General features: G+C 66.9%; 52 protein-coding genes (2 of these 52 running past the window's edge). 20 read left to right on the top strand and 32 right to left on the bottom strand.

The features are described from left to right. Positions 1–29: the 5' end (the start) of a DedA family protein/thiosulfate sulfurtransferase GlpE gene (locus tag AVE30378_RS15920; RefSeq protein ID WP_129241847.1), read on the bottom strand. 901 nt of this gene lie to the left of the window's left edge; 29 of the gene's 930 nt are visible here — the first part of the coding sequence; it begins with the start codon at positions 27–29; its stop codon lies beyond the left edge, outside the window. 422 nt (positions 30–451) lie between these two features. Here AVE30378_RS15920 and AVE30378_RS15915 point away from each other — a divergent pair, with 422 nt between their 5' ends. From AVE30378_RS15915 to AVE30378_RS15895, 5 genes are all read left to right on the top strand, one after another. Next, positions 452–1,480 (top strand): BMP family protein, encoded by a 1,029-nt coding sequence (locus tag AVE30378_RS15915; protein ID WP_129241846.1) that lies wholly within the window; start codon positions 452–454, stop codon positions 1,478–1,480. Next, entirely contained in the window at positions 1,477–3,006 is a 1,530-nt protein-coding gene (locus AVE30378_RS15910) for an ABC transporter ATP-binding protein (protein ID WP_129241845.1), read from the top strand. Before AVE30378_RS15915 ends, AVE30378_RS15910 begins: the two co-directional genes overlap by 4 nt. A gap of 37 nt (positions 3,007–3,043) precedes the next feature. After that, the gene (locus AVE30378_RS15905; protein ID WP_129241844.1) at positions 3,044–4,117 is read left to right on the top strand and encodes an ABC transporter permease; all 1,074 of its coding nucleotides are present in this window, start codon (positions 3,044–3,046) and stop codon (positions 4,115–4,117) included. 3 nt (positions 4,118–4,120) lie between these two features. Continuing rightward, the gene (locus tag AVE30378_RS15900) at positions 4,121–5,071 is read left to right on the top strand and encodes an ABC transporter permease (protein ID WP_208742397.1); all 951 of its coding nucleotides are present in this window, start codon (positions 4,121–4,123) and stop codon (positions 5,069–5,071) included. A 140-nt stretch (positions 5,072–5,211) separates the two neighbouring features. Beyond that, complete coding sequence (locus AVE30378_RS15895) at positions 5,212–6,492, top strand: amidohydrolase family protein (RefSeq protein WP_129241842.1); 1,281 nt, start codon at positions 5,212–5,214, stop codon at positions 6,490–6,492. Here the strand turns inward: AVE30378_RS15895 and AVE30378_RS15890 are convergent. From AVE30378_RS15890 to AVE30378_RS15850, 9 genes are read right to left on the bottom strand one after another with little or no spacing between them, the layout of a single operon-like run. Further along, positions 6,467–6,853 (bottom strand): RidA family protein, encoded by a 387-nt coding sequence (locus tag AVE30378_RS15890; RefSeq protein WP_129241841.1) that lies wholly within the window; start codon positions 6,851–6,853, stop codon positions 6,467–6,469. The genes AVE30378_RS15895 and AVE30378_RS15890 overlap by 26 nt on opposite strands. Beyond that, positions 6,850–8,013 (bottom strand): NAD(P)/FAD-dependent oxidoreductase, encoded by a 1,164-nt coding sequence (locus AVE30378_RS15885; RefSeq protein ID WP_129241840.1) that lies wholly within the window; start codon positions 8,011–8,013, stop codon positions 6,850–6,852. The genes AVE30378_RS15890 and AVE30378_RS15885 overlap by 4 nt, the downstream gene beginning before the upstream one ends. Before the next feature lie 15 nt (positions 8,014–8,028). Next, complete coding sequence (locus tag AVE30378_RS15880; RefSeq protein WP_129241839.1) at positions 8,029–9,471, bottom strand: FAD/NAD(P)-dependent oxidoreductase; 1,443 nt, start codon at positions 9,469–9,471, stop codon at positions 8,029–8,031. Beyond that, positions 9,468–9,776, bottom strand: coding sequence for a (2Fe-2S)-binding protein (locus AVE30378_RS15875; RefSeq protein WP_129241838.1), 309 nt, complete (start codon positions 9,774–9,776; stop codon positions 9,468–9,470). Before AVE30378_RS15875 ends, AVE30378_RS15880 begins: the two co-directional genes overlap by 4 nt. After that, positions 9,760–10,917 (bottom strand): NAD(P)/FAD-dependent oxidoreductase, encoded by a 1,158-nt coding sequence (locus AVE30378_RS15870; RefSeq protein ID WP_165360199.1) that lies wholly within the window; start codon positions 10,915–10,917, stop codon positions 9,760–9,762. Before AVE30378_RS15870 ends, AVE30378_RS15875 begins: the two co-directional genes overlap by 17 nt. Next, complete coding sequence (locus AVE30378_RS15865) at positions 10,914–11,717, bottom strand: ABC transporter permease (RefSeq protein ID WP_129241837.1); 804 nt, start codon at positions 11,715–11,717, stop codon at positions 10,914–10,916. Before AVE30378_RS15865 ends, AVE30378_RS15870 begins: the two co-directional genes overlap by 4 nt. Position 11,718: 1 nt before the next feature. Further along, entirely contained in the window at positions 11,719–12,585 is an 867-nt protein-coding gene (locus AVE30378_RS15860) for an ABC transporter permease (RefSeq protein ID WP_129241836.1), read from the bottom strand. Continuing rightward, entirely contained in the window at positions 12,582–13,643 is a 1,062-nt protein-coding gene (locus tag AVE30378_RS15855) for an ABC transporter ATP-binding protein (protein WP_129241835.1), read from the bottom strand. The genes AVE30378_RS15860 and AVE30378_RS15855 overlap by 4 nt, the downstream gene beginning before the upstream one ends. A 12-nt stretch (positions 13,644–13,655) precedes the next feature. Then, positions 13,656–14,684, bottom strand: coding sequence for an ABC transporter substrate-binding protein (locus AVE30378_RS15850; RefSeq protein ID WP_129241834.1), 1,029 nt, complete (start codon positions 14,682–14,684; stop codon positions 13,656–13,658). 236 nt (positions 14,685–14,920) lie between these two features. Between AVE30378_RS15850 and AVE30378_RS15845 the strand changes: the two genes are divergently transcribed. Beyond that, on the top strand, positions 14,921–15,724 hold the full coding sequence (locus tag AVE30378_RS15845) for a GntR family transcriptional regulator (protein ID WP_129241833.1): 804 nt from the start codon (positions 14,921–14,923) through the stop codon (positions 15,722–15,724). Here the strand turns inward: AVE30378_RS15845 and AVE30378_RS15840 are convergent. From AVE30378_RS15840 to AVE30378_RS15830, 3 genes are all read right to left on the bottom strand, one after another. Next, positions 15,711–17,441 (bottom strand): hydantoinase B/oxoprolinase family protein, encoded by a 1,731-nt coding sequence (locus AVE30378_RS15840; protein ID WP_129241832.1) that lies wholly within the window; start codon positions 17,439–17,441, stop codon positions 15,711–15,713. The genes AVE30378_RS15845 and AVE30378_RS15840 overlap by 14 nt on opposite strands. Positions 17,442–17,448: 7 nt before the next feature. Beyond that, positions 17,449–19,491, bottom strand: coding sequence for a hydantoinase/oxoprolinase family protein (locus tag AVE30378_RS15835; protein WP_129241831.1), 2,043 nt, complete (start codon positions 19,489–19,491; stop codon positions 17,449–17,451). A gap of 135 nt (positions 19,492–19,626) precedes the next feature. Then, on the bottom strand, positions 19,627–20,550 hold the full coding sequence (locus AVE30378_RS15830; protein WP_244235068.1) for a Bug family tripartite tricarboxylate transporter substrate binding protein: 924 nt from the start codon (positions 20,548–20,550) through the stop codon (positions 19,627–19,629). A gap of 249 nt (positions 20,551–20,799) precedes the next feature. Between AVE30378_RS15830 and AVE30378_RS15825 the strand changes: the two genes are divergently transcribed. Next, a complete protein-coding gene (locus AVE30378_RS15825; RefSeq protein WP_244235063.1) occupies positions 20,800–21,696 on the top strand; it encodes a LysR family transcriptional regulator in 897 nt (298 codons plus the stop codon). Positions 21,697–21,720: 24 nt separating this feature from the next. Here AVE30378_RS15825 and AVE30378_RS15820 read toward each other — a convergent pair whose 3' ends face one another. From AVE30378_RS15820 to AVE30378_RS15805, 4 genes are all read right to left on the bottom strand, one after another. Next, entirely contained in the window at positions 21,721–22,656 is a 936-nt protein-coding gene (locus AVE30378_RS15820; protein ID WP_129241829.1) for a 2-hydroxyacid dehydrogenase, read from the bottom strand. A gap of 14 nt (positions 22,657–22,670) precedes the next feature. Next, complete coding sequence (locus AVE30378_RS15815; protein ID WP_129241828.1) at positions 22,671–23,744, bottom strand: extracellular solute-binding protein; 1,074 nt, start codon at positions 23,742–23,744, stop codon at positions 22,671–22,673. 89 nt (positions 23,745–23,833) lie between these two features. Further along, positions 23,834–24,997, bottom strand: a complete 1,164-nt coding sequence (locus AVE30378_RS15810; RefSeq protein WP_129241827.1) for an alpha-hydroxy acid oxidase — start codon at positions 24,995–24,997, stop codon at positions 23,834–23,836. A gap of 204 nt (positions 24,998–25,201) precedes the next feature. Beyond that, positions 25,202–26,098, bottom strand: a complete 897-nt coding sequence (locus AVE30378_RS15805; RefSeq protein ID WP_129241826.1) for a phytanoyl-CoA dioxygenase family protein — start codon at positions 26,096–26,098, stop codon at positions 25,202–25,204. Between the two features lie 160 nt (positions 26,099–26,258). On the opposite strand from AVE30378_RS15805, the gene AVE30378_RS15800 reads away from it, so the two are divergent. Continuing rightward, a complete protein-coding gene (locus AVE30378_RS15800; RefSeq protein WP_129241825.1) occupies positions 26,259–26,555 on the top strand; it encodes an acylphosphatase in 297 nt (98 codons plus the stop codon). An 83-nt stretch (positions 26,556–26,638) separates the two neighbouring features. Here AVE30378_RS15800 and AVE30378_RS15795 read toward each other — a convergent pair whose 3' ends face one another. From AVE30378_RS15795 to AVE30378_RS15770, 6 genes are all read right to left on the bottom strand, one after another. Further along, positions 26,639–27,544 (bottom strand): EamA family transporter, encoded by a 906-nt coding sequence (locus AVE30378_RS15795; RefSeq protein WP_129241824.1) that lies wholly within the window; start codon positions 27,542–27,544, stop codon positions 26,639–26,641. 42 nt (positions 27,545–27,586) lie between these two features. Beyond that, on the bottom strand, positions 27,587–28,642 hold the full coding sequence (locus AVE30378_RS15790) for a threonine aldolase family protein (RefSeq protein ID WP_129241823.1): 1,056 nt from the start codon (positions 28,640–28,642) through the stop codon (positions 27,587–27,589). Positions 28,643–28,647: 5 nt separating this feature from the next. Next, positions 28,648–29,382 (bottom strand): amino acid ABC transporter ATP-binding protein, encoded by a 735-nt coding sequence (locus AVE30378_RS15785; protein ID WP_129241878.1) that lies wholly within the window; start codon positions 29,380–29,382, stop codon positions 28,648–28,650. Positions 29,383–29,445: 63 nt separating this feature from the next. Beyond that, complete coding sequence (locus AVE30378_RS15780) at positions 29,446–30,135, bottom strand: amino acid ABC transporter permease (RefSeq protein WP_129241822.1); 690 nt, start codon at positions 30,133–30,135, stop codon at positions 29,446–29,448. Positions 30,136–30,139: 4 nt separating this feature from the next. Then, on the bottom strand, positions 30,140–30,886 hold the full coding sequence (locus AVE30378_RS15775; protein ID WP_129241821.1) for an amino acid ABC transporter permease: 747 nt from the start codon (positions 30,884–30,886) through the stop codon (positions 30,140–30,142). Between the two features lie 96 nt (positions 30,887–30,982). Beyond that, positions 30,983–31,894, bottom strand: a complete 912-nt coding sequence (locus AVE30378_RS15770; RefSeq protein ID WP_129241820.1) for an amino acid ABC transporter substrate-binding protein — start codon at positions 31,892–31,894, stop codon at positions 30,983–30,985. A 171-nt stretch (positions 31,895–32,065) separates the two neighbouring features. On the opposite strand from AVE30378_RS15770, the gene AVE30378_RS15765 reads away from it, so the two are divergent. Then, on the top strand, positions 32,066–32,998 hold the full coding sequence (locus AVE30378_RS15765; RefSeq protein ID WP_129241819.1) for a LysR substrate-binding domain-containing protein: 933 nt from the start codon (positions 32,066–32,068) through the stop codon (positions 32,996–32,998). Positions 32,999–33,015: 17 nt separating this feature from the next. Here the strand turns inward: AVE30378_RS15765 and AVE30378_RS15760 are convergent, their stop codons facing one another. Further along, entirely contained in the window at positions 33,016–33,723 is a 708-nt protein-coding gene (locus AVE30378_RS15760; protein WP_129241818.1) for a FadR/GntR family transcriptional regulator, read from the bottom strand. Positions 33,724–34,042: 319 nt separating this feature from the next. On the opposite strand from AVE30378_RS15760, the gene ilvD reads away from it, so the two are divergent. The 5 genes from ilvD (at position 34,043) to AVE30378_RS15735 (ending at position 40,309) form a co-directional block, all read left to right on the top strand. Further along, positions 34,043–35,665: a dihydroxy-acid dehydratase gene (gene ilvD, locus AVE30378_RS15755; RefSeq protein WP_244235062.1), complete on the top strand. Its 1,623-nt coding sequence runs from the start codon at positions 34,043–34,045 to the stop codon at positions 35,663–35,665. Positions 35,666–35,740: 75 nt separating this feature from the next. Next, the gene (locus AVE30378_RS15750; protein WP_129241816.1) at positions 35,741–37,027 is read left to right on the top strand and encodes an MFS transporter; all 1,287 of its coding nucleotides are present in this window, start codon (positions 35,741–35,743) and stop codon (positions 37,025–37,027) included. A gap of 49 nt (positions 37,028–37,076) precedes the next feature. Continuing rightward, complete coding sequence (locus AVE30378_RS15745) at positions 37,077–38,447, top strand: FAD-dependent oxidoreductase (protein WP_129241815.1); 1,371 nt, start codon at positions 37,077–37,079, stop codon at positions 38,445–38,447. A 123-nt stretch (positions 38,448–38,570) separates the two neighbouring features. Further along, positions 38,571–39,416: an urea carboxylase-associated family protein gene (locus AVE30378_RS15740; protein ID WP_129241814.1), complete on the top strand. Its 846-nt coding sequence runs from the start codon at positions 38,571–38,573 to the stop codon at positions 39,414–39,416. A gap of 218 nt (positions 39,417–39,634) precedes the next feature. Beyond that, positions 39,635–40,309 (top strand): GntR family transcriptional regulator, encoded by a 675-nt coding sequence (locus AVE30378_RS15735; protein ID WP_129241813.1) that lies wholly within the window; start codon positions 39,635–39,637, stop codon positions 40,307–40,309. A gap of 39 nt (positions 40,310–40,348) precedes the next feature. On the opposite strand, the gene AVE30378_RS15730 is transcribed toward AVE30378_RS15735, so the two are convergent. The 4 genes from AVE30378_RS15730 to AVE30378_RS15715 are packed head-to-tail and all read right to left on the bottom strand — an operon-like array spanning position 40,349 to position 44,479. Beyond that, positions 40,349–40,744 (bottom strand): ectoine synthase, encoded by a 396-nt coding sequence (locus AVE30378_RS15730; RefSeq protein ID WP_129241812.1) that lies wholly within the window; start codon positions 40,742–40,744, stop codon positions 40,349–40,351. Positions 40,745–40,773: 29 nt separating this feature from the next. After that, positions 40,774–42,114, bottom strand: coding sequence for an amidase (locus tag AVE30378_RS15725; protein ID WP_129241811.1), 1,341 nt, complete (start codon positions 42,112–42,114; stop codon positions 40,774–40,776). Continuing rightward, positions 42,098–43,606 carry an amino acid ABC transporter permease/ATP-binding protein gene (locus AVE30378_RS15720; RefSeq protein ID WP_129241810.1) on the bottom strand — a complete coding sequence of 503 codons (1,509 nt, stop codon included), beginning with the start codon at positions 43,604–43,606 and terminating at the stop codon, positions 42,098–42,100. Before AVE30378_RS15720 ends, AVE30378_RS15725 begins: the two co-directional genes overlap by 17 nt. A 21-nt stretch (positions 43,607–43,627) precedes the next feature. Then, positions 43,628–44,479 (bottom strand): ABC transporter substrate-binding protein, encoded by an 852-nt coding sequence (locus AVE30378_RS15715; protein ID WP_129241809.1) that lies wholly within the window; start codon positions 44,477–44,479, stop codon positions 43,628–43,630. 323 nt (positions 44,480–44,802) lie between these two features. Here AVE30378_RS15715 and AVE30378_RS15710 point away from each other — a divergent pair, with 323 nt between their 5' ends. Beyond that, positions 44,803–45,510 (top strand): hypothetical protein, encoded by a 708-nt coding sequence (locus AVE30378_RS15710; RefSeq protein WP_129241808.1) that lies wholly within the window; start codon positions 44,803–44,805, stop codon positions 45,508–45,510. A gap of 160 nt (positions 45,511–45,670) precedes the next feature. Here AVE30378_RS15710 and gyrB read toward each other — a convergent pair whose 3' ends face one another. The 3 genes from gyrB to dnaA all read right to left on the bottom strand — a co-directional run bounded on the left by gyrB (position 45,671) and on the right by dnaA (position 50,788). Beyond that, positions 45,671–48,118: a DNA topoisomerase (ATP-hydrolyzing) subunit B gene (gyrB, locus tag AVE30378_RS15705; RefSeq protein WP_129241807.1), complete on the bottom strand. Its 2,448-nt coding sequence runs from the start codon at positions 48,116–48,118 to the stop codon at positions 45,671–45,673. Positions 48,119–48,215: 97 nt separating this feature from the next. Then, on the bottom strand, positions 48,216–49,325 hold the full coding sequence (dnaN, locus tag AVE30378_RS15700) for a DNA polymerase III subunit beta (RefSeq protein ID WP_165360198.1): 1,110 nt from the start codon (positions 49,323–49,325) through the stop codon (positions 48,216–48,218). Between the two features lie 2 nt (positions 49,326–49,327). After that, positions 49,328–50,788 (bottom strand): chromosomal replication initiator protein DnaA, encoded by a 1,461-nt coding sequence (dnaA, locus tag AVE30378_RS15695; protein ID WP_129241805.1) that lies wholly within the window; start codon positions 50,786–50,788, stop codon positions 49,328–49,330. A gap of 395 nt (positions 50,789–51,183) precedes the next feature. Between dnaA and rpmH the strand changes: the two genes are divergently transcribed. The 5 genes from rpmH (at position 51,184) to AVE30378_RS15670 (ending at position 55,456) form a co-directional block, all read left to right on the top strand. After that, entirely contained in the window at positions 51,184–51,318 is a 135-nt protein-coding gene (rpmH, locus tag AVE30378_RS15690; protein ID WP_006228069.1) for a 50S ribosomal protein L34, read from the top strand. A gap of 49 nt (positions 51,319–51,367) precedes the next feature. Beyond that, a complete protein-coding gene (locus tag AVE30378_RS15685; RefSeq protein ID WP_062681593.1) occupies positions 51,368–51,739 on the top strand; it encodes a ribonuclease P protein component in 372 nt (123 codons plus the stop codon). Further along, on the top strand, positions 51,736–52,029 hold the full coding sequence (gene yidD, locus AVE30378_RS15680; RefSeq protein ID WP_129241804.1) for a membrane protein insertion efficiency factor YidD: 294 nt from the start codon (positions 51,736–51,738) through the stop codon (positions 52,027–52,029). The genes AVE30378_RS15685 and yidD overlap by 4 nt, the downstream gene beginning before the upstream one ends. Before the next feature lie 48 nt (positions 52,030–52,077). Further along, positions 52,078–53,757 (top strand): membrane protein insertase YidC, encoded by a 1,680-nt coding sequence (yidC, locus tag AVE30378_RS15675; protein ID WP_129241803.1) that lies wholly within the window; start codon positions 52,078–52,080, stop codon positions 53,755–53,757. 253 nt (positions 53,758–54,010) lie between these two features. Beyond that, positions 54,011–55,456 (top strand): catalase, encoded by a 1,446-nt coding sequence (locus AVE30378_RS15670; RefSeq protein ID WP_129241802.1) that lies wholly within the window; start codon positions 54,011–54,013, stop codon positions 55,454–55,456. 58 nt (positions 55,457–55,514) lie between these two features. Here AVE30378_RS15670 and AVE30378_RS15665 read toward each other — a convergent pair whose 3' ends face one another. Continuing rightward, positions 55,515–55,668, bottom strand: the final stretch of a protein-coding gene (locus AVE30378_RS15665) for an ABC transporter permease (RefSeq protein ID WP_129241801.1). Its footprint extends 725 nt past the window's final position; the window shows 154 of its 879 coding nt (coding positions 726–879); the start codon falls outside the window, past its right edge; it ends in the stop codon at positions 55,515–55,517.

Genomic DNA, 55,668 nt, shown 5'->3' with positions numbered 1-55,668 from the left:
TGTTCGAGCAGCAGTTGAATATCTTGCATGGGGTCTTCCAGCTCGCCGCGCCGCGCGCGGCTCATTCCCGGATTTTAGGCTCGCGGGCCCGCGCCGGATCGCCTCCGGCGCCGCAACGGCCCGTTCCGGGCCAGCATCGTCCGCCTCCTGGAACGGCGCGCACCACATCGGTGCCGCGCTTCCCCGCCAGGGTGCCTATAATCCTGCCCGGCCATCAGGTTTCCCCGACTTGTCGCGGGAATGCCCCATGGCATACAACTTGCTTCGCTCGGACTGGCCGCGAACTCGCCCCTTCGGATGGGACGCGCCTGCCTTGCGCTTCCCGTCCAATGACCGATCCCGCGCCCTCGCTTCCGTCCGCTCGCCCCGGCCTGCCCGCCGGCGGCCGCCATTCTGCGGCGCGTCCCGCCATACTCCCGATCCCCTTCCTTCCCGCGTAGGAGTCACCCGCATGAAAGCCCTGTTCCCCCTGTCCGGCGCCATCGCCCGCCGCGGCCTGCTCAAGCTGGCGGCCGCCGCCGCCGGCGCGCTGCTGTTCACCGGCGCCGCCCAAGCCCAGGCGCCCGCCAAGACCAAGGTCGCCGCCATCTACACGGTGCCGGTCGAGCAGCAATGGGTATCGCGCATCCACAAGGCGCTGACGGCCGCCCGCGACCGCGGCGAGATCGACTACACGTTCTCGGAAAACGTCACCAACGCCGACTACGAGCGCGTCATGCGCCAGTATGCCGAGCAGGGCAACAAGCTGGTGGTGGGCGAGGCCTTCGCGGTGGAAGCCGCCGCCCGCAAGGTGGCCAAGGACTATCCGCAGACCGCCTTCCTCATGGGCTCCTCCGGCAAGCCGCAGCAGCCCAACTTCTCGGTGTTCGACAACTACATCCAGGAACCCGCCTACCTGACCGGCATGATCGCCGCCGGCATGAGCAAAACCGGCAAGATCGGCCTGGTGGGCGGCTACCCCATCCCCGAAGTGAACCGCCTGATGCAGGCCTTCATCGAAGGCGCCAAGGAAGTGAACCCGCAGGCCGAGTTCACCGTGACCTTCATCGGCTCCTGGTTCGATCCCCCGAAGGCCAAGGAAGCCGCCTTCGCCATGATCGACAAGGGCGCGGACGTGCTCTACGCCGAGCGCTTCGGCGTGTCGGATGCCGCCAAGGAGCGCGGCAAGCTGGCCATCGGCAACGTGATCGACACGCAGCCGCAGTACCCCGAAACCGTGGTCGCCTCGGCCCTGTGGAGCATGGAACCCACGATCGACGAAGCGCTCAAGCAGGTCAAGGCCGGCACCTTCAAGGCCGACGACTACGGCCAGTATTCGCTGATGAAGCACCAGGGTTCGTCGCTGGCGCCGCTGGGCACCTTCGCGGCCAAGATTCCCGCCGACCTGGTGGCCAAGGTGGAAGCCAGGCAGAAAGCCATCCTGGACGGCAGCTTCAGCGTGAAGGTCGTCGACAAAGAACCCAAGTCCTCGGCACGATGAAACCAGCGCCTCTCGCCCTGCGATTGACGGGGATCACCAAGCGCTTCGGCAGCCTGACGGCCAACGACGACATATCGCTGACGCTCGCCCAGGGCGAAGTGCTGGCCTTGCTGGGCGAGAACGGCGCCGGTAAATCGACCCTGGTGTCGATCCTGTTCGGCCACTATGTGGCCGACGCCGGCGGCATCGAGGTCTTCGGCCAGCCCCTGCCCGCCGGCCGGCCCGACGCCGCGCTGGCGGCCGGGGTCGGCATGGTGCACCAGCACTTCACGCTGGCCGACAACCTGACCGTGCTGGACAACATCATGGTCGGCACGGAATCCCTGTGGAAACTGGCGTCGGGCCGCGGCAAGGCGCGCAAGCGCCTGGTGGAGCTGGGCCAGCGCTTCGGCCTGGGCGTGGATCCGGACGCGCGCGTCGGCGCGCTGTCGGTCGGCGAAAAGCAGCGCGTCGAGATCCTGAAGGCGCTGTACCGCGGCGCCCGCGTGCTGATCCTGGACGAACCCACGGCCGTGCTCACGCCGCAGGAGGTGCAGGATCTGTTCGCCACCCTGCGCGGCTTCGTCGACGAAGGGCTGGCCGTCATCTTCATTTCGCACAAGCTGGACGAGGTGATGGCCGTGTCGCGCCGCGTGGCGGTGCTGCGCCAGGGCAAGCTGGTGGCCGAACGCGACACCGCGGGCACCAGCCCCGCCGAACTGGCGGAGCTGATGGTGGGCCGCAAGGTCGTCATGCCGCACGCCGAGGCCGTGGCGGCGGCCGAGCAGGCCGCGCCCGTGGTGACCCTGTCCCAGGTCTGTGTGCGCGACGGCCGCGACGGCGCGCTGCGCCTGGACGGCCTGGACCTGACGGTGCACAAACACGAAATCGTCGCCATCGCCGGCGTGGCCGGCAACGGCCAGCAGGCGCTGGTGTCGGTGCTGACCGGGCTGCGCCAGCCGTCCGAGGGCACGATACGCCTGGGCCCCGAGCACGCGGCCGCGCCCACGACGCCGGCCGGCTGGACGGCCGCCCGCGTCGGCCGCATTCCGGAAGACCGCCACGGCGAAGGCATGATCGGCGACAGCCCCTTATGGGAAAACGCCATCGTCGAGGACCTGAAGGACAAGCGCTTCGCGCGCTACGGCCTGATCCGCGCGCGCGCGGGCAAGGCCTACGCGGCATCGCTGGCCCGGCAGTTCGACGTGCGCGCCGCTTCGCTGGACGTGCGCACGCGCAGCCTGTCCGGCGGCAATATGCAGAAGCTGATCCTGGGCCGCACGCTGGCGCGCGAACCGCGCTTCATCGTGGCCGACCAGCCCACCTGGGGCCTGGACATCGGCGCGGTGGCCTATGTGCGCGAGCAGTTGCTGGCCGCGCGCAAGCGCGGCGCCGGCGTGCTGCTGGTGTCCGAGGACCTGGAAGAGATCTTCGCGCTGGCCGACCGCATCGCCGTGCTGTGCGGCGGCAAGCTGGTCGCCGTCAAGCCGGTGGCCGACTGGACGCCCGCCACGGTGGGCCTGGCCATGACGGGCACCCGCGCCTGATGGACCGCCGCATCCCCTTCTATCGAGCATTGTTCGCATGAAACTGATCCTGGAACGCCGCCCCGAGCCCAGCCGGCTGGCGCTGGCCCTGGCCCCCATCGCGGCCATCCTCTTCACGCTGGCGGTCTGCACCGTGCTGGTGGCCTGGGCCGGCGCGCCCGTGGGCCGCACCTACGCGCTGCTGTTCGAGGGCGCGTTCGGCTCGCGCTTCGCCCTGTCGGAAACGCTCACGCGCGCCACTCCGCTGATGCTGACGGGACTGGCCTGCGCCGTGGCGTTCCGCGCCCGCTTCTACAACATCGGCGCCGAAGGCCAACTGTACCTGGGCGCGCTGGCGGCGGTCGCCGTGGGCGGGCTGCACGACGGCACCGGCTTCGACCTGCCGGTGCCCGCGCTGTTCGCGGGCATGATGCTGGCGGCCGCGCTGGCGGGCGCCTTGCTGCTGCTCATCCCCGCGCTGCTGAAGACCCGCCTGGGCGTGGACGAAGTGGTCACGACCCTGCTGGGCAACTTCATCGTGCTGCTGTTCGTGTCCATGATGCTCGACGGCCCGATGAAGGATCCGATGGCCATGGGCTGGCCGCAATCCGTGGCGCTCAACGGCGACCTGGAACTGGGCAAGCTGATCGAACGCACGCGCGCCCACACCGGCCTGCTGTGGGCCGCCGGCCTGGCGCTGGGCCTGTGGCTCTTGAACCGCTACACCGTGTTCGGCTTCCAGATGCGCGCCGTGGGCGCCAACGCGCACGCCTCGCGCTTCCTGGGCCTGCCCGTGAACCGCGTCATGCTGGGCACCGCCATGCTGTCCGGCGCGCTGGCCGGCCTGGCCGGGGCCATCGAGGTGGCGGGCCGCACCGGCTACGTCACCCTGGACATGTCGCCGGGCTATGGCTACACCGGCGTGGTCGTCGCCATGCTGGCCGGCCTGCACCCGCTGGGCGTGATCCTGGCCAGCCTCTTCGTGGCCGGCATGCTGGTGGGCGCGGACAGCATGAGCCGCGCCATCGCCGTCCCCAACTACATCGCCGACGTCATCGTCGCCACCTCGCTGCTCGCCATGCTGGTCGCGACGCTATTCGCGCAGTACCGCCTGCGCCACAACCGGGGCTGAATCATGGAATGGATGGATCTGATGAGTTCCCCGGCCTTCTGGGTCGCCGTGCTGCGCCTGGCCACGCCGCTGATACTGGGCACGCTGGGCGTGCTGCTGTGCGAGCGCGCCGGCGTCCTGAACCTGGGCATCGAAGGCATCATGGTGGCCGGCGCCTTCACCGGCTGGCTGGTGGTGTACCTGGGCGCGCCGCTCTACGCGGGCGTGCTGGCCGCGGCGCTGGCCGGCGCCGTGTTCGGCCTGCTGCACGCGGTGCTGACCGTGCCGCTGGGCCTGTCGCAGCATGTGTCCGGGCTGGGCGTGACATTGCTCGCCACCAGCCTGAGCTACTTCGCCTACCGCGTCACCTTCCCCAGCGTGGACACGCCGCCCACCATCGTGCCGTTCGCCGAAATGAAGTTCCTCGCCGGCATCCCGCTCATCGGGCCGGTGCTGGCGGGGCAGACGCCCATGACGCTGATCGCGCTGGCCGCGGTGCCGATACTCGCCTGGGTGCTGAACCGCACGCCGGTCGGCCTGGCGATCCGCATGGTGGGCGAAAACCCGGCCGCCGCCGAGGGCCAGGGCCTGTCGGTGACGCGCCTGCGCATGGGCGCCATCGTGGCCGGCTCGGCGCTGATGGGCGTGGCCGGCAGCTTCCTGACCCTGGCGGCGTTCAACGCCTTCTTCTTCAACATGGTCAACGGCCGCGGCTGGGTCTGCGTGGCGCTGGTGGTGTTCGCCTCGTGGCGCCCCGGCAAGGCTTTACTGGGCGCGCTGATCTTCGCCTTCTTCGACGCACTGCAACTGCGCATGCAGCAGGGCGGAGCGGCGCTTCCGGGGTTGCCGGAGCTGCCCTATCAGGTCTACTTGATGCTGCCGTACATCCTGTCCATCCTGGCCTTGGTGATGATGGCGCGCCGCGCCGCCTACCCGCAGGCCCTGATGAAGCCGTACCGCAAGGGCGAAAGGTAGAGGCCCCCCCCGAAGCGCTGCGCGCTTCCCCCAGGGGCGTCGCTACGGACCGGCGGAGCCGGCTCCGTGCGACCCCGCTTGTGGGGCGCCTGCTTCTTGGGCAGTACCATGAACAACTGAAACCTCCCGCAGGGAACCCCATGCTCGATCTGATTCTTAGACACTGCGCGCTGCCGGACGGCCGCCAGGACATCGACATCGGCGTCGCCAATGGCCGCATCGTGGCCTTGGAGCCGGCGCTGAAGGCCGAGGCCGGCCAGACCATCGATGCCGCGGGGCAACTGGTGTCGCCGCCCTTCGTGGACGCGCACTTCCACATGGATTCCACGCTGTCCTTCGGCCTGCCGCGCGTGAACCAGTCCGGCACCTTGCTGGAAGGCATCGCGCTGTGGGGCGAGCTGAAGCCGCTCTTGACCCAGGAAGCGCTGGTGGAGCGCGCGCTGGCGTACTGCGACTGGGCGGTGGCGCGCGGCCTGCTGGCCATCCGCTCGCACGTCGACGTGTGCGACCCGCGCCTGTTGGCGACCGAAGCGCTGCTGCACGTGCGCGAGAAGGTCAAACCCTATCTGGACCTGCAACTGGTGGCCTTCCCGCAGGACGGCGTGCTGCGCGCGCCGGGCGCGCTGGACAACCTGAAGCGGGCGCTGGACATGGGCGTGGACGTGGTGGGCGGCATTCCGCACTTTGAACGCACCATGCAGGACGGCGCCGAATCCGTGCGCATCCTGTGCGAACTGGCTGCCGAGCGCGGCCTGCGCGTGGACATGCACTGCGACGAAAGCGACGATCCGCTGTCGCGCCACATCGAGACGCTGGCCTACCATACGCAGCGCCTGGGCCTGCACGGCCGCGTCACGGGCTCGCACCTGACGTCCATGCACTCCATGGACAACTATTACGTGTCCAAGCTGATTCCGCTGATACGCGAGGCCGGCGTGGCCGCCATCGCCAATCCGCTCATCAACATCACGCTGCAGGGCCGGCACGACACCTATCCGAAGCGCCGCGGCATGACGCGCGTGCCCGAACTGCTGGCGGCCGGCGTGCCGGTGGCCTTCGGCCACGATTGCGTGATGGACCCGTGGTACAGCCTGGGATCGGGCGACATGCTGGAAGTGGCGCACATGGGCCTGCACGTCGCCCAGATGACGGGCCAGGACGCCATGCGCGCCTGTTTCGCGGCGGTGACCGCCACGCCCGCGCAGATCCTGGGGCTGGACGAAACCGGGCTGGCGGTCGGCAAGCGCGCCGACCTGGTGCTGCTGCAGGCGCGCGATCCCGTCGAAGCGCTGCGTCTGCGCGCCACCCGCCTGATGGTGATGCGCGGCGGCAACGTGATCGCCACCACGCCGCCCGCCACCGCCACCCTGAACCTGCCCGGACGTCCCGGCCAGGTCAGCTTTCAGACACCGGCCCGCTGACGGCGCCAGGGCGCCGCGCCGCCGTCACGATGATCTCCACCAGCAGCTCCGGCGCGGCCAGCCTGGCCTCGCAGGTGGCGCGGGTGGGCATCGCCTGCGGCAGCGCCCACTCGGCCCACACCGCGTTCATGCCGGCGAAATCGCGGTCGATGTCCTTCAGCCAGATCTGCACGGACAGCAGGCGCGACTTGTCCGTGCCCGCCTGCGCCAGATAACCGTCTATCTTCGCCAGCGCGTCGCGGGTCTGCCCGACGATGCCTCCGGCCGCCGACGACGTCACTCCCGCCACGTACACCGTATCGCCGTGGATCACGATGCGGCTCAGGCGCTGGTTGGAATCCTTGCGCACGATATCAGTCATTCGTCTTGCTCCTTTTCGGATGGATCGGACCCCGGCGCGGCGTCCGTGAAACGTTCGATCCTGAACGGCGCGATCGGCATGTCCGTCGCGCCGGCGGTGATCAGGTCGGCCATGATGCGGCCCACGATAGGCCCCAGTTCGAAGCCATGGGCCGAGAACCCGAAGGCATGGAATGCGGTCTCGTGGTGGCGGCTGCGGCCGATGACGGGGATCTCGTCCGGCATGGCCGCCTCGATGCCCGCCCAGCCCCGGTTCACGACCGCATCCCGCATGTGCGGGAACAGGTCGCAGACCGTGCGCGCGCCTTCGGCCAGCGAGCGGAAATCCAGCTCGGTCCATTCCGCGTCGCGGTCCACCCAGGCGCGCCGGCCGCCGCCGATCAGCACCGTGCCGTTCGCGCGCTGCTTGAACGACAGGGCGCGGCCCGTTCCCAGCACCACCGGGTCCAGAAAATGGTCCATGCGCAGCGTCACGAGCATCATGGGACTGATGGCGGTCAGCGGCACCGGCTCGCCCCATTGCGCCGCGATGCGGTCGGCCCAGGCGCCCGCGCAGTTCAGCACCTGCGGGGCGGTGTACACGCCCGCATCCGTCTCCACGCGCCACTGGCCGTCGCGGCGCGCGACTTCACGCACGCGCACGCCCTCCATGAACCTAGCGCCCAGGCTGGCGGCCTTCATTCGGAAGGCCAGGGTCGTGCGGTAGGGGTCGGCCGCGGCGTCCTCGCGCGCGATCAGCCCGCCCTGCACGGTCGGCGCCAGCGCCGGAATCAAGTCCCGCAGGTCTTCGGCACTTATCCACTGCTCGTGGGTATAGCCGTGGCCGGTCATGGTCCGCAGGCGGTCGCGCAGGAGCGCGGCGTCCGCGGCGTTCTCCGCGACGCGCACCTGCCCGTGCTGTTCGAAGCCGCAATCGTCGTCCACCAGGTCGCCGATGCTATACCAGAGTTCGCGCGAGGCCAGGGCCAGCGGCACCTCGGCCAGATGCCGCGACAGGGTGCGCACGCCGCCCGCGTTCACGCCCGACGCGTGCCGGCCCACGTAGTTCTTCTCGATCACCAGGGCCCGCACCCCCGCGCGCGCCAGATGCAGCGCCGCCGAGCTGCCGTGCAGCCCCCCGCCGATGATGATGACTTCCGCCGACCGCGTGGCACCGGTCATGTCTACTCCTTCGGTCTACTTTTTCAGCCGGACGACGGCCTGCCGCGAATCGTCCGTCTGCGGCAGCGATGCCAGCTCTCCCAGCGTCAGCGGCTTGGTCGGGAACCGCAGGCGGTAATAGCCCACCTCCGGTGTCGGCACGCCGCGTTCCTCGGCGATGAGCTCGGACACCGTCAGCCCGCAGAAGCGGCCCTGGCACGGCCCCATGCCGCAGCGCAGGAAGGCCTTCATCTGGTTGGGCCCGCTGCATCCCAGCTTCACCGTCTCGCGCACCTGCGCCGCGGTGACTTCCTCGCAACGGCACACGATGGTGTCGCCGGTGGGCCGCCGGAAGGCGTCGGGCGCCTTGTAGAGCGCGTCGAAGAACTCGCGTCCCCGCACCGCCCGGGCCAGCGCCTCGCGCGGCGCGGCGGCCTCGCGGTCGCGCGCGGCCGCGTCGATGCGGCCCAGCAAATGGGCGGCCTGCAAGCCCGCCAGGCGGCCGCGGTGTTCCGCCGCCAGCGCGCCCGCGATGCCCGCGCCGTCGCCCGCCATGCCGATGCCATCCACCGAGGTCAGGCCCCATTCGTCGACCTGCGGCTCCCAACAGTCCAGCGCCTCGTTCCAGCGGTGCTCCGCGCCCACGGCGCGCGACAGGTTCACGTTGGGCACCACGCCCTGGTGCAGCATCAGTTGCTCCGCGGGCAGCGTCTTCGTGACGCCGCCAGCCGTGTAGCGCACGCTTTGCAGCTTGCCGTCGCCGACGGCTTCCAGCGCCGTCACGCCGCGCGTGATGGGCACCGCGGCCTTGACCGCGCGCAGCAGCTTCAGGCCTTTGCCCAGGTATGGCGAGCGCAGGAAGCCCCAGATCTTGGGCAGCGCCTGGCCCATGCGTCCGGGCGGCGTGGTCTCGAGCAGGGCGTCGATCTTCACCCCGGCGTTCAGGTACTGCCAGGCCACCAGGTACAGCAGCGGGCCGCTGCCCGCCAACACCGTGCGGTCGGCGGGCACCACGCCGGCCGACTTCAGCAGAATCTGCGCGGCGCCGGCCGTGATGACGCCGGGCAGGGTCCAGCCCGGAATGGGAAATGGGCGTTCCTGGGCGCCGGTGGCCAGCAGCAGCCGGCGCGCATGCACGATGCGCGCCTCGCCCGCCACGGAATACGCCACCTCGAAGCCCTTTTCAGGCTGCGGCGCGGTGCGCTCGGCCACCGCCCACACCGTGGCGCCCGGCACGTAACGCGCGCCGGACTGCTGGAAGGGCGCCACCAGCGACGCGCCGTGCCAGTAGTCTTCGCCCAGGATGGCGCGGTCGGTCACGGGCGTGGTCGTGATGGCGCGATAGATCTGGCCGCCCGGCGCCGGCTGCTCGTCCAGCAGCACCGTGTCCACGCCCAGCTTCGCGGCCAGCGTCGCCGCCGCCAGTCCGGCCGGGCCCGCGCCCACCACCAGCAAATCGCATTGCGTCGTATCGATCATGCCTGCACCTTGCGCGCGCCCAGTTGGCGCTCGATCTTCATTCCCTCGCGCACGGCCGTCATGCAGCCCTGCTGGTTCGCCTGGCCGTCGATGGTGACCAGGCAGTCGTAGCACACGCCCATCATGCAATAGGGTCCGCGGGGCACTTCCTTGACCGCCGTATCGCGACAGGCCTGCACCCCGCCGGCGAACAGCGCCGCGGCCACGCTGTCGCCCTGGCGGCACAACAGCTCGGTCCCGTTGACCGTTACGCGCACCGGCGCGCCCTGCGCCTGGCGTTGCGCCTCGTCAAGCCTCTTGAACATGGAACCTCCGGGTCGAGAAGGGCGCCATGTCGCCGGCCAGCGAGCCGGCGGCGATCATGGGCGCCAGATTGAGCGCGTGCGCGGCGGCCAGCGTCACGCCGCTATGACAGGTGGCGACGAATGCCCCCGGGTACGTTTCGGATTGCTGATAGATGGGAAAGCCGTCCTTGGACATCACGCGCAGCGCCGCCCAGCTACGCACCACGCGCACCTCGCGCAGCGCGGGCAGGGTGCGCACGGCGCGGTCGGCCAGCGTGCCCAGGATGGGCAGGCCCACCTGATTGTCCGCGTAGCCCGCCTCTTCCTGCGAATCGCCGATCAGCCAGGTGCCTTCGTCGGTCTGGCGCAAGGTGGACAATGGCGTTTCGAGCATGCGGCGCGTGCGTTCCAGCACCACGATCTGGCCGCGCTGCGGGCGCACCGGCACGTCCAGGCCCACCTGCGCGCCCAGCTCCTTGTTCGACAGCCCCGAGGCCAGCACGATCTTGTGCGCGCGCACCGTGCCGGCCGGCGTTTCGATCTCGAACACGCCGTCGCGCTGGCGGACGCGCTGCGCCGGACGGCGCGGCAGGTAATCCACGACCCGCTGTGCAAAACTCGTGTGCAGCGCGCGCAGCAGCTTGAGCGGATTGGCGATGCCGTCCACCGGCGTCCAGGTCGCGCCGCGCACGTCCGGGCCGATCCCCGGCACCAGGTCGGCCACCTCGGCGCGGTCGAGCAGCTTCCAGTCGTACTTCGCCATGCCCGGCTGCGCCAGCAGGGTCTGCATGAATTTGACGCGGGCCTCCAGTTCTTCGTCGCTCAGCAGCGCATGCAGGCCGCCGCGCTGTTCCAGGTGCACGTCCACCCCGGTTTCTTCCAGCAACTGCGCGGCCAGCCGGGGCCAGCCCGATGCCGAGGTCATGGTCCACACGCCGTAGCGCGGCAGGCCCATGCCCTTGCTCTGCACCCAGACCAGCCCGAAGTTCCCGCGCGAGGCCCGGTAGGCCACGTCGCCTTCGTCCAGCACGGCCACGTGGTCCAGCTCGCGCCGCAGGCCGTAGGCGACGGCCGACCCGACCAGCCCCCCGCCTATCACCGCCGCGTCGTATATCCCGCGATGCGCGGGCGCGCGCGGCGCCAGTTCTCTCTCGTCCGTCATTGGCGTCCCTTTCCTACAAACAACTTTTCCAGGCCGACCACGCGGTCCAGGATGAATATGGCGATGATCGTCACGTAGATCAGCACGGCCGACACGGCGGTCACCAGCGGGTCGATCGTGTCCTCGATATGCAGGAAGATGCGCACCGGCAGCGTGGTCGTGGAGGGCGATGCGATGAAGATGGACATGGTCAGTTCGTCGAAGCTCGTGATGAACGCGATCACCCAGCCGCTGACGACGCCGGGCAGCAGCAGCGGCAGCACCACGCGCCGGAAGGCCGTCCAGTTGGACGCGCCCAGCGACTGCGCGGCGCGTTCCAGCGCGGGGTCGATGCCCGTGGCCGAGGCCAGCACCAGCCGCAGCGCGTAGGGCATGATCAGGATCACGTGCGCCACCACCAGGCCCACATACGTGCCCGCCAGGTCCACCGTCGTGAAGAACTTCAGGAAGGCCAGGCCCAGCACCACGTGCGGAATCATCAGCGGCGACAGGAAGAAGGCCACCAGCGCCTCGCGGCCGCGGAAGCGGTTGCGGGCCAGCGCCAGCGCGCTGGGAACGGCCAGCACAATCGCCAGGCTGGCCGACAGCGTGCCCAGGCCCAGGCTGAACCAGAAGGCCTCGACGAAGCGCGGGTTGTCCAGGATGGCGCGGAACCAGCGCAGCGACAGGCCGCCCGAAGGCAGCGAGATGAAGCCTTCCGACGTGAACGCCACCGCGCAGACCATGACGATGGGCGCCAGGATGAAGAGGATGAAAAGCGTGTGGAACAGCAGGCCGATGGGGCCGTTCTTGAACTGCATGTCAGCCTCCCGCCTGATTGAAGACCGCGCCGTACTTGCGCTCGATGATCCGGTTGGCCGACAGCAGCACCACGACCGTCGCCAGCAGCAGCACCACCGCCAGCGCCGCGCCCAGCGGCCAGTTCAAGGTGTTCAGGAATTCGTCGTAGGCGGCGGTGGCCACGTTCTTCAGGCGGCGCCCGCCGATGATGGCCGGCGTGGCGAAGGAACTGGCCGCCATCGCGAACACCATGATCGCGCCCGACAGGATGCCCGGCATGACCTGCGGGATGACGACCCGCCAGATCACGGTGAACTGCGTCGCGCCCAGCGACAGCGCCGCCGCTTCCGTCGACGGGTTGATCCGCTGCAGCGACGCCCACACCGAAATCACCATGAAGGGCACCAGCACGTGCGTGAGCGCGATGGCCACGCCCAGGTTGCTGTACATCAGGTCGACCGGCGTGGAGATGAGCCCGATGCCCATCAAGACCTTGTTGATCAGCCCGGTGGAACCGAACAGCAGCGCCCAGCCCAGCGTGCGGACGACGACCGAAATCAGCAGCGGCCCCAGCACCACCATCAGGAACAGTCCCTTCCAGGGGTTGGCCATGCGCGACAGCACGTAGGCCTCCGCCGTGCCCAGCACCAGACAGGCCACGGTCACGGCGGCGGCGACGCCGAAGGTGCGGGCGTAGATCTCGTAGTAGTAGCCGTCGGACAGGATCTCGACGTAGTTCTTCCACGTGAACGTGGCCTGCATGCCGCCGTAGAACTGGAAATCGAAGAAGCTGATCAGGATCACCAGCGCCATCGGCACCACCAGGAAAGTGGCGTATACCGCCAGCGCCGGCGTGCTCAGCACCCAGGGATTGACGCGCGTGCTCATGGCGCCCGCCCTGGCGGCGCCGAAGCCACCTCGCACATGTCCCGCGCGCGCCAGCGCAGGTGCACGGTTTCGCCTTCGGCCGGCACGGGCACGCCGTCGTTCTGGCGGATCACCATCACTTCGCCCACCGAGGTTTCCACCTGGCACAGCCAGTGGTTGCCCTGGAACACGCGGGTCTTCATGCGGCCGGGCAGGGCACAGGCGGCCGGCTCGGAGAACAGGATCTTTTCGGGGCGCACGATCACCGCGCCCCGCGGCACGGGCGCCCCTTCCATCGAAACGTGCGCCTCGCCGACGCGGGCGCGCGTTTCGCCGCCGTACTGTTCGGCCTGCGGCGTGAACACGTTGGCCTTGCCCAGGAAGCCGCCCACGAACTGGCTGGCCGGCCCTTCATACGCCTGGAAGGGCTCGGCCACCTGTTCCACGCGCCCCTGGTTCATCACCACGATCCGGTCCGACAGCGCCAGCGCTTCGGACTGGTCGTGCGTCACCAGGATGGTGGTGGTGCCGACCGTGCGCTGGATGCTGCGCAGCTCCAGTTGCATTTCCTCGCGCAGCTTGGCATCCAGGTTGGACAGCGGTTCGTCCAGCAGCAGCACGCTGGGCCGGATGACCAGCGCGCGCGCCAGCGCCACGCGCTGCTGCTGGCCGCCGGACATGCGCGCGGGATGGCGATCGGCCAGGTGCTCCAGGCCCACCAGCTTGAGCGCGTCGGCCACGCGCGCCTCGCGCTCGTCCTTCCTGACCCGCTGCATCTCCAGCCCGAACGACACGTTCTCGGCCGCGGTCATGTGCGGGAACAGAGCATAGTTCTGGAACACCATGCCCAGCCCGCGCTTGTTGGCCGGCACCTTGCTGACGTCCCTGCCGTCCAGCACGATGCTGCCGCCGGTGGGCTCGACAAACCCCGCGATCATCTGCAGGGTGGTCGTCTTGCCACAGCCGGACGGCCCCAGCAGCGAAATGAATTCGCCCCGGTTCACGGACAGGCTCAAGTCCTGCACGGCGACTGTGTCGCCGTAGCGCTTGCTCAGGCGGTTCAACACTAGGTAGGTCATGGATGTCGGCCCTCAGCGCTCGATTTCCCGCGTCCAGCGCTTGTTCCAGTCGTCCCGATTCTGGTTGACCGTGTCCCAATCGATCACGATCAGGTCGGCGGCCCGCTTGCCGATAGGCAGCGGCACGCGGGGATCGTCGGTGACCTTGGCTTTCTTGTTGACCGGGCCGTAGCCGTAGGCGGTCGCCAGCTTCTCCTGCACCTCGGGAGAGACCAGGTACTGCACGAAGGCCTGGGCAAGCGGGTTGGCATTGGACTTGGCGACCGGGCAGACGGACGACAGCAGGGCGTAGGCGCCTTCCTGCGGATACACGAAGCCCACCGGGAATCCGGTGTCGGCGAAGGCCTTGACGCGGCCGCTGCCCCAGACCGAGATCACCGCCTGGCCGCTGGAGAACAGCTCCGTCATCTTGCCCGGCGAGGGTTCATAGACCAGCACGTTCGGGCCGACCTCGTTCTTGAAGGTGGCGAAGCCGGGATCGATCTTCTTTTCGCCGCCGCCGCCTTCGCGCGCGTATTCCACCAGCGCGTGCAGGCCGTAGGTGTTGTTCAGCGGCGGGATCACCAGTTGCTTCTTGTACTTGGGATCCTTCAGGTCCTTCCACGAGGCGGGCGGCGCCCACTTCTTTTCGTCGAAGACCTTCTTGTTGTACATGATGCCGGTCGCCACGATGCCGATGGCCACCGCCTTGTCGTCCTTGTAGCGCGCCGTGCCGTAGATATCGTCGGCCGGCAGTCCCTTGATGGGTTCGCAGAAGCCCAGCGCGATCGCCTGGTACATGGGGCCGTCGTCGATGATGGCCACGTCGATCTGCTGATTGCTTTTCTGCGCCTGCAGCCGCGCCACCGTGTTGGTGGAGTTGCCGGCCACATAGTCCAGCTCGACGCCGTGCTGCTTGGCGAAGGGCGGGAAGATGTCCTTGCGCATGATGTCTTCGAAAGAGCCGCCGTATCCGGCCACCACCAGCTTCTGCGCCTCCGCATTGGCGCTGAGTCCGGCGGCCACCGTTGCCGCCGCTAGCACTGCGAGTACCTTGCCCATGAGAACCCCCGAATATTGGAAGAAACTGCAAGAACTGCCGAATGCCGCCAGATCCGCGGGAATGGCCGGGCGATCGGCGCGGCACAAAAATTCCTCTTCCCACGTTCCTGGACTTCATGTCCGCGTACAATTTGTCCGTACATGAATGTCCGGACAAATAATGAATCCGGCAACATGTCCTTGTCAATGGGTTACTGTCGGTACAAACCCCATATAACGATCCTAGGAGCCTCCCCATGACCCGATCCTCCGAGCGCGCGGCCGGCCCCGGCGGAGCACGGCAAGCGCACGGCAAGCCGGAGTCGCCGGCTCCCGGCGGCACGTCCGGCGGCCCCCGCTACAAGAGCATTTACCAAACGCTTTCCCAGGACATCCGCTCGGGCCGCTACCCCGTCATGACGCTGCTGCCCACCGAGCACGAGCTTTGCGACCAGTTCAACGCCAGCCGCCACACCATCCGCGAAGCGATCCGCATGCTGACCGTGGCGGGCATGGTTTCGCGCCGCCCCGGCGTGGGCACACGCGTGGAGACCGCCAGCGCCCGCACCCGCTTCACGCAACGCATTTCGCAGTTCCCCGACCTGCTGCAGTACGCCCGCAACGCCGCGCTGCTGGTGCAGGACGTGCGCACCATCAAGCTCGGCAAGCGGCTCGCCGAAACGCTGGGCTGCGAACCCGGCCTGTCCTGGCTGCATATCAACTCCATCAAAACGCTGGACGACCAGGACACCGCGGCCGCCTGCACGCTGATCTACACCGATCCCGCGCATTCGGACCTGCGGGTCGAAATCAAATCGCGCATCTCGCTGCTGCGCCTGATCGAAGACCACTTCGGCGACCGCATCACCGAGGTCAACCAGGAGTTCTCCGCCACGCCCATCGGCGTAACGATGGCCAGGCAGCTCCAGGTCGAACCCAGGACGGCGGGCTTCGTCATCACGCGCCGCTACTACGGCGATGGCGGCGTGCTGCTGCTGGCCACCATCACCACGTTCCCCCACGACAAAATGAAGTACTCCATGACCCTCAACGTGGGGTGACGTCCCCCGCGGCGCGCTCGCCATAGGCGGCGCGAGCCGCCTGCGCGCTGATCTTGCCGTCCGCCAGGTCCCGCTCGATGCGCGCCCGCGGGCGTTCGGCGGGCACGCCGTATCCCCCGCCGCCGGGCGTTTCGATGCGCACGCTTTCTCCGGGCGCCAGCGCGATGTTCGCGGTCTTGGAAAACAGCGCTTCTTCCTGCGGCGTGCCGAAGTTGCGGATGAGCCGCGCGCGCCTGCCATCGCCGCCGCCATCCACGCCCGCCGCCACGCCCACCGTGTGGCTGTCCGAGCGCGCCGAGAACACGATGCCCGGCCCCACCGCGCGGATCTGCTTGGCGATCGCCATGCCGCCGCGCGTGCGGCCCACGCCGCCCGAATCCTGGATCAGCGCGTACTCGTCCATCAGCAGCGGATACTCGTTTTCCAGCGCTTCCACCGGCAGGTTCGACGTGTTGGTCATGTGCACGTGCACCGCGTCCATGCCGTCGGTATCCAGGCGCGCGCCGGCGCCGCCGCCCAGCGTTTCCAGGTACACGAAATGCCCGGCGCGCTCGCGCCAGCGGCCCGAGAACACGATCGCCGGGCAGCAATCGTTGCTCGACGCCATGATCTTCTCCGGCGGCAGCAGGCCGCGGAAGGCGCCGAAGATCGCGCCGGCCACCTTCTGCGCCGTAATGGAGCGCGCGCCCACCGCCGCGGGATGCTCGGGGTTGGTGATGGTGCCCACGGGCGCGGACAAGGAGATGGGATCGAACAGGCCCGCGTTGGGGGCCAGATCCGGATCCAGCAGGGCCTTCACGGCGTAGTACACGCAGGCCCGCAAGGCATTGAACGGCAGATTCATCGCGCCGCGCGCCTGCTTGCCCGACCCTTCGAAATCGAAGTGCAGGTTGTCCGGGCCGACGGTCAGCGTCACCTGGATGGGCACGGGGTCGCCGCCCATGCCGTCGTCGTCCAGGTCGCTGCGGAAGGTATAGCTGCCCTGCCGCAATTCGGCGATCCGGTTGAGCAGGCGGCGGCGCGTATAGGCGATCACGTCGTCCACCGAACGCAGCACCGCCTCCAGGCCCATCTGGCGGATCAGACCCTGCACGGCGGCCGCGCCGCGCCGGTTGGTGGCCATCTGTACGCGCAGGTCCAGCACGCGCTCCTCGGGGTCGCGGGTGTTGGCGCAGATCAGGCGCAGCATGTCTTCGTCCGTTTCGCCGTGCTTCGCGATGCGGCAGGCGGGAATGCGGATGCCCTCCTCGAAGATGGATTTCAGCCCGCCCGCGATCGAGCCCGGCACCGCGCCGCCCACGTCGGAATGGTGCGCGATATTGGCCGCGAAAAAGCGCAGCGCGCCGTCCCAGAATACCGGGGTGACGACGTTGATGTCCGGCAGGTGGCTGCCGTCGGCCAGATAGGGGTCGTTGCAGATGAAGACGTCGCCCTCGCGGATCCGGTCCAGGGGGTAGGCGCGCAGGATCGCGCCCATCGCGCCGTCCAGCGAACCCAGGTGCAAGGGTATCTGCGTGCCTTGGGCCACCAGGCGGCCCTGGGCGTCGAACAGCGCCACGGAGCAGTCCTTGCGTTCCTTGATGTTGGTCGAGAACGATGCGCGCACCAGCGTGTTGTTCATGTCCTCGGTAATGGACAGCAGGCGGTTGCAGAACACCTCCATGCCGATGGGGTCCGCCAGCGCGGCGGCGGCGCCGGGATTATTGGGTTTGTTCATGCAAGCCTCACTGCAAACGGATGATCAGGTTGCCGTATTCGTCCACGGTCGCGTCGTGCCCCACGCCCACGACAGTGGTGGAGCTCATTTCCTCCAGCAGCGCGGGGCCGGTGAAGCGTGCGCCGGTGGGCACGCGGTCGCGGTCGTAGACCGGCGTATCCAGCCAGCCGCGCCCGGCGCCGAAATAGGTCTTGCGCTCGCCGATCCTGGCGTCTTCCAGCGCGCCGCCCACGTGGCGCGGCGCCAGCGGCGCCTTCACCACCTGGCCCACGGCCTGCATGCGGCAGTTGATGATCTGCACCTTGCGGTCGTCCACCGTGTAGCCGTATTCGCGTTCGTGCGCCTCGGCGAAGCGGCGCGCGAACTCGGCGTACCCGCCGGCGCCGGTATCGTCCAGGCCGACCTGCACTTCGAAGTTCTGGCCTTCGTAGCGCGCGTCGATCGCGCTGTGGCAGACGCGCAGGGCGGGGTCCACGCGCTCCGCGGCCAGCCAGTCCCGCGCCTGCGCGCGCAGCCCGTCGAAGATGGCGGAGATCGCCGGCCAGGTCGCTTCGCCGGCCAGCGAGATTTCGCTTTGGACGAAGTCGAAGGAAATGTCGCTGAGCAGAATGCCGCGGGCGCACATGGTGCCGGGCTCCTGCGGCACGATCACCGTGGGAATGCCGCATTCCTCGGCCACTTCCACCGCGTGCAGCGGCCCCGCGCCGCCATAGGCGTACAGCGCGAAGCGCGACAGGTCGTAGCCGCGCTCGGTCGACACCGCGCGGATGGCGCGGCTCATGTTCGCCGCCGCGATGCGCAGGATGCCTTCGGCCGCCGCTTCCATGCCCAGCCCCAGCGGTTCGGCCACGCGCCGCTCGATGACCTCGCGGGCGGCCTGCGCATGCACCGGCATGCGGCCGTTCAGCAGGGCCACGGGGTTCAGGCGCTGCAAGGCGATCTCGGCGTCGGTGATGGTCGGTTCCTGGCCGCCGCGGCCGTAGCCCACCGGGCCCGGCACCGCCCCCGCGCTGTGCGGGCCCACCTTCAGCGCGCCCGCGTCGTCCAGCCACGCGATGCTGCCGCCCCCCGCGCCGATCACGTGGATGTCGACCATCGGCGTCTTGACCGGATATCCCGCCACGTGCCGGTGCGACGTGAACAACGGACGGCCGTCGCACACCAGCGATACGTCCGTGCTGGTGCCGCCCACGTCGAAGGTCACCAGGTCCGGGCTGCCGATGGCGCGGCCCACCGCCGCGGCGCCGACCACGCCCGCGGCCGGGCCGGACAGGCAGGTGCGCACGGGATACTGGCGCACCGTGGCGATCGACATCAGGCCGCCGTTGGAATGGATGGTGTGCGGCTCGTGGCGGATGTCCAGGTCGCGCACCCGCTGAAGAAAGCGTTCGAGATAGCGCGCCATCTTCGGCCCCACCGCCGCGTTCAGCACCGTGGTGGACAGGCGCTCGTACTCGCGGAATTCGGGCAGCACGTCGGAAGACAGGCTGATGTAGGCATCCGGCATGGCTTCGGCCACGATCTGCCCCGCGCGGCGCTCATGCGCCGGGTTGCGGTAGGCGTGGAGGAAGCAGATCGTCACCGCCTCGATCCCGGCCTGCGCGAACTGGTTCGCCGCCGCCCGCACCTGTTCTTCGTCCAGGGCGGTCAGGACCTCGCCGGCCGCGTTCACGCGCTCGTCGACTTCGGCGCGGAACTCGCGCGGCACGGCCACCGGCGGCTTGCCCACGCTGTAGTCGTACAGGTGCGGACGCGTCTGGCGGCCGATCTCCAGCACGTCGCGAAAGCCGCGCGTGGTGATCAGTCCGACGCGCGCGCCCTTGCGCTCGATGATGAGATTGGTGGCCACCGTCGTCCCGTGCCCCACGTGCGACACCTGCGAGGGCGACACGCCGTGCTCCGCCAGCATCTGGCCGATGCCGGTGGCTATGGCCTCCGAGGGATCGTGCGGCGTGGAAGGCACCTTGTGAAAGTGCACCACGCCGGCGTCCTCGTCGATCATCGTGAAATCGGTAAACGTGCCTCCGACGTCTATCCCTATGCGATACATGTTTTTGTTCCAGATAAAGTCTTGCCAGGCCGCCTGCGCCGGCCTCGCGGAAAAAAATCCTCCCCGGCCGCCGCGCGTGCCGGCGGGCTGGATGCCGCACGGAATCCCGTGCCGGCGGCGCGCGGAAGAGGGGGATCAGTCCAGGTGGATGCCGGCCTGCTTCACCACCTTGCACCATTTGCTGATCTCGTCCTTGATCATGATGCCGAACGCCGGGCCCGCCACGTCGGACACCTGCGCGCCTTGCTGCTCCAGATAGGCTTTCATGGCGGGCGCGTGCAGGGTCTGCACCAGGCCGTCGGTGAGCTTCTGCCGCAGCGGTTCGGGCATGCCCGCCGGCGCCAGCATGCCGAACCACACCATGGCCTCGTAGCCCGGGTAGCCGGATTCCGCCACCGTGGGCACGTCGGGCAGCATGGAAGAACGCTGCGGCGACGTGACCGCCAGCGCCTTGATCTTGCCGTCCTTGATGTAGGGGTAGGACGTCATCACCACGTCCATCATCATGTTGATCTGCCCCCCGACCAGGTCGATCAGCGCCGGTCCGGAGCCGCGGTATGGCACGTGCACGATGGACACGCCGGCGGTGGTCTTGAACAGTTCCGCGGCCAGGTGGTTGGACGTGCCCTGGCCGTTGGAGGCGAAGGAATACTTCTCGGGTTCCTTCTTCAAGAGCGCCACGAATTCCTGCAGGTTGTTGGCGGGCACCGACTGGTTCACCGACATCACGTTGGGTATCGTGGCCACCACGGCCAGCGGCGTGAAGTCCTTGACTGCGTCGTAGGGCAGCTTGGAATAGACGCAGGGCGCGCTGCCGTGCGTGCTGACCGATCCCATCAGGATGGTGTAGCCGTCGGCCGGCTGGCGGGCCACGTACTCCGTACCCACGGTGCCGCCCGCGCCGGGGCGGTTCTCGACGATGACGTTGGCGGACAGGCGCTGGCCCAGCCCTTCCGCCACCTTGCGCGCGATCAGGTCGGTGGACCCGCCCGCGGCGAACGGCACCACGATGCGGATCACTTTTTCCGGCCAGGCGGCGCTGGCCGAGCCGGCCGCCACAGACAATGCGACACCGGCGGCAATGCGACAGCAACTGCGTAAAAGCCCTTGGTCCATGCTTGGTTTCCCCTTGTTGATAGAACTTCCTTGTGGCCGGATCATGCGTGTCCGGCCTATGTCCGGCGCCTCGGAAAGAGCCCGCCGAATCCTCGTTCACTGCAACAACAAGGCCATGCTAGGCCTGTGGATTCGATGACAGCAGCCCCGCAGGTTTATATTTGTATAAACGCCATTTATAGGGACGCCTCGGTGAAGAATCCGGACCTGAACCTGCTTTTGCATTTCGATGCGCTGATGGCCTGCCGCAACGTGTCGCGCGCGGCCGAACTGCTCGATATCAGCCAGCCGGCCATGAGCGCGGCGTTGAACCGGCTGCGCCAGCTATTCGGCGACCCCTTGCTGGTGCGCGAGGGCGGCGCCTGGCAGCCCAGCCTGCGGGCGCTGGAACTGCACCAGAACTTCAAGCCGCTGCTGGAGGGCTGGCATCGCGCCACGCGCACGCGCGAGGCCTTCGATCCGGCGCATTCGTCGCGCACGCTATCGTTCTACGCCACCGACTATGTGCAATACACGCTGCTGCCCAGGCTGATTCCCCGGCTGGCCGTGGACGCGCCGCACTTCCAGCTACAGATCGTGCCGGCCCGGCCGCAACATGGCCTGAGCATGCTGGACACGAACCACGTGGAATTGATCGCGGGCTACTTTCCCGACCCGGCGCCCGACCTGCGCACGCGCTTCCTGTACCAGGAGCCGGCCGTATGCATCGTGCGCGAAGGCCATCCCTGCCTGCGCAAGCGCTGGAACCTGGACGCCTACCTGAGCTACGGCCACCTGGACCTGGCCGCGCACACGCGCTACTTCAGCACCGCGATCGACCGCATCCTCATGGGCCACAACCGCAGCCGCAAGATCGTGGCGACCCTGTCCAGCTACCTGGTGTGCCCGTTCATCGTGGAAGGCTCGGACCTGATCGCGACCATGCCCGTCAGCATCGCCCGCGCCATGGCCGGCAGCGCGCGCATCGTCACGCAGAAGGTGCCGCTGACGCTGCCGCCGATCGCCGTGTCGCTCTACTGGCACGAACGCTACCAGGACGATCCCGCGCACGCCTGGCTGCGCCAGTACCTGGCCGGCGTGCTCGGTTAGGCTGGCAGGCGCGCCCGGCGCCGGTCAGTATCCCCGCCGCGCGTCGTAGACGTTCGGCAAGGCGTCGCCGCGCTCGTTGGCGGCGATCAGGAACGCGGTGTGCCGCGCGCGTTCCCGGCGGTCCGGGATCGCCGCGCAATGCGGCGTGACGATGATGCCGGGATGCGACCACAGCGGGGATTCCGGCGGCAAGGGTTCCTCGTCGAACACGTCCAGGACGGCCTGGCTGAGTTGGCCGCTGTTCAGGGCGGCGACGACGTCCCGCGCGACCATGTGCGAGCCGCGGCCCGCGTTGATCAGACAGGCGCCGCGGGGCAACCGCGACAGCGTGGCGGCGTTGAGGATGCCGCGGGTGGAATCGGTGGCGGGCAGCAGGCAGACGAGGATGTCCGCCGCGGCCAGGAACGCGCCGAACTGGTCCTGCCCGGCGTAGCTTGGCAGGCCCTCCAGCCGGCTCGCCCCGCGCGACCAGCCGCTGACCTGGAAGCCGACGCGCGACAGCAGTTGCGCCGACGCCACGCCCAGGTGGCCCAGGCCCATGATGCCGACCCGCAGATCGGCGGCGACGCGCACGGAATCGAAGAACTCCCAATGCCGGCGCGCCTGGTTGTCCACAGCCCGCTTGATGTCGCGGGTCAGCATCAGCGCCGACGTCAGCACGAATTCGGCCATTTCGGTCTGGGTGCGGGCGGTCACCATGCGCGCGATCGGCACGTGGCGCGGCCACTGCGGATCGGCCAGGATGTGGTCCACTCCGGCGCCGGCGCTGATGATGAGCTTCAGGTTCGGGAACGTGGCCAGCCGGCCGGGGTCGGGCTCCCAGACCAGGGCGTAGTCCACGCTGGCGGGGTCGACGTCATCGTGCCAGCCGGCCACCTCCAGTCCGGGCGCGAACGCCTGGAAGTTCGCGCGCCAGTCGTCGATGGCCTGAGCCCCGCCGGAATTGATGATGAGCCGCATGTCGGTCCTTCGGTTCAACGTTCGATCGTCTGGTTCCAGCGGGCGTTGAAGGCCGGCCGGGCCGCGTTGATCTGGTCCCAGTCCACGATCTTAGCGTTCGCCATATACCCTTGGAAGCGTTTCAGCGCCTCGGCGTTGTCGGCGGGCGCCTGGACGTTCTTGTTGGACGGAAAGTTGCCCGCCCATTCCAGCGCCTTGGCCTGCGCCTGCGCCGAAAGCAAATACAGCGCCAGCTTCTGCGACAGTTCCGGCTCGCTGTTCCCGGCGACCACGCATTCGCCCACCATCAGGATCACCGCCCCCTCCCTCGGATGGGCGTACTCCACGGGGATCCCGCGCCGCTTCAGGCGGGAAATGGCGGTCGGCGTGAGCGGGAAGATCGCGGCCTCGCCGGACTGGATCATCTCCGCCAGCTTGTCCGAATTGGGAATGTATTCCCGCACATTGGGGCCGATGAAGGCCGGCCACTGCCGGAAGCCCGGTTCGAGATTCCGGTCGTCGCCGCCCTGGATGCGGTTGAACATCAGGAACGCATGCAGGCCGAAGGTGCTGCCCGAAGCCGACTGGAACACGACCTTGCCCTTGTGCTTCGGGTCCGCCAGGTCCATCCAGGAGGCCGGCGGGGCCCACCCGCGGTCGGCGAATATCCGGGTGTTGTAGCCCAGGCCCGTCATTCCGACGTCGATGCCCGCGGCCATGCGGCCCTTCATCAGCGCGGTGGGGTACAGCTCTTTCAGCACCGGATCGTCGTTGAGCGGCTCGCACAGGCCCATGGAGATCGCGCGCGCCATGATGCCGTCGTCCAGGAACATGACGTGCATCCGCGGCTTGTCCTTGAAGGCCTGCGCGCGGGCCAGCACGTCCGTCGAGGTGCCCGGAACCACGACGATCTTCACATCGTTGGCGCGCTCGAAATCCGGAAACACGTATTGCGTGAACGCGCGCTCCATGTCGCCGCCGTTCATGCCGACGTACAGCGTCTTCTGCTGCGCCAGCGCGCCCGCCGGCAGCAGCGCCGCGAAGGCGGCGCCCAGCAGCCATTTCCCCGCGCGCCGCCAGCGCGCCGCGCTCTTTTTCCTGTCCGTCATGGTGACTCCCGCGTTTGAGCCTCTTGTGATTCAGCGACAAAAAAAGCCTGGACGCGCGCGTCCAGGCTTTCTCGTCGGTGCCGGCCTTTTCAGGTCGGGTAGGTCCCCGGCAGCAGGATGCTGCGGTCGCCGGGCTCGATCGAGCGGCGGCCGCAAAGCGCCATGGTCGTGTCCATTTCCTTGTACAGGATCTCCAGGGTGCGGGTCACGCCGGCCTGGCCGTAGGCGCCCAGGCCGTACAGGAACGCGCGGCCGATCATCGTGCCGCGCGCGCCCAGCGCCACGGCCTTCAGGATGTCCTGGCCCGAACGGATGCCGCCGTCCATCCACACCTCGATCTTCGAGCCTACGGCATCGGCGATCGCGGGCAGGGCGGCGATGGACGACATGGCGCCGTCCAGTTGGCGTCCGCCGTGGTTGCTGACGATGAGCGCGTCGGCGCCGCTGTTGGCGGCCAGTTGCGCGTCCTCGACGTCCAGGATGCCCTTGATGATGAGCTTGCCGCCCCAGCGCTGCTTGATCCACTGGACGTCGTCCCAGCTCAGGCGCGGGTCGAATTGCTCGGCCGTCCACGAAGACAGCGACGACAGGTCGCTCACCCCCTTGGCGTGTCCGACGATATTGCCGAAGGTGCGGCGCTTGGTGCCCAGCATGCCCATGCACCAGCGCGGCTTGGTCGCCAGGTTGATGAGGTTGCGCAGGGTGGGCTTGGGCGGGGTCGACAGGCCGTTCTTGATGTCCTTGTGGCGCTGGCCCAGGATCTGCAGGTCCAGGGTCAGCACCAGCGCCGAGCAGCCGGCGGCCTTGGCGCGGTCGATGAGGTTGCCCACGAATTCGCGGTCGCGCATGACGTAGAGCTGGAACCAGAACGGCTTGCGGGTCGCCTCCGCCACGTCTTCCAGCGAGCAGATGCTCATGGTGGACAGCGTGAAGGGCACGCCGAAATCGGCCGCCGCCTTGGCCGCCAGGATTTCCCCGTCGGCATGCTGCATGCCGGTCAGGCCCGTGGGCGAAATCGCCAGCGGCATGACCGCGTCCTGGCCCACCAGGGTGGTGCGCAGCGACCGGCCTTCCATGTTCACCGCCACACGCTGGCGCAGCTTGATTTTCTGGAAGTCGCTTTCGTTGGCGCGATAGGTGCCTTCGGTCCAGGCGCCGGAATCCGCGTAGTCGTAGAACATGCGCGGCACGCGCTTCTGCGCAACGGCGCGCAAATCTTCGATGCAGGTGATCGTAGAAAGGTTAGCGGTCATGGAGTGGTCTTTGGAGTGAGGGGGGCGCCAGTTGCGATTCATTATTTTTAGATCCCGGGGCCACCGGCTGCGGGCGGCCCAGGCGGTTCCGCCGGGCTCACGAACCCCGCGGCGCCGCCCAGTATACGCGCCGAGGCCGGCAAGCGTCGCTTGCCGGCCTCGGTCGCCCCCCTGCCGCAAGGGCTCTTCCGTCCCCTGCGCCCCCTATCGTGGCCAGACCTTGGATACGGCCCGGATCGTGGCCCACGCCACCCAGCGCGGGCTGGTCAGCCGCGCCGCCGGCAGGCGGCGCATCACGTCCACGGCCAGCCCGCCGCGCTTGTGCCACTGTTTCTTGCGGGTCTGGCTGTCGGTCCAGCGGCCTTCCAGCCATGGAAATTCGCGGCGGCCCGGCTTGTAGACCGGCGGCGTGTTGTAGATCAGGATGTAGGCCAGGCGCGGCGCCTGCGAGGTATTGGGGCCGGTGAAATGCAGCGTCCGGGCGTCGTGCACCGTGATGCCGCCCGGCGCCAGCGGCTCGGGCACCGCCTGTTCGCGGGGGAAATCGCCGCAGCATTCCAGCGGATGCAGGCTCTTGTCCCCCCCCGGCGACCGATGCTCCAGCACCTCCCATTTGTTCGAGCCCGGGATGAACTGCATGCAGCCGTTCTCCGTCGTGGCGGGTTGCAGCGCCAGCCAGATGCTCAGTTCGTTGTAGACGAAATCCGGCGACCGGAACGCCTCGTCCTGGTGCCAGGGGGTCTCGGGACCGTTGGGGCCGGGCTTGAGCAGGGCGTGCTCGCCATAGAGGGCCGCGTCCTCGCCCAGCAGTTGGCGGGCCAGCTCCAGCGTGCGCTCGTGATACGTGGTCTTCAGGAGGCCCGGGGCATAATGGCGCGGATCGTGCAAACTGGGAAACTTGGCGGGCTTGGACGGATCGTCGCGGCTGACGAAGTCGTACTGCGCACCCTCGTTGTAGCCGGTCTTGTTCGTGAACAGATCCATCAGGGTCCTGCGGATGTACCCCACCTCGTCCTGCGGGCACATGTCCTTCAGGGCCAGATACCCTTGTTCCCTGTAGCGCGCTGTCTCTGCTTCCGACAACAAACTGGTCTCTTCCATAATGGCTTCTCCAAGCTCTGGTAGTGGGTGTCCCCGTTGGCACGTTTTGACATGAGCTCTAACGTATCGCTTCGATGCCCCCGGGGCCTATAGACCATCCGCTGTAGCCAATACCGCCTACGCACATCGCCAAGGGCGGCGCATCATCCGAAGGAAACCCATGCAAGACCCCAACTCCGCCTCCCACATCGAAACTGTCCACGTCACCGTCAGCGGCACGGTGCAGGGCGTGGGCTACCGCCATGCCACGGTCCGCCGCGCCCATCTGCTGGGCGCGACGGGCTGGGTGCAGAACCTGCCGGACGGCACGGTCGAGGCCATGGTGCAAGGCACGCCCGACCAGGTCGACCACATGCTGGAATGGCTGCGGCGCGGCCCCCCGGGCGCGGACGTGAAAGAGCTCACGACGCGCAGGGAGTACACGGACAAGCGTTACATCCGCTTTGAGCAGCTATAGGGCCCCCAGCCTTGCCCGGCGGCGAGGCGTAGTCCGATAGGGGGAGAAACGGCGGAGGCGCTGGAGAGCGCCGGCCGCCAGGCTCAGCGGGTGCGCAGCCAGCGCCCGCCCAACTGGTTGAGCACCAGCCCGGCCAGGACGCAGGCCGCCCCCAGCCATTGCATCGGCAGCAGGCTTTCGCCGAAGGCCGCGGACGCCGCCCACAGCCCCACCACCGGCACCAGCAGCGAAAACGGCGCGACCTTGGCCGCGGCGTGGCGCGTCAGCAACTGCGTCCACAGGGTGTAGGCCAGCAAGGTCGCCAGCACCGCCAGGTACAGCACCGACAGCGCCTCGCCCCACCCCATGCCCGTCACCATGCCGACCACCGGATCCCAGCCGTCGATCAGCACGGCCAGCAGCAGGAAGGGCAGCACCGGCGCGGCGCTGCTCCAGGCGATGAAGGCGAACGGGTCGTAGCCCGGCGCCTTGCGGCTGGCCAGGCGCACGATCATATTGGACACGGCCCACATGAAGGCGCCGCCCAGCGTCAGCGCAAAGCCCAGCATCGTCATCTGGCCGGGCCCGTCGCCGCGGCCGCCGGCAATGACCGCCAGCCCCAGCGCCGCCACGCACAGCCCGATCCAATGGTGCCGCTGGGCGCGCTCGTGCAGCACGGGCGCGGCCAGCAGCAGCGTGAAGAACGCCTGGGTCTGGATGACCAGCGAAGCCATGCCGGCCGGCATGCCGAACTTCAGCGCCGTGAAGAGAAGCCCGAACTGGCCCAGGCCTTGCACCAGCCCGTAGGCCGCGACCCAGCGCCAGGGCAGGCGCGGCGGACGCACGAAGAGGATCAGGGGGAAGGCCGCCAGGGCGAAGCGCAAAGCGCCGAGCATCATGGGGGAAAGGCCCCGCATGCCGATCTTCATGACGACGAAGTTCGAACCCCAGATGACAACGACCGCCAATGCGCAGAGATAGTCTTTTCGGGAAAGGTGGGTCGTGGACATGCGGCATTATCGCACCGGGCGCACCCCGGAGAACGGAGCAGATCAGCGGGCGTTCAGCACCGTTTCGAAGGCGCGCACGGCGGCATCGATGTCCTCGTCGCCGATGTGGCGGTGCGTTACGCAGCGCAGGCGCGTGCGGCCCCAGGGGCGGACCAGCAGGCCGGCGGCCAGCAGCGCCGCGACCCACTCCGCGTTGCTCATGCCGGTGCCGGCCGTCTCCACCTGCACGATATTGGTCTGCGGCGCGGTCGCGGACAGCGCCGGCGCAAGCCGGTTGACGCCGTCGCTCAGCCGGCGGGCGCGGACGTGGTCCTCGGCCAGCCGGCCGCCCATCGTCCGCACGCCTTCCAGGCCGGCCGCCGCCATGATGCCGGACTGGCGCTGCGTGCCGCCCAGCATGCGGCGCAGCGTGCGCGCCCTGGCCATGACGGAACGGCCTCCGGCCAGCACGGCGCCCACGGGCGCGCTCAGGCCCTTGGACAGGCACAGGGACACCGTGTCGGCGTGGCGGGAAATGTCTCCGGGCGCCACGCCCAGCGCCACGGCGGCGTTGAACAGGCGGGCGCCGTCCAGGTGCACCGCCGCGCCGGCCGCGTTCGCCATGCCGTAGACCGCCTGCATGTGGTCCAGGGGCAGCACCGTGCCACCCGCGTTGTTGTGCGAGGTTTCCATCGCCACCAGCGAAGTCTTCAGCCGGTGCCCGCCGGATTGCAGCGCCTCTTCCAGGCGGCCCAGGTCCATGGCGCCGTCGGCGCCGGCCACGCCCAGGTAGAACAGCCCGGTGAACGTGGCGGCGCCGCGCTCCGAGGTGTACATATGGGCCGACGATTCCAGCACAGCCTGTTCATTGCGCTGCCCCTGCGCCAGCACCGCCAGCAGATTGGCCATGGTGCAGCTAGGCACGAACAGCCCGGCTTCCTTGCCCAGGGTGGCGGCCACGTGCGCTTCCAGCTCGCGCACGGTGGGATCGCCGTCCAGGCCGTCGTCGCCGATCGGGGCGGCGCGCATGCGCTCGTACATCGCCTCGGTGGGGTGGGTGACGGTGTCGCTGCGCAGGTCGACGCGGGCGCGCCGGGCGGCGGGGATACGCTGGGTCATGGCTATCAGTGCTGCAGAATTTTTGAAAGAAACTGGCGCGTGCGCGGGGCACGCTCCTCCACATTGCCGAAGAACTGCTCCTTTGCGCAGTCCTCCACGATCTTGCCACCGTCCATGAAGATCACGCGGTCGGCGACGCGGCGGGCGAAACCCATTTCGTGGGTCACCACCATCATGGTCATGCCGTCGCCCGCCAGGTCGGTCATCACGTCCAGCACTTCGTTGACCATCTCGGGGTCCAGGGCCGAGGTCGGCTCGTCGAACAGCATCACCACCGGATCCATCGACAGCGCGCGGGCGATCGCCACGCGCTGCTGCTGGCCGCCGGACAGTTCGCCGGGGTGCTTGTCCTTGTGCGCGGACAGGCCCACTCGCTCCAGCAGCGCCAGCGCGCGCTGGCGGGCCTCGTCCTTGCCGCGCTTGAGCACCTTGACCTGGCCCAGGCACAGGTTCTCGGTCACCGACAGGTGCGGGAACAGCTCGAAATGCTGGAACACCATGCCGGCCACGGCGCGCAGCTTGGGCAGGTCGGTACGCGGATCGCCCACCGGGATACCGTTGACCACGATGTCGCCCTTCTGGAAGGGTTCCAGCGCGTTCACGGTCTTGATCAGCGTGGACTTGCCGGACCCGGACGGGCCGCAGACCACCACGACCTCGCCGCGGCCGACGGTCGTCGAGCAATCGTCCAGCACCTGGAACGCGCCGTACCACTTGCTGACCCGGCTGATCTCGATCATCGGAGGCTTGGGGATATCTTGCATCGTTGAACCTGTGGATAACTTGGAAGGGACGGGAAACGGCTAGCGCAGCACCCGCGTGCGCTTCTCCAGCCGCTTGACCAGGCGGGACGCCGTGAAGCAGATGACGAAATACACCACCGCGACGAACAGGTAGAGTTCCACCAGGCGGCCGTCGCGCTGGCCGATCTTGGACGCCGCGCCCAGGAAGTCGGTCAGGGACAGCACGTACACCAGCGAGGTGTCCTGGAACAGGATGATGACGCGCGTAAGCAGCGCCGGCACCATGTTGCGGAACGCCTGCGGCAGCACCACGTACTGCATGCCCTGCCAGGGCGTCAGGCCCAGCGCCATGCTGGCCGACACCTGCCCGCGCGCGATCGACTGGATGCCCGCGCGCATGATTTCACAGAAATACGCGGCCTCGAACAGCGTGAAGGTGATCACCGCCGAGTTGAACGCGCCCACGCGCAGCGGCGTGGGCGACCCCACCACCCAGGCGGCCATGTAGGGCATCAGGAAGTAGAACCAGAAAATCACCAGCAGCAGCGGGATCGAACGCATCACGTTCACATAGATGCCCGCCGGCACCGACAGTATCCGGTACCGCGACAGGCGCATCATGGCCAGCAGCGTGCCCAGCGCCAGCCCCATCACGGCCGCCAGCGCGGTCAGCGTCAGCGTGAACGCCATGCCCGTCTGGAACAGATACGGCAGGGCGCTGCCGATGACGTCGAAATCGAATTTGCCCATGGCGCTAGCTCTTGCCCGCGGCGCCGATCAGGCCGGGCACCGCCACGCGGCGTTCGATCGTGCGCATGCCGAAGACGACGATGCCGTTGAGGATCAGGTACACGACCGTCGCGGCCGAAAACGCCTCGAAGATGTGGAAGCTGAATTCCGCCATCGAACGCGCCTGGCCGGTCAGTTCCAGCAGGCCGATCGTCAGCGCCACCGACGAATACTTGATGGTGCCCATGAACTCGGACGTCAGCGGCGGCAGCACGATGCGGTATGCCTCGGGCAGGATGATGTAGCGGTAGACCTGCGTCTCGGTCAGGCCCAGCGCGGTGCCCGCCTGGAACTGGCCGCGCGGCAGCGACTGGATGCCCGCGCGCAACTGCTCGGCCACGCGCGCCGACCCGTAGAATCCCAGGCACAGCACGGCCGGCACGAACTGGCCCCACGGCTGCGGCATCTGCTTCATGGCCAGGCCCCAGGCATGCGGCAGCAGCTCGGGCAGCACGAAATACCACAGGAACATCTGCACCAGCAGCGGCACGTTGCGGAACACCTCCACGTACGTCGCGCCGACCGCGTTCATCAGGCGCGACTGCGCGGTGCGCATCACGCCCAGCCAGGACCCCAGCGCCAGCGCGAAAACCCACGCCGTCAGGGCCAGCGCGAGGGTCCAGCCCACGCCGATCAGAATCGTCTCCAGGAACGTATGCACGCCATCCGGCGACATCTCCAGGAAAACGTCCCAACTCCAGTTGTAGTTCATGCCTTTCCCCCGATGGCGATGCCGTCCGCGCCCGGCGGGCGGCATCCATGCTGCGGCAAGGGCCGCGGGAAGGTTCGCCTCCCGCGGGCCGCCTGCCTACTCGTAGGCCTTGGGGTCGCCGGAATCGGTGGGATTGGCCAGCGCGCGCTTCAGGGCGTCGCTCATCGGGTACTTCAGGTTGATCTGCTTGGGCGGGATCGGTGAATTGAAGTACTTGTCGTAGATCGCGGCCACCTTGCCCGTCTTGATCAGGTCCCGCACGGCGTCGTCCACCACCTTCTTGAAGGCGGGGTCGTCCTTGGGCTCCATGATGCCGTAGGGCGCCATTTCCAGGCCCTTCGTGCCGATCACGAACGCATCGGGGTTCTTCGACGAGGCCACCGCGCCATAGGCGATGCCGTCGTCATTGGCCGACCCCGCCGCGCGGCCCGACTCCACCATCAGGATGGTTTCGGCCGTGTCCTTGGTGGGCGCCATGGTGATGCCCAGGTTGCCCTTGGCGTTCAACTGGGAAATCAGCCGGAAAGTCTGCCCGCCCGCCTGCGCGGCGATCGACTTGCCGCGGAAGGACTCCAGGTTGTTGGGGTCCACGCCGCCGTCCTTGCGCGCCACCAGCACCACCTGGGCCACGAAGGTCGTGGGCGCGAACGACACCAGCTTGTGGCGGTCGAGATTGTTGGTGGTATTGCCGCATTCCAGATCGATGGTGCCGTTTGCCAGCAGCGGAATGCGCGTGGCCGACGTGGTCGGGTTGTAGCGCACCTCCAGCTTGGGCAGCTTCAGCGCGGCCTTCACGTACTGGGCGATTTCCTGGCAGATCTCCACCGTGTAGCCGATCGGCTTCTGGTTGCCGTCCAGGTAGGCGAAGGGCACCGAGGTCTCGGGATGGCCGAGGGTGATGGCGCCGGTTTCCTTGATCTTGTCCAGGCGGCTCGGGCCTTCGGCGTGGGCGGATGCGGCGCTGCCAAGCAGGGCCGCGGCGACGGAGATCGCAGCAAGTGCTTTCATCTGATTCCCTTGGCGCCGTTCGAGCGGCGCATGCTTATGTTCACGACCAACGGCTCCAGTCTGGCTGGCGGCCGCCTCGTCCCGCGATGAGCCCCGCGGCTGGCGAAAAGTATCAACTAGCAGTATGGTTTTATCCAGTTCCAATCGAGTATTCCTCTATACGGATTTGACATGGCCATTCCACGGATGGGCTTGCGACACATCGAGGCGTTCCGGGCCGTCATGATGACCGGCTCGATGACGGCCGCCGCGCGGCGCGTGCATACCTCGCAGCCGCACGTTAGCCGCTTAATCGCGCAATTGGAAGCCATCACCCAGTTCCCTTTGTTCGACCGCAACGGCAGCCGCCTGACCCCCACCCAAGACGGGTCGCGCTTCTTCCAGGAAGTGGAGAAAACCTTCATCGGCCTGGCCGGGCTGGAGTCGGCGGCGGCCAGCATCCGTTCATTCAGCGCCAGCCGCCTGAGCGTGGCGGCCATGCCGCGGCTGGCCGGCGGCCTGCTGGCGCGCATCGTCGCCGCCTTCAAGACCGAATACCCGGACGTCATGGTGTCCATCCATTCCGGCAACGCCAGCACGGTGCACAACTGGATCAGTTCGGGGTTCTGCGACACCGGCCTGGCCATGCTGTCGGGAGAATCCCCCGGCATCCAGGTGGAGCCCGTGCTGTCGATGAGCTGCGTGGCCGTGGTGCCGAAAGGGCACCGCCTGGCCAGGCTGAAAAAGCTCAAGCCCGCCGACTTCGCCGGCGAGCCGTTCGTGGCCTTCACCAGCGGCACGCCGCTGCGCGAACGGATCGACGACGTATTCAAGGCGGCCAAGGTCGAGCGGCAGACCGTGGCCGAGGCCGGACTGGGCTCGTCCATCTGCGCCCTGGTCGGCGCGGGCCTGGGCGTGGCGCTCATCAACCCGCTGGCGGCCCGCGAGGAATTCGAGGCCAACGGTGTGGAAGTGCGGCCCTTCAGCCCCGCGGTGCCGGTAACCGTGGCGCTGCTCTACCCGCCGTACCATACCCGCACGCGGCTGGTCAGCGTGTTCTCGCGCTATGCCCACCAGCTCATGCTGGAAGAGATGGGGGATTTGAAGGCGCGGGCGGCGCGGTGACGCGGCGGCCGGCCGCTTTACTCGACTTCCTTGTCCACGTGCTGGACCACCAAGTCGATCACGCGCGGCGTGTTCTTCGAAGCGAGCGCCTCGATGATCGCGCAGTGTTCCTGATGCAGGGTCTGGCGGCTTTCCGGCACGAAGCCGTACACGCGCCAGGCTTGTATCCATAACTGATGGATCTGCCGCTGCAGGGCGGACAGGATGGGATTTCCGGCCAGTTCGGCCACCTTGGCCTCGAAGCTCATATCCAGGCCGGCGTTCTCTTCGAACTCGCCGCTGGCCGTCTTGTCCTGGGCATTCTCGTCGATCAGCTCTTTCAACGCGCGGATGCCGCTTTTGTTGGCCTTGACGGCATAGGCCTCGAAAATCGCCCGCTCGATCGCGGTCCGTGCCGCGATCAACTGCTGCATGAACTCCTTGGTGACGCCCAGCGCCAGCAGTGCGTTCAGATTGTCGTTGCCGCTGGCGACGGCCTGCTTCTCGACGAAGTAGGTGCCGCTGCCGACCCGCGTCTCGATGCGTCCGGCGGCCTCCAGGACCTTGAGCGCCTGCCGGATCGAAGAGCGGCTTACCGAAAAACTCTCCGACAGCTCACGCTCCGAAGGCAGCTTGTCGCCGATCTGGAACTCGCCGCTGTTCAGGAGATTCTCGAGTTGCTGACAGACCTCCTGAAAGATGTCTGTCCGCTTGATGGGGAGCATTGAGAAACGGGGCTTGCTCATGTGGACTCGATGCCGGACATCCGAAAACTGGGACGTTGGACTTTACCATTCTTCGGCCAAATGGTCCGTCCACTTCCATGTACACCACTTCAATCCTGTCATCAATAGGGGATAATTTGGACTAATTGGTAAGTTGTCCTACCACTTTAAGTCGGATAGCATACCGGTTACCAAGGGCTCGGCCGCCGGCGATGAATGCGCGCGCGGACAGCGAAACCAGGAGACAGCAGCGATGTACAGAAGCAATTTCGAACCCGGCTCCACTCGTTGGGCGGTGCGGCGCAGCCAGTGGCGCAGCATGGGAATCCGAGAAGAGGACATGGAAAAACCCAAGATCGCGATCATCAATACCTCAAACAAGCTCTCCTGCTGCTATGTGCACCTGGACAGCATCAGCGCCCTGGTCCAGCAGGCCATCCGGGATGCCGGCGGCCTCGCCTTCGAAGTGCGCACAGTCGCGCCCAGCGACTTCGTCACCAGCGCGGGCAAGAAGGCGCGTTACCTCATGCCGACCCGCGACCTGATGGTCAACGAGGTGGAGTGCATGATGGAAGGCGCGGTGCTGGACGGAATGATCTGCCTGTCCTCGTGCGACAAGACCACGCCCGCCCATTTGATGGCGGCCGCGCGCCTGGACGTGCCGTCATTGCTTCTCACCTGCGGCTACCAGATCGGCGGCAAATGCTCGAACGAGAAATTCGAGGACCAGTTCTTTGACATCGATGACGTCTACGAGCAGATCGGAGCGCTGGCGACCCGCCAGATCACGCTCAAGGACCTCACCGATATGACGGACGCCGCCATCCAGTCGCCCGGCGTCTGTGCCGGCCTGGGAACGGCCAACTCCATGCACATCGTGGCCGAGGCGCTCGGCATGACGCTGCCCGGCAATTCACCCATCTGGGCCAATGGCCGCCGTCTCAACGAGTACGCGCAACAGGCGGGGCGCCAGATCGTCGAGCTGACCCGCCACGGCGTCTCCGCGCGCTCGATCATCACCGAAAAGGCCATCCGCAATGCGGTAATGATGGTGCTGGCCGTCGGGGGCTCGGTCAACACCGTGCGCCACATCGCCGCCATCGCCACCGAAGCGGAACTGCCGCTGGACGTGGTCAAGCTGTACGAGGAATACGGCAAGGCCATCAAGCTGCTGACCGCCGTGCGTCCCAACGGCCCCTTCCGCACGGAAGACCTGGAAGCGGCCGGCGGGACGCCCGCCGTCATGAGCCAATTGCGCGAGCACCTGTACCTCGACGCCCTGACCGTCACGCGCCAGACCGTCGGCGAGAACATCCGCGACGCGCGGGTCAAGGACAGCAAGATCATCCGTTCGCTGGCCGACCCCGTCAGCCACAGGCCTGGCGTCGGCATCCTGCGCGGCAATCTCGCACCCAATGGCGCCATCGTGAAGTTGTCCGCCGTTCCAGGCGAGCGTGCCGAGTTTTCCGGCCCCGCCAACATTTACGAAGGTGAGGACGAAGCCATTGCCGCCCTGGGCGAAGGCAAGATCAACAAGGGCGACGTGATCGTCCTGCGCAACATGGGCCCCAGCGGGGGCCCCGGCACAGTGTTCGCATGCAGCTTCGTGGCGGCCTTGAACGGGGCCGGCATCGCCGAGTTCGTAGCGGTCGTCACCGACGGGGAACTGTCTGGCCTGAACCGAGGCATCATCGTCGGCCAACTGATGCCCGAATCCGCTGCCGGTGGCCCGCTCGCGGTGGTCCAGCAGGGCGAGACCATCCATATCGACTTCGTCAATCGGCGTATCGACATGGATGTCCCGGCAGTAGAGATACAACGCCGCTTGAGCGAATGGCGCCCCAGAGAGCTGGAATTGGGCGGCGGTAGCAGTACCTATCTTCTCCAGTACGCCCAACTGGTGCAACCCATCGAACAAGGCGCGGTACTGGGCAAGCGCAAGGTCCACGCACACATTCCCTGACCTGCCGGGGGGGCGCCCTTTCCCGGGCGCTCCGGCAAGGTGCATTAGAACAACGACACACGGAGACAGCCCATCATGTCCACACAGACAGAGGCACAGAAGTCCAGAAAAGCGGGTTTGGCGGCGTTCATCGGAACCGTACTGGAATGGTATGACTTCATCATCTATGGCACCGCTGCGGCCATTGTGCTGAACAAGGTTTTCTTCCCGAACAGCGACCCCTTGGTCGGCACGCTGGCGGCCTTCGCCACCTATGCTGTCGGCTTTCTCGCCCGTCCTCTGGGCGGGCTGTTCCTCGGCTATCTGGGCGACAAGGTCGGCAGAAAGACCGTGCTGGTGCTGACGCTCTTCCTGATGGGCGGCGCCACCACCGCGATCGGCCTGCTTCCTGGCTACGACAGCATAGGCGTCTGGGCGCCCGTTCTGCTGGTCCTCATGCGTCTGCTGCAAGGCTTTGGCGCGGGCGGCGAATATGCTGGCGCAGTCGTGCTGTCGGTGGAGCACGCCCAGAAGGGCAAGCGCGGCGCGGCAGGCGCCTGGGCCCCCTTGGGCTTCGCCGCGGCCACCTTGCTGGCCAACGCCGTGTTTTTCTTCTTCCTGAACGTACTTAGCGAAGAGCAATTCATGGCCTGGGGCTGGCGTATTCCCTTCCTGCTCGGCGCCGCGTGCGTGCTGGTCGGCTATCTGATCCGCCGCAACATCGAAGAACCTCCCGCCTTCGAAAAGGCGCAGCAATCCCAGCAGCTCAAGAAGATCGGCCTGCTTTCGGCCATCAAGCATCACCCGCGCAGCTTCTTCATCGTCATCGGATCGCGCATGGGAGAGAACGGCTTCGCCTACCTCTATCCTGTGTTCTGCGTGTCGTACATGGTGACCACGCTGAAGATGGAGAAATCGATGGCCCTGTGGGCCGTCATCATCGCGTCGGCCATCCAGTTGGTCACCATACCCTTCTACGGAGCCCTGTCCGATCGCGTCGGCCGCAAGAAAGTCTATCTGGCCGGCGTAATCTTCTCGATACTGTGGCTCGCACCCTTCTTCATGCTGCTGGACGTGCACGCCTTTTGGGCGGTGGCTCTAGGGTTCGCGGTGGGTCTGGGCCTCGCCTATCCCGCCATGCTCTCGCCGCAGGCGGCCTGGTACGCCGAACTCTTCGACACCGAATTCCGGCTCGCGGGCTTCGCCTTCTCGCGCGAACTGGGATCGTTGTTGGCGGGCGGCCTGGCCCCCTTTATCGCCACGGCGCTCTACACCTATTATCAGCACTGGTGGCCCATTGTCGTCTACATGGGAGCCATGGGGCTGCTGACTGTGATCGCGCTCGCATTGGGGCCTGAAACCGTGCACAAGGAAATCGATTAAAGCGGTACAGCCGCCGGCCTCGGCGGCTCCCGCATTTGAAGGAGACAGCATGGACAGCAACAATGATTTTCCGGCATGGCATCTGGAGTGCCGCTACGACACCGTGCCAGACCTGCCCGTCCTGGCCGAGGTCGATGTGCTGGTGGTCGGCGGCGGCGCCGCCGGCGTGGCCGCCGCGACCACGGCAGCCGAACATGGCAAGTCCACCCTGGTGATCGAGCGTTACGGTTTCTTCGGCGGCGCGGCGGTGGCAGGCATGTCCGGCACCATTTGCGGCATGTACCTGGCGAGCGATCTTCACGCCGAACCGCGGCAGGTCGTGCAAGGATTCACCGAACGTTTTCGCGCGGCGCTGGCCCAGCGCAACGGCGTCACCGGGCCGCAGCGCTACGGCAAGACCTGGACCGTCACGCATGACCCGCTGATGTGGAGCGAGACCGCCGACAGGTTCGTCGAGGAAAGCGGCGCCAGGACACTGTTCCATACCAGCGTAAGCGGAGTCATCGTGCAGCAGGGCGCGTGCACCGGGGTGATTCTCGAATCGGCTGCGGGACGTTCCGTGGTGCTGGCCAAGCGCATCATCGATGCCTCCGGCGATGCCGCGGTCATCGCGCGCGCGGGATACCGGTACGTCTTCGGCGATCACGGCAGGATCCAGAACCCAACCATGTTCTTCCGGCTGGGCCAGATAGATATCCCGCGCTTTCTGGCGTACTGGGGCGAGGACACCATCAATCCGCCCAAGGTCAGCGACGCCATCGCGCAGGCCGACGCGGACAGGCGCTACGATCTGCCGCGCAAAAAGATCTGGATCTTCCCGACCACCCGGCCGGGCGAACTGCTGGTCAACGCGACCCGCCTGACGGCGCGCGACGGCCACATGCTCAACGTTATCGATCCGGAAGACTTTACCGAAGCCGAAATCGCCGGCCGCCGCCAGGTTCGCGAGTACGCCGCCTTCCTGGCGGATAACATCCCGGGCTGCGAAGCCAGCTACGTGATGAATACCGGCACGCAGGTCGGCGTGCGCCAGACGCGCAGCATTGTTGGCGTGCAGACACTGACCAATGACGACGTGCTGTCCTGCCGCAAGCGGGACGACGGCATATGCAAAGTACCGTGGCCGATCGAACTGCATGCGGGTGAAAAACCGAAGCTGCACTGGCTGCTGGACGATTACTACGAAGTCCCGTATCTCGCGCTGGTGCCGGAACACGGGGAGAATCTCGTCGTCGCCGGCCGCTGCCTGAGCGCCGAGCACGAAGCGCTGGCTTCGGCCCGCGTCACCGCCCAATGTTTCGAATACGGCCGCGCCGCCGCGGTCGCCGCAGTTCTATCCCTCGACACCGGCCGCCGATTCCGGGACATTCCCGGCGAAGAAGTCCGCGCGGCGATGCGGAAATTGGGCAGCTCGCTGTAGCCGGCCCCCCGAACCGCGCTTGCCCAAGGCGGGGCTTCCCGCCGCTCTTCGCTCCTGTATACTCCCCCAAGATTGTTCAACAATCCTGGCATCGGATCCGGGAGCGTTTTCAGGAGGCAGGCCATGTCGAATTACCCCGCGGCGTATCAGGTAAGCAAGGGTTCGGTATTGAACGTGGACCGGAATTTCTACCGGACGCTGGTCGCCGACCCAGCGCAGCGCAAGCTCGTCGAATCGCACGTCGTTCCCATCCGCAGCGGCTACGCCTGGAAGGTTCCCGCCGGCCATGTTTTCCGCATCGTCACGCTGGAAGGCCCGCAGGTGGCGGACTTCAATATGTGGAACCTGCACAATCCGCGCGAACGCATGTGGGCGTCCCGCACGCGGCAGCTCCAGCAGGCCCACGTCAGCACGCACGACCGCATCTGGTCCACGCTGCCGTATCTGCGCCCCATGGTGACCATCACCGACGACACGCTGGCCGGCTACGGCACGGACAGCGACGGCGGCCGGGTCCACGACCTGCTGGGCACTCGCTGCGATCCCTACGTCAACAAGCTGCTGACGGGCGAGGATTTCCACTTCCATTGCCATTCCAACCTGACGCGCGCGGTGGCGCCGCACGGCCTGACCGAATTCGACGTCCACGACGTCCTGAACGTGTTCCAGGTCACCGGGCTGAACGACGACGACAAGTACTTCATGAAGGCGTGCCCGGCCAAGCCCGGCGACTACCTGGAGTTCTTCGCCGAAATGGACCTGCTGTGCGCCTTGTCCACCTGCCCCGGCGGCGACCTGTCCGTGCCGATGTGGGGCCCCGAGGCGCGCGATCCCATCGACGTCTGCCGCCCGCTGGGCGTAGAGGTCTACGCGCTGGATCCGGCCTTGCTGCGAGGCTGGACACCGCCCGGGGTTTCACCGTATAAGGGCGTCCACGGACTGCACCCTGAAAAGGTCGAGTGGAAATAAAAGGGGGGGAGGGAAATGCCCCCACGCCGCGCCTTCGGCTTGCTGCCCCCCGAGGGGGCTGTTTTTGCCTTGGGGCGGCCCGGCGGCAAAAATACCCCCACGCCGCGCCTTCGGCTTTGCTGCCCCCAAAAGGGGGCCGTTTCGCCTTGGGGCGGCCCGGCGGCAAAACAGGCGTCGCGGCCAAACCGCGGCGCTTTTCTACAGGAGCCTATGCCATCATGCCCGCCGAACGCGACAGCGGAATCTCGATCGCCGAACGCATCAGCCACCAGTTGCGCGACGACATCATGGAAGGGAAGCTGCCGCCCGGCACGCAGTTGGTCGAGGTCGATCTGGCGGCGGACTACGGCGCATCGCGCAACACGATCCGCGAAGTCCTGCACCAGCTCGGCCGCGAAGGGCTGGCCACGTTCATCCGCCACAAAGGCGTGGTGGTGCGCCGCATGGAGCGCAAGGACCTGCGCGAGATCTACGCGGCCCGCCGCGCGCTGGAGCTGCAGGCCATCGCCGGCGGGCTGCCGCTGCAGCCCGCCTTGCTGGACAAGATGCACACCGCCATCAACGCGGCCGAGCGCGCGCTGTCGAAAAAGCAATGGCGCAACGTCGGCACGCTGAGCCTGCAAGTGCACCAGCACATCGTCGCGCAATTGGGCAGCCGGCTGCTGGACGAGTTCTTTCTCACGCTCTGTGCGCAACTGCGCCTGGTGTTTGCCTCCGAGGTCGATGAAAGCCGTATCCAGACGCCCGACTGGATCGAGCGCGAACGCCATATCCATGGCCTGTTGGTGGAAGGCCGGCGCGACCTGGCCGCGCAATCCCTGACGGACTACCTGGACGATTCGGAACGCACGCTGATGGCGGTCCTGACGCGCCTGAAACAGCAGGCCAAATAAGGCCGGCCGGGCGCACGCCCGGCTGCCTCCGGCACGCGCCTACGCCTGCGTTTCCGGTTCCGCGTAGCTGCCGTCTTCCCGATGCGTTTCCTGCCCGCTCAAGGGCGGGTTGAACACGCAGACCAGCCGCAAGTCCCCCTTCATCGCCCGCAGTACGTGCTGGTCGTTCTTGTCCAGCGCGTACAGGGTGCCGGGCCTGATGGCGTGCACCGCGCCGGTGGCCACGTCCTCGACCTCGCCTTCGCCCTCCATGCAGTAATTCGCTTCGTAGTGGTGCTTGTAGTGCAGGCGCAGCTCGGCGCCTTCGAAGACGCGGGTCTCGTGCACCGAATAACCGATGCCGTCGCGCTTGACGATGATGCGCTTGCTTTCCCAGCCCGGTCCCCGGGCATGGCGTTCGGTGTCGGTCAGGTCGTCGCTGTGGATAACTATCATGGATGCGGATCCGCAATGAGTGGAGAAAATCAGTTCCGTCGGCGCGCAGCCGATCCGAGCACGTCTTCGATCTGCGCCGCGGCGGCCAGCAGCGCGCGGTCGCCGCCGCGCAGCCCCGTCGCCATCAGGCCCACGGCGTTTCCGGCCGCCGGAGCGCCCGGCAACGAAATGCTCGGCAAGTCCAGGCGGTTGGCGAATTCCGTCAGGCTGAACGCCCGCGCGTTCTCGCGCAGATAGACGTCGTTGTCGTCCAGCATCGCCACCGGCGGCGGCAGCATGGGCACCGTCGGCGTGAGCACCGCGTCGGCACCCGCCATCAAGGCGTCGTATTCCCCGCGCAATTCCGCCAGCCGGCGTTGCGCGGCAAGATAGGCATGCGCAGGCACGCGCGCGCCCAGCAGCATGCGCGGCCCCACGCGGGGATCGTAGCGGGCCGAGTCGACCGCCAGGCGCGGTGCGTGCAGCGCATAGGCCTCGGCCGCGATGATGCCGCCGTCACGCGCCACGGCCCCTGCCTGGGCGATGCAAGGCATCGGCATGCGCCGCAGCACGGCGCCGGCCTCCCTCAGGCGTTCCAGCCAGGCCGAGAACGTGTTCCGCACTTGGGGAACCAGCATATCCTCCACGTGATCCGGCAGCACGAAAATCCTGCCCGCCAGCGGCATCGCGCCGCAGGCAGGGTGCGGCGGCGCGCTGTCGGGCGCCAACGCCTTATCCACACGCAGGCAGCCGGCGGCGTCCGCGGCGATGATGCCCGGCACGTCGAACGTGGGCGACAGATACATCATGCCGCCATCGTCGTATCGGCCTCGGGACGGCTTGAAACCGGCCACGCCGCAGAACGCCGCGGGAATCCTCGCCGATCCGCTGGTGTCGGACACCAGCGCGACATGCGCCATGCCCAGCGCCACGGCCACCGCGCCGCCGCTGCTGGAGCCGCCCGCCACGCGCGGCGCGTCGGTCATGCACGGCGTGAGCGGCGTTCCGTAGGCGGCATTCAAGCCCAGCGCCCCGTAGGCGAACTCGGTCATATTGTTCTGCGCCAGAAGTACCGCCCCCGCCGCCCGCAGCGCGCGCACCAGCGCGGCATCCTCGGCGGCGGGCGGGGCATCGGCCAATACCCGCGAACCCGCGTGCGTCGTCCATCCCCGCACGTCGAAACAGGCTTTCACGCCCAGCACCATCCCGGCCAGCGGTTCGCCGCCGGGCGTCAGCCCGCGCAGCGCGTCGCGCGCGCGCGCCTCGGCCAGCGCCTCCTCGTCGCGGCGGGAGAGCAGGGCTTGCGCCGCGGCTACGGGTTCCGCCGCCGTCCGCGCCAGGCATTCCGACACAGCCCCGAAAGACAGATCGCGGTCAAGATACATGGACATGGCTCAGGAAGTCCTTCACGCGCGGGTCCGCGCTGCCCAGCACCTGTGCCGGCGGCGCGTCGAGCAGAACACGGCCGGCCTCCATGAAGACCACGCGGTCCGATACCTTGAACGCGAAACCCATTTCATGCGTCACGATCAGCATTGTCATGCCCTCGCGCGCCAGCGTCTCCACCACCTTCAGCACTTCCGCCACCAGTTCGGGATCCAGCGCCGAGGTGGGCTCGTCGAACAACATGATGGACGGCCGCATGGCCAGGGCGCGGGCGATTGCAACGCGCTGCTGCTGCCCCCCTGAAAGCTGATGCGGGTATTTGTGCGCGTGGTCCAGCATGCCCACCTTGTCGAGCAGCGCGAGCGCCTCGCGCCGCAGCGTATCGGCGTTGCCGCGCCGGTGGTAGGCCGGCGCCAGCATCACGTTCTGCAGCACCGTTTTATGGGGAAACAGGTTGAAGCTCTGGAACACCATGCCGATGTCGAGGATCCGGTCGCCGGGCCCCGCCTGCGCGCCGGTCTTGGGCGAGCCGAGGAAGGGCTTGCCATGCAGCAGCACCTCGCCGCCGTCCAGCGTCTCCAGACCGTTCAAGGTGCGGATCAGGGAAGTCTTGCCCGAACCCGATGGGCCGATGATGCTGATGACCTCGCCGGGCTGGACCGTCAGGTCTATGCCCTTGAGCACCTCGTGGTCGCCGAAGCGCTTGCGCGCCTGCCGCACTTCCAGCGCGGGCTCGTCGCCGGCGGCCTTCATCGCGGCCCCCGACGTGCTTTCCCGTATCGCGCGGCGCGCCCGTTCGTCCAGCGCCAGCGGCTTGGGCGTGCGCCGCAGGATGTTCATGTGCGACTCCAGCCAGCCCAGCAGTTTGTCGAACAGTGTCACGATCAGCACGTAGTACAGCGCCACCGCCAGCATGGTCTCGAACACCAGGAAGTTCTGCGTATACAGGCGCTGCCCGACCAGCAGGATCTCGGCCAGAGAGATCACCGACACCAGCGAGGTCAGCTTCGCGATCGTGATGAACTCGTTGCTCAGGGCCGGCAGCGCAATGCGCAATGCCTGCGGAATCACGATCATGCGCTGGATGCCGGCGTAGCGGATGCCCAGCGCGCGCCCGGCCTCGATCTGCCCGCGCGGCACGCCCAGGATCCCGCCGCGGTGTATTTCGGCGATGAAGGCGGTCTCGCTCACGACCAGGGCCGTCAGGCCCGCGTAGAACGGATCCGACAGCAATGCGCCGGCCGCCGGAAAGACCTGCGGCAGGTTGTAGATGAACACCAGCAGCACCAGCAGCGGCAGACTGCGGAAAAACCAGATGTACAGGCCCGCCAGCCGGCGGATGACGGGGTTCTTCGCCTGTTTGCCCAGCGCCAGCAGGAAACCCGCCGCCACGCCTATCACCCAGGTCGCCGTGCTCAGCTTTACCACCACCCAGCACGCCTTCCAGAAATCGGTGTCCCAGAGCAGGCTGACGGCATAGTCCCAATCGAAATGCATGTTTCCGGCTTCCCTGGCGCGTTACCGGGCCGGGGCCATCAGGGCGGCCTGAATTTCCGCCGCGGACGGTTCCTCCAGCCCGTAGCGAGCCAATAGCGCCTGGTATTCGCCGCTCTCGCGAGCGCGCTGCAGCGCGCCGGCCAATGCGCCCTGAAGCTCCTTCGACTCTTTGTTGATGCCCAGCCCGATCACGATCGGGTAGAGCAGGGTGGTGGAGGTCAATTTGAGGCTGTCCTTGGACTGCGCCAGCATGCCATGCACCACCGCGGCATCCTCGATCATCGCGTCGGCGGCCTGCGACCGCAGCGCCATCATCGCCTCCGGAGAAGTCGGAAACTCCAGCACCTTGATTTCGCCCTGTCCCTTGGGCTGGCAGGTCTCGCGCGAGACCTTCTGCAGCTTCGGCGTCCACGACGCGCCCTTGATCGACGCCACCCGCTTGCCGCAGAGCGCCTCCGGCCCCGCGGGCGCGTACTGGCTGGAGGCCAGCACCACCAGCGACGCGCCAGTCTTCAGGTACGGAATGAAATCGATCAGCTTGGTGCGCTCCGGCGTGACGTACAGGGCGGATGCCACGGCATCGAAACGATGCGCCCGCATGCCCAGTATCAAATCGGGAAAGCGCGTGTCGACGAACACCGGCTTCAGCGACAGCTTGGAAGCGAGCAGCCGGGAGAAATCCGCGTCGAAGCCGGCGGGCTTGCCCGCGTCCATGTAGGCATAGGGCGGATAGGTGAGATCCGAGCCCACGGTAAGGCTGTCCGCGTTGATGGTGGCGGCTGCGAAAGCCAGCGGAGATGCTGCGCACAACATGAATGCGGCCAGGGCTCGCGCGATGCCGCGACGCGATGCCGCCAGAATCGTAGTGGACATGATTTCCCCTATTGAACGCCCTGGAACCCGCGGCAAGACTGGGTCTGCCCCATGCCGGGAGGCATTTTCCGGACCAGGATTGTTGAACAATTTTTGCGATTCTGCGGCAATGGGGAGGCAGCGGATATGGGTGTTTTCCCTAGCGGTTTCCATGGTGGCGGCAAAGATCATCGCGGCCCGCGGATGGTATCTGGCCCGCGATGCGCCATCCAAAGGCTGGAGAGACGCCGCGGGATTTTTCGCCTACAGTTTTTCCGCACTACCTCGCCACCAGCGGTTGCATTGGCTGTTTTGGAATACAGCTTCTCTAACGGGAGAGGATCATGCGACCCATTTGCGCTGTTGTCGTCGCCGGCCTGTTGTTGGGGTCGGGGAATGCCGCCCAGGCGGTTCCCCTGGCGCGGATAGACGTGGGCGACTCGTACTACGTGCATCGGGACCTTGACGACAACGTGCTCGTCACGGTGGTCGCCATCGACGCGGCGACGCGGAAGATCAAAGTGCTTTTCCCGAACGGCGCCGTCGATTGGGTCGCTCCCGAAAGGCTGCTGACCCAGAGTCAGAACGATGAGGACGAGGCCGCCAGCGCGAACGCGATGCTTCAGGTCTTCGCATGCATGCTCGAACCGAACGATCCATCCTGCAAGGAAACGGAATGGAAGCCGGGCGCGCCGCATCCGAGACTGGCGCATGTGGTGGCGGGCAGCGAACGAGGAAAATGGCGTCCCGCGGCCGGGTATCAATGGGAGAACCCGGACCGCTTCGGCCCGGTGACCTGGTCGCCGGGAACGAAGCACCCCGACTATGAGCATGTCGTTGCCGCGCAATCCGAGAATCGGTGGATTCCGCTGCCCGGGTATCAATGGAAGGATCCGCCGAACCTCGGCCCGGTAGTGTGGACGCCAGGGATGAAACACCGCAACAACCCTGTGCTCCTCGCGGGCGCCACACCCGATTCCTGGGTCCCGGCCCCCGGCTATAAATGGGCCAATCCGTCGAATCCGGCCGACATGACCGCCGTTCCCAAGTAGCGCTGCGAATGCCGTGGCCCGCCCGGATTCTCGACGGCGCAGAGCGCTCACCGGCGCGGATAAAAGAAATAGGGGCTGCCAAAGCAGCCCCTATTACGAAGTCCGGATGTCCCGAAAGGAATCCAGGCGCGTGCGGGATCCTACATGGGATCCTGCATGCCTACGCGTCGATATTCCCCGCCGACAGCGCGTGCGTCTCGATGAAGTTGCGGCGCGGCTCCACATCGTCGCCCATCAGCGTGGTGAAGACTTCGTCGGCCGCGATGGCATCCTCGATCTGCACGCGCAGCAGACGGCGCACCTTCGGGTCCATCGTGGTTTCCCACAACTGGTCCGGGTTCATTTCGCCCAGGCCCTTGTAGCGCTGCTTGGAGATGCCGCGCTCGGCTTCGCCGCGCAGCCACTGCATGGCTTCGCGGAAGTCGGACACGGTCTGCTCCTTGCGCTTTTCGCCTTCGCCGCGGGCGACCAGCGAGCGCGGGCCCACCTTGCCGGAGAAACTCTTCGCGGCCTTGGACAGGATGGCGTAGTCCGAGCCGTTCACGAAGTCCGCGTCGATGAGGCTCACGCGCACGTTGCCGTGGTGCATGCGCTGCACCGACAGGCGGTGGCGTTCGGTGGCTTCGTCGAACTGCGCAACGACGTCCACGCCGTTGCCGCTCACCGGATCGCGCATGGCCTCGGCCAGGCGGCGGGCGGAATCGGCGGTGGACTCGGCCGTCTCCAGGTTGATTTCCACGCCTTCGGCCATGGCCGAGAGCGCGGCCGTGTCGAACACGCGCGACAGGCGGGCGATCACGCCGTCGGCGGCGACGTACTGGCGGGCCAGTTCGTTCAGCTCTTCGCTGCGGATGATGTTGCCGCCCGAAATGATCTCGGCATCCTTCAGCGCCAGCGACAGCATGAACTGCGCTTCTTCCTGGTCGTCCTTCAGGTAGCGCTCTTCACGACCGACCTTGACCTTGTACAGCGGCGGCTGGGCGATGTAGACGTAGCCGCGCTGCACCAGCTCGGGCATCTGGCGGTACAGCAGCGTCAGCAGCAGGGTGCGGATGTGCGCGCCGTCCACGTCCGCGTCGGTCATGATGATGAGGCGGTGGTAGCGCAGCTTGTCCACGTTGAAGTCGGGGCCGATGCTGGTGCCCAGCGCCGTGATCAGCGTGGCGATCTGTTCGCTGGCGATCAGGCGGTCGAAGCGCGCCTTTTCGACGTTCAGCACCTTGCCGCGCAGCGGCAGGATGGCCTGGAACTTGCGGTCGCGGCCCTGCTTGGCCGAGCCGCCCGCGGAGTCGCCCTCGACGATGTACAGCTCGCACAGCGCGGGGTCCTTTTCCTGGCAGTCGGCCAGCTTGCCGGGCAGGCCGGCGCCTTCCAGCACGCTCTTCCTGCGCGTCATTTCGCGCGCCTTGCGCGCGGCTTCGCGCGCGCGGGCGGCCTCGACGATCTTGGCGCACAGCGCCTTGGCGTCGTTCGGGTGTTCCAGCAGCCAGGTTTCCAGCGTGCGCGCCACGGCCTCTTCCACCGCCGGACGCACTTCGCTGGAGACCAGCTTGTCCTTGGTCTGGCTGCTGAACTTGGGTTCGGGCACCTTCACTGACAGCACGCAGGCCAGGCCTTCGCGCATGTCGTCGCCGGAGGTCTCGACCTTGGCCTTCTTGGCCAGTTCGTTGTCGGCGATGTACTTGTTCAGGATGCGGGTCATGGCCGCGCGCAGGCCGGTCAGGTGCGAGCCGCCATCGCGCTGCGGGATGTTGTTGGTGAAGCACAGCACGCTTTCGCTGTAGCTGTCGTTCCACTGCATCGCCACTTCGACGCCGACCGACACGCCGCCGGCGGCGGACTCGGTGCTGACCGAGAACACGTTCGGGTGCAGCACGGTCTTGCTGCGGTTGATGTATTCGACGAAGCCCTTCACGCCGCCCGAGAACGCGAAGTTCTCTTCCTTGCCCTGGCGCTGGTCGATCAGGCGGATCTTCACGCCATTGTTCAGGAACGACAGTTCGCGCAGGCGCTTCGAGAGGATCTCGTAGTGGTATTCGATGTTGTTGAAGATGAGCGGGTCGGCCAGGAAGCGCACTTCGGTGCCGCGCTTGTCGGTCGTGCCCGTCACCGCCAGGGGCGCGACGCGCTCGCCCTGGCGGAACTCCATCTGATGCACCTGGCCGTTGCGGCGGATGGTCAGCCGCAGCCATTCGGACAGCGCGTTCACGCAAGACACGCCCACGCCGTGCAGGCCGCCGGACACCTTGTAGGAGTTCTGGTCGAACTTGCCGCCGGCATGCAGTTCGGTCATGACGATTTCCGCCGCGCTGCGGTGGAATTCATCGTCCTTGTGGATGTCGGTGGGAATCCCGCGGCCGTTGTCGGTGACGGAAATGGAGTTGTCGGTGTGGATCGTGACGACGATGTCGTCGCAATAGCCGGCCAGGGCTTCGTCGATGGCGTTGTCGACGACTTCGAACACCATGTGGTGCAAGCCGGTACCGTCGGACGTGTCGCCGATGTACATGCCGGGGCGCTTGCGCACGGCCTCCAGCCCCTTGAGCATCTTGATCGAGTCAGCGCCGTAGCCGCTGTTCTCGGGAGTGGTGTTCTGCTGATCTGACATGTCTGTATCGATAACGCTTTAAAGAACGGCCTGGCGGCCGGACCGCCCGCGAGCCCTCAGGCCCGCAAGCGGCACAAACCCACGATAGGCGCGCGAATCAAATCCGCATGGGCATGACGACGTACTTGAACTGGTCGTCTTCGGGCAAGGTGATGAGCGCCGACGCGTTGGCGTCGGGCATGACCGACCACTGGATGTTGTCGACCTTCACGTTGGCCAGCACGTCGAGCAGGTAGCCCACGTTGAAGCCGACGTCCAGCGCTTCATGGCCGTAGTCGATGTCGATCTCTTCCTGCGCCTCTTCCTGCTCGGCGTTGGACGACGAGATCTTCATCTGGTTCTGCGCCAGTTGCAGGCGCACGCCCTTGAACTTGTCGGTGGTCAGGATGGCGGCGCGCTGCAGGCTGCCCTGGAGCGCTTCGCGGCCGACCAGGAAATGACGCGTGTAGTTCGTCGGGATCACGCGCGTGAAATCGGGGAACTTGCCTTCGACCAGCTTGGACACCAGCTCGACGTCGCCGAAACGGAAACGGATCTGGCCCGGCGCCACGTCGATGGAGACGGGCTCGTCGGAGTCTTCCAGCAGGCGCTGCATTTCCAGCACGGTCTTGCGCGGCACGATCACTTCGTGGCGTTCGCTGATGCCGTCGGCTTCGGTGGAGCAATGGGCCAGGCGGTGGCCGTCGGTGGCGACCGCGCGCACGCGGCCCGGCTCGAACACCAGCAGCATGCCGTTCAGGTAGTAGCGGATGTCCTGTTGCGCCATGGCGAAGTGCACCATGTTGAACAGGTGGCGCAGCGTGCGCTGCGGCATGGTCAGCGATACGTCCCACTGCTCGGGCTGAGCCACGGTGGGGAATTCGCTGGCGGCCAGCGTCTGCAGCGCGAAGCGGCTCTTGGCCGACTGCACCGACAGCTTGTTGCTGGCCAGCGCCAGGCGCACGTCGCCCGTGTCCGGCAGCGCCTTCAGGATGTCCAGCAGCTTGCGCGCCGCGACGGTGGTGGACTCGTTGTCCTGGCCCACGCCGAAGTCGGCATGCGTGGTGATCTGTACTTCCAGGTCGGTCGCAATGAAGGCGACCTTGTTGCCTTCCTTGCGCATGAGGATGTTCGCCAGGATGGGCAGGGTATGGCGTCTTTCGACGATGCCCGCCACGGTCGACAGCGGTTTCAGCAATGCATCGCGTGTGGTTTGTACGAGTTGCATGTTCATCCTTTTAGAGTTTGTTCCAACACGTGCAGGGTATGGTTGAGTTCCGCTTGCTTGGCGCGGGCATCGGAAATCTTGCGTACGGCATGCAGCACGGTGGTGTGATCACGGCCACCGAACAGATCGCCGATTTCCGGCAGGCTTTTCTGGGTCAGCTCCTTCGCCAGGTACATCGCAACCTGGCGCGGCAAGGCGATATTCGCGGGCCGGCGTTTCGAATACATGTCGGCCACCTTGATCTTGTAGAAATCCGCCACCGTCTTCTGGATGTTCTCGACGGTGATCTGCCCGTTGGAAACGGACAGGAGATCCTTCAGGGCTTCCTTGCAGACATCCACCGTCAGCACGTCACGGCCGTGGAAGCGCGCATAGGCCAGGACCTTGCGCAGCGCGCCTTCCAGTTCGCGCACGTTGCTGCGCAGATGCTTGGCGATGAAGAACGCCACTTCCTCGGGCATGGGCACGCCTTCGGATTCCGCCTTGCGCAGCAGGATCGCCACGCGCATTTCGAGTTCCGGGGGCTCGATGGCCACCGTCAGGCCGGAATCGAAGCGCGAAATCAGCCGGCTGTCGATGCCGGACAGTTCCTTCGGATACGTATCGCTGGTGATGATGATCTGCTTGCGCTGCGCGACCATCGCTTCGAACGCGTAGAAGAATTCTTCCTGCGTGCGGTTCTTGCCGGAGAAGAACTGGATGTCGTCGATCAGCAGCAGGTCCAGCGAATGGTAGTAGCGCTTGAAATCGTCGAACGCCTTGCGCTGGTAGGCCTTCACCACGTCGGACACGTACTGGTCGGCATGCACGTAGCGCACGCGCACGCCGGTGCCCGCCGCCACCATCGCATTGCCGATGGCGTGGATCAGGTGGGTCTTGCCCAGGCCCACGCCGCCATACAGGAACAGCGGGTTGTAGGACGTGCCCGGATTCTCGGCGACCTGCAGCGCGGCGGCGCGCGCGAGCTGGTTCGCCTTGCCGGTCACGAAGTTCTCGAAGGTCAGGTCGGTGTTCAGGCGCGAGCGCTCGTACACGATGTTGGCGGCATCCGCGTTCACGGCCTGCGCCGCCGCCGTCGTGGCGGGCGCCTGCGCCGCGGCGGGTGCCGCGGCCGGCGCGCTCGTGGGCGGAGCGCCGCCTAAGGGGGACGCGCCGGACGGATGGGTCTGCGCTTGCGCGGCCCGCACGGGCGCGACCGGCATGCGCGGCGCGGCGCCATGGGAAGGCAACTCGAACAGGACCTGCACCGGACGCTCGAACCACTCCGCGGCCAACGCTTCGATCTGGTGGGAAAAGTTCTTGCGCACCCAGTCCAGCTTGAAGCGGTTGGGCGCGGCAACGCGCAGCACCGCCTGCGTCTCGTCATACGCAAGCGGGACCAGCGGTCGTATCCACGCGCTGATTTGTTGGGGGGGGAGTTCCTGCTCAAGACGACTGACGCAGGTCTGCCAGAATTCTTTCATGTCGCTCTTATTCAAACCTCGATTCTACCTTGCCTGGGCTGGGGTTATCCACAGGGTAGGGCATAAGTGTCCGGGGGGCGCAGGCTTAACTGTTTGACAAGACAGGGAAAACTTGCTGAAATGGTGGGCTTTTCCGAATTCTGTCTGTCAGAAGGTTTCACAGAGAGCTTGGCCGCGCTCGCCTGATAAGGGTGTTTTCACCTGTATCGCCATGGCAAGTGCTCGGTTCTAGCTTCTATAAAGGTCGCCTGGGTTTTTCCCGGTCAGAGCCCCGTCTGCGAGTTGTTTTTTGCCTATGTTGCAAAAATGCCCGCCAGATACCCGCTACCTGAATGCGCGACCAGGAACCCTCCGGGCAGGTCCCTTCTGACTCTTGTTCTTTTTGTGGATCGTCCATGAAACGTACCTACCAACCTTCCGTTACCCGCCGCAAGCGCACCCATGGCTTTCGCGTGCGCATGAAAACCCGCGCTGGCCGCGCCATCCTGAGCGCACGTCGCGCCAAGGGCCGCAAGCGTCTGGCCGTCTAAGTCCTTGTCTTCCGGTTTTCCCGGAGACCTGACGCCCGACCCGCAGTCCATGCCGCGCGCCACGCTTCCCCCGGAGGCGCGGCTGCATCGCCCCTCCGAGTTTGCCGCCGCCCTCAAAGGCCGGCGTCTTGCCCGAGGGGCGTTCTTCATTGTGAGCGCCGCTCCCAATGATCTGCCCCCCGGCCAGGATGCCTGTGCCCGCCTGGGCCTGGTGATCGCCAAGCGGTTCGCCGCCCATGCCAGCACGCGCAACGCCATCAAGCGGGTCATCCGCGAAGCGTTCCGCCACCGGCGCCTGGACCTCCCGGCGAAGGATTACGTCGTGCGTCTGCATAGCAAGGTCGCGCCCGCCACGCTCACCGCGCTCAAACGCGGCGTCAGGGCCGAAGTGGACGCTCACTTTGGGCGTATCGCGCGATGACTGGCCGGACCCGCTCGCTCGGGGCTGTTTTACTCATTGCCCCGATCCGGTTCTACAGGTTCTTCCTGAGTCCCTGGATCGGCAGGCAGTGCCGCTTTACCCCCACCTGCTCGGCGTACGCGATCGAAGCGATCGAGCGCCACGGCGCCTGGCGCGGCTTCTGGCTCGCGGTCCGTCGCATCGGCCGCTGCCACCCGTGGTCGCCCGGCGGGTTGGATCCGGTTCCGCCGGCCAAGGGAACCAATGGCCCCCCCCGCTGTTCCCACAGCCACCGCACCGAGCACGATTGACGCTAAACTGGCGGGCTTTGCTGGCCCGTATTCACTTCAGTAGGCACCATGGATATCCGACGAACCGTCCTCTGGATGATTTTTTCCTTCTCGCTGTTGCTCCTATGGAACAACTGGCAAATCCATAACGGCAAGCCGTCGCTGTTCGGGGGCCCCACGCCCGCGGCCAGCACGAGTGAACCGCAGGCGGCCGCGAACAACGCGACACCCTCGGTGCCCAGTTCCCCCGTTCCCGCGGCGGCGGCTCCGTCCGCCGTGCCCGGCGCCGCCGCGCCGGCTGCCGCGCGCTCGGAAGAGATCGTCATCACGACCGACGTGCTGCGCCTGACGTTCGACACGATGGGCGCCCAACTGGTGCGCGCCGAACTGCTGAAGTACCCGGCCACCGGCCAGCCGGACAAGCCCACGGTGCTGCTGGACCGCTCCGCCGGCCTGAACTACGTGGTGCAGACCGGCGTCGTCGGCGCGCCCAACGGCCAGAGCTTCCCCACGCACCAGACGCCTTTCCGCTTCGTCTCCTCCGACCGCCAGATGACCGGCGACAGCCTGGCCGTCGCGTTCGAAAGCGAATCGGGCGGCATGAAGGTCACCAAGACGTTCACGCTGCATCGCGGCCGCTACGACATCGACGTGCGCCACGACCTGGCCAACGTCGGCTCCGCCCCCGTGACGCCCGCGCTGTATCTGCAGCTCGAGCGCGACGGCAACGACCCCGCCGACACGTCCAGCTTCTATCACACCTTCACCGGCTTCGCCGTCTACTCGGAACAGGACAAGTTCCAGAAGATCACCTTCGGCGATATCGAAAAGAAGAAGGCCAACTACATCAAGCAGGCGGACAACGGCTGGATCGCCGTGGTCCAGCACTATTTCGCCACCGCCTGGGTGCCCCCGCAGGGCAAGCCGCGCAACAACGAACTGCTGGAAGTGCAGAAGAACCTGTACGCCGCCCGCAGCATCGAAGCCGTCGGCGACGTCGCGCCGGGTGCCGCCGCGCGCGTCGATTCGCACCTGTGGGTCGGCCCGCAGGACCAGAAGGCCATGGCGGCGCTCGCCCCCGGCCTGGAACTGGTCGTCGACTACGGCTGGCTGACCATCATCGCCAAGCCGCTGTTCAAGCTGATGACCTGGCTGCATTCCCTGCTGGGTAACTGGGGCTGGACCATCGTCGCGCTGACCGTGCTGATCAAGGCCGTGTTCTACCCCCTGGCCGCCGCCAGCTACCGCTCCATGGCCCGCATGAAGCAGGTGGCTCCGCGCCTTCAGGCCCTGAAGGAAAAGTACGGCGACGACAAGCAGAAGCTCAATGCGGCCATGATGGAGATGTACCGCACCGAGAAGATCAACCCGCTGGGCGGCTGCCTGCCGATGGTGGTGCAGATCCCGGTGTTCATCTCGCTGTACTGGGTGCTGCTGGCCAGCGTGGAAATGCGCGGCGCGCCGTGGATCCTGTGGGTGCACGACCTCTCGATCCGCGACCCGTTCTTCATTCTGCCCGCCATCATGATGGCCACCATGTTCCTGCAGATCAAACTGAACCCGACGCCCCCGGACCCCGTCCAGGCCAAGGTCATGATGATCATGCCGCTGGTGTTCGGCGGGATGATGTTCTTCTTCCCGGCCGGCCTGGTGCTGTACTGGTGCGTCAACAACACCTTGTCGATCGCGCAGCAGTGGTCCATCACGCGCGCCTTGCAGCGCAAGACGGAAGCCGCGGCGAACCGCTGAAGCGTGCCCTGGCAAAGAACCGGCCCTTATGGGCCGGTTTTTTTTTGTGCGCGCCCGGCGCCAGGCGCGCGCATCCTTTGTTTTGGCGATAGTTATTCTTAATCAAGCATGATGTTCCAATCAACTTCACATTGCAAACCAAGACCCCTATGATGTGTCGGAGATATCCCCGGCCGGCAATGCCAGGGAGATCCCAGACACGGCGCGGGCCCGCAACGGCCCCGCATTCCAGGAATGACATAGGGAGTGTGCTATGACCGACAAGAAACATCTGACCACCGCCTCGGGCGCGCCGGTAGCGGACAACAACAACACGATGACCGCAGGCCCCCGTGGCCCGGCGCTGTTGCAGGATTTCTGGCTGCTTGAAAAGCTCGCGCATTTCGACCGCGAACGCATTCCCGAACGCGTCGTGCACGCCAAGGGTTCCGGCGCATACGGCACCTTCACTGTCACGCACGACATCTCGCGCTACACCCGCGCCAGCATCTTCTCCCAGATCGGCAAGCAGACCCCGCTGTTCCTGCGCTTCTCCACCGTGGCCGGCGAACGCGGCGCGGCGGACACCGAACGCGACGTGCGCGGCTTCGCCATCAAGTTCTATACCGACGAGGGCAACTGGGACCTGGTGGGCAACAACACGCCCGTCTTCTTCATCCGCGACCCGCTGAAGTTCCCGGACTTTATCCACACGCAGAAACGCGAACCCAAGTCCAACCTGCGCAGCGCCACCGCCGCCTGGGATTTCTGGTCGCTCAACCCCGAGTCGCTGCACCAGGTCACCACCCTGATGAGCGACCGCGGCATCCCCGCCAACCTGCGCCAGCAGCACGGCTTCGGCTCGCACACGTTCAGCTTCATCAACAAGGACGGCGAACGCTTCTACGTGAAATTCCACTTCAAGTCGCAGCAGGGCATCGCCTGTCTGACCGACGAGGAAGCGGCGCAAGTCGTCGCGCACGACCGTGAAAGCTCGCAGCGCGACCTGTTCAACAACATCGAACAGGGCAACTTCCCGAAGTGGACGCTGAAGGTGCAGATCATGCCCGAGGCCGAAGCCGCGACCTACCACATCAATCCCTTCGATCTGACCAAGGTCTGGCCGCACGGCGACTACCCCCTGATCGAGGTCGGCGTGCTGGAGCTGAACAAGAACCCCGAAAACTATTTCGCGGAAGTGGAGCAGGCCGCGTTCACGCCGGCCAACGTGGTCCCCGGCATCGGCTTCTCGCCGGACAAGATGCTGCAGGGCCGCCTGTTCTCCTATGGCGACACGCATCGCTACCGCCTGGGCATCAACCACCACCAGATCCCCGTGAACACGCCGCGCTGCCCGTTCCACAGCTACCACCGCGACGGCGCCGGGCGCGTCGACGGCAATGCCGGCGCCACCCTGAACTACGAGCCCAATAGTTTCGGCGAATGGAAGGAAACCCCGTCCGCGGCCGAGCCGCCGCTGGCGCTGGACGGTCAAGCCGCCGATCGCTGGAACCATCGCGTGGACGATGACTACTATTCGCAGCCGGGCGCCTTGTTCCGCCTGATGACGCCCGCCCAGCAGGAACTGCTGTTCGGCAACATCGGCCGCCACATGGCGGGCGTGCCCGAGGAAATCCAGCGCCGCCAACTGGAACATTTCCGGAAGGCCGATCCGGCCTATGCGGCGGGCGTGGCCAAGGCGCTGGGACTGAAGCTGTAATCCCGCAAGGCGCCAAGCGCAGGGCGGCCCGGACAGGGCCGCCTTTTTTATCGGGGCATCAGCGCTGCATGCCCCAGCGCCGGACCGTGAAACGCTCCAAGGTGTCGAACCCCAGGTTTTCCACAAGCAGGCCGATGATCACCACCGCGGCCAGCCCCGCGAACACGCGGTCTGTGTACAACTCGTTGCGGTTCTGGAAGATGTACCAGCCC

This window comes from Achromobacter veterisilvae, assembly GCF_900496975.1.
GTDB classification, from domain to species: Bacteria; Pseudomonadota; Gammaproteobacteria; order Burkholderiales; family Burkholderiaceae_B; genus Achromobacter; species Achromobacter veterisilvae.
The sequence above is the reverse complement of the archived record's forward strand: the minus strand, read 5'-3'. Positions and strand labels throughout refer to the sequence as shown.

Excerpts from the sequence above, each read along its gene's own strand:
- AVE30378_RS15670 (WP_129241802.1), top strand. The coding sequence starts at position 54,011 with ATGACCGACAAGAAACATCTGACCACCGCCTCGGGCGCGCCGGTAGCG.
- AVE30378_RS15900 (WP_208742397.1), top strand. The coding sequence starts at position 4,121 with ATGGAATGGATGGATCTGATGAGTTCCCCGGCCTTCTGGGTCGCCGTG.
- AVE30378_RS15715 (WP_129241809.1), bottom strand. The coding sequence starts at position 44,479 with ATGTCCACTACGATTCTGGCGGCATCGCGTCGCGGCATCGCGCGAGCC.
- dnaN (WP_165360198.1), bottom strand. The coding sequence starts at position 49,325 with ATGCAACTCGTACAAACCACACGCGATGCATTGCTGAAACCGCTGTCG.
- yidC (WP_129241803.1), top strand. The coding sequence starts at position 52,078 with ATGGATATCCGACGAACCGTCCTCTGGATGATTTTTTCCTTCTCGCTG.
- AVE30378_RS15800 (WP_129241825.1), top strand. The coding sequence starts at position 26,259 with ATGCAAGACCCCAACTCCGCCTCCCACATCGAAACTGTCCACGTCACC.
- AVE30378_RS15770 (WP_129241820.1), bottom strand. The coding sequence starts at position 31,894 with ATGAAAGCACTTGCTGCGATCTCCGTCGCCGCGGCCCTGCTTGGCAGC.
- AVE30378_RS15795 (WP_129241824.1), bottom strand. The coding sequence starts at position 27,544 with ATGTCCACGACCCACCTTTCCCGAAAAGACTATCTCTGCGCATTGGCG.
- ilvD (WP_244235062.1), top strand. The coding sequence starts at position 34,043 with ATGGAAAAACCCAAGATCGCGATCATCAATACCTCAAACAAGCTCTCC.
- AVE30378_RS15915 (WP_129241846.1), top strand. The coding sequence starts at position 452 with ATGAAAGCCCTGTTCCCCCTGTCCGGCGCCATCGCCCGCCGCGGCCTG.
- yidD (WP_129241804.1), top strand. The coding sequence starts at position 51,736 with ATGACTGGCCGGACCCGCTCGCTCGGGGCTGTTTTACTCATTGCCCCG.
- AVE30378_RS15860 (WP_129241836.1), bottom strand. The coding sequence starts at position 12,585 with ATGAGCACGCGCGTCAATCCCTGGGTGCTGAGCACGCCGGCGCTGGCG.
- AVE30378_RS15725 (WP_129241811.1), bottom strand. The coding sequence starts at position 42,114 with ATGTCCATGTATCTTGACCGCGATCTGTCTTTCGGGGCTGTGTCGGAA.
- AVE30378_RS15685 (WP_062681593.1), top strand. The coding sequence starts at position 51,368 with ATGCCGCGCGCCACGCTTCCCCCGGAGGCGCGGCTGCATCGCCCCTCC.
- AVE30378_RS15820 (WP_129241829.1), bottom strand. The coding sequence starts at position 22,656 with ATGCGGCTCATCATCAATTCCGGCGGGGCTCAGGCCATCGACGACTGG.
- AVE30378_RS15810 (WP_129241827.1), bottom strand. The coding sequence starts at position 24,997 with ATGACCGCTAACCTTTCTACGATCACCTGCATCGAAGATTTGCGCGCC.
- AVE30378_RS15850 (WP_129241834.1), bottom strand. The coding sequence starts at position 14,684 with ATGGGCAAGGTACTCGCAGTGCTAGCGGCGGCAACGGTGGCCGCCGGA.
- AVE30378_RS15845 (WP_129241833.1), top strand. The coding sequence starts at position 14,921 with ATGACCCGATCCTCCGAGCGCGCGGCCGGCCCCGGCGGAGCACGGCAA.
- AVE30378_RS15790 (WP_129241823.1), bottom strand. The coding sequence starts at position 28,642 with ATGACCCAGCGTATCCCCGCCGCCCGGCGCGCCCGCGTCGACCTGCGC.
- AVE30378_RS15905 (WP_129241844.1), top strand. The coding sequence starts at position 3,044 with ATGAAACTGATCCTGGAACGCCGCCCCGAGCCCAGCCGGCTGGCGCTG.
- dnaA (WP_129241805.1), bottom strand. The coding sequence starts at position 50,788 with ATGAAAGAATTCTGGCAGACCTGCGTCAGTCGTCTTGAGCAGGAACTC.
- AVE30378_RS15780 (WP_129241822.1), bottom strand. The coding sequence starts at position 30,135 with ATGGGCAAATTCGATTTCGACGTCATCGGCAGCGCCCTGCCGTATCTG.
- AVE30378_RS15865 (WP_129241837.1), bottom strand. The coding sequence starts at position 11,717 with ATGCAGTTCAAGAACGGCCCCATCGGCCTGCTGTTCCACACGCTTTTC.
- AVE30378_RS15730 (WP_129241812.1), bottom strand. The coding sequence starts at position 40,744 with ATGATAGTTATCCACAGCGACGACCTGACCGACACCGAACGCCATGCC.
- AVE30378_RS15875 (WP_129241838.1), bottom strand. The coding sequence starts at position 9,776 with ATGTTCAAGAGGCTTGACGAGGCGCAACGCCAGGCGCAGGGCGCGCCG.
- AVE30378_RS15870 (WP_165360199.1), bottom strand. The coding sequence starts at position 10,917 with ATGACGGACGAGAGAGAACTGGCGCCGCGCGCGCCCGCGCATCGCGGG.
- AVE30378_RS15710 (WP_129241808.1), top strand. The coding sequence starts at position 44,803 with ATGCGACCCATTTGCGCTGTTGTCGTCGCCGGCCTGTTGTTGGGGTCG.
- AVE30378_RS15840 (WP_129241832.1), bottom strand. The coding sequence starts at position 17,441 with ATGAACAAACCCAATAATCCCGGCGCCGCCGCCGCGCTGGCGGACCCC.
- AVE30378_RS15890 (WP_129241841.1), bottom strand. The coding sequence starts at position 6,853 with ATGACTGATATCGTGCGCAAGGATTCCAACCAGCGCCTGAGCCGCATC.
- AVE30378_RS15805 (WP_129241826.1), bottom strand. The coding sequence starts at position 26,098 with ATGGAAGAGACCAGTTTGTTGTCGGAAGCAGAGACAGCGCGCTACAGG.
- rpmH (WP_006228069.1), top strand. The coding sequence starts at position 51,184 with ATGAAACGTACCTACCAACCTTCCGTTACCCGCCGCAAGCGCACCCAT.
- AVE30378_RS15885 (WP_129241840.1), bottom strand. The coding sequence starts at position 8,013 with ATGACCGGTGCCACGCGGTCGGCGGAAGTCATCATCATCGGCGGGGGG.
- gyrB (WP_129241807.1), bottom strand. The coding sequence starts at position 48,118 with ATGTCAGATCAGCAGAACACCACTCCCGAGAACAGCGGCTACGGCGCT.
- AVE30378_RS15785 (WP_129241878.1), bottom strand. The coding sequence starts at position 29,382 with ATGATCGAGATCAGCCGGGTCAGCAAGTGGTACGGCGCGTTCCAGGTG.
- AVE30378_RS15835 (WP_129241831.1), bottom strand. The coding sequence starts at position 19,491 with ATGTATCGCATAGGGATAGACGTCGGAGGCACGTTTACCGATTTCACG.
- AVE30378_RS15815 (WP_129241828.1), bottom strand. The coding sequence starts at position 23,744 with ATGACGGACAGGAAAAAGAGCGCGGCGCGCTGGCGGCGCGCGGGGAAA.
- AVE30378_RS15750 (WP_129241816.1), top strand. The coding sequence starts at position 35,741 with ATGTCCACACAGACAGAGGCACAGAAGTCCAGAAAAGCGGGTTTGGCG.
- AVE30378_RS15910 (WP_129241845.1), top strand. The coding sequence starts at position 1,477 with ATGAAACCAGCGCCTCTCGCCCTGCGATTGACGGGGATCACCAAGCGC.
- AVE30378_RS15720 (WP_129241810.1), bottom strand. The coding sequence starts at position 43,606 with ATGCATTTCGATTGGGACTATGCCGTCAGCCTGCTCTGGGACACCGAT.
- AVE30378_RS15745 (WP_129241815.1), top strand. The coding sequence starts at position 37,077 with ATGGACAGCAACAATGATTTTCCGGCATGGCATCTGGAGTGCCGCTAC.
- AVE30378_RS15760 (WP_129241818.1), bottom strand. The coding sequence starts at position 33,723 with ATGAGCAAGCCCCGTTTCTCAATGCTCCCCATCAAGCGGACAGACATC.
- AVE30378_RS15740 (WP_129241814.1), top strand. The coding sequence starts at position 38,571 with ATGTCGAATTACCCCGCGGCGTATCAGGTAAGCAAGGGTTCGGTATTG.
- AVE30378_RS15895 (WP_129241842.1), top strand. The coding sequence starts at position 5,212 with ATGCTCGATCTGATTCTTAGACACTGCGCGCTGCCGGACGGCCGCCAG.
- AVE30378_RS15855 (WP_129241835.1), bottom strand. The coding sequence starts at position 13,643 with ATGACCTACCTAGTGTTGAACCGCCTGAGCAAGCGCTACGGCGACACA.
- AVE30378_RS15775 (WP_129241821.1), bottom strand. The coding sequence starts at position 30,886 with ATGAACTACAACTGGAGTTGGGACGTTTTCCTGGAGATGTCGCCGGAT.
- AVE30378_RS15765 (WP_129241819.1), top strand. The coding sequence starts at position 32,066 with ATGGCCATTCCACGGATGGGCTTGCGACACATCGAGGCGTTCCGGGCC.
- AVE30378_RS15735 (WP_129241813.1), top strand. The coding sequence starts at position 39,635 with ATGCCCGCCGAACGCGACAGCGGAATCTCGATCGCCGAACGCATCAGC.
- AVE30378_RS15880 (WP_129241839.1), bottom strand. The coding sequence starts at position 9,471 with ATGATCGATACGACGCAATGCGATTTGCTGGTGGTGGGCGCGGGCCCG.